This window comes from Bacteroidota bacterium, from assembly GCA_016706865.1.
Lineage (GTDB): Bacteria > Bacteroidota > Bacteroidia > Chitinophagales > BACL12 > UBA7236.
On sequence record JADJIS010000002.1, the window covers coordinates 346,029 to 403,699 of the forward strand.

Annotated in this window: 42 protein-coding genes and 1 pseudogene (1 of these 43 only partly in view); 22 read left to right on the top strand and 21 right to left on the bottom strand. The window is 35.9% G+C overall.

The window, feature by feature from the left end; translation table 11 throughout:
- From IPI31_04580 to IPI31_04595, 4 genes are all read left to right on the top strand, one after another.
- On the top strand, positions 1-4,990 hold the 3' portion of the coding sequence (locus IPI31_04580; protein ID MBK7567082.1) for a DUF4011 domain-containing protein. 398 nt of this gene lie to the left of the window's left edge; 4,990 of the gene's 5,388 nt are visible here — the last part of the coding sequence; the start codon falls outside the window, past its left edge; it ends in the stop codon at positions 4,988-4,990.
- 48 nt (positions 4,991-5,038) lie between these two features.
- Positions 5,039-5,827 carry a hypothetical protein gene (locus IPI31_04585; protein MBK7567083.1) on the top strand — a complete coding sequence of 263 codons (789 nt, stop codon included), beginning with the start codon at positions 5,039-5,041 and terminating at the stop codon, positions 5,825-5,827.
- A gap of 149 nt (positions 5,828-5,976) precedes the next feature.
- On the top strand, positions 5,977-7,542 hold the full coding sequence (locus IPI31_04590; protein MBK7567084.1) for a hypothetical protein: 1,566 nt from the start codon (positions 5,977-5,979) through the stop codon (positions 7,540-7,542).
- Positions 7,543-7,635: 93 nt separating this feature from the next.
- On the top strand, positions 7,636-8,619 hold the full coding sequence (locus tag IPI31_04595; GenBank protein ID MBK7567085.1) for a hypothetical protein: 984 nt from the start codon (positions 7,636-7,638) through the stop codon (positions 8,617-8,619).
- Between the two features lie 5 nt (positions 8,620-8,624).
- On the opposite strand, the gene IPI31_04600 is transcribed toward IPI31_04595, so the two are convergent.
- Positions 8,625-9,545, bottom strand: a complete 921-nt coding sequence (locus IPI31_04600) for a helix-turn-helix transcriptional regulator (GenBank protein MBK7567086.1) — start codon at positions 9,543-9,545, stop codon at positions 8,625-8,627.
- Between the two features lie 154 nt (positions 9,546-9,699).
- On the opposite strand from IPI31_04600, the gene IPI31_04605 reads away from it, so the two are divergent.
- The 3 genes from IPI31_04605 to IPI31_04615 all read left to right on the top strand — a co-directional run bounded on the left by IPI31_04605 (position 9,700) and on the right by IPI31_04615 (position 11,035).
- Positions 9,700-9,924, top strand: coding sequence for a hypothetical protein (locus IPI31_04605; GenBank protein ID MBK7567087.1), 225 nt, complete (start codon positions 9,700-9,702; stop codon positions 9,922-9,924).
- A gap of 11 nt (positions 9,925-9,935) precedes the next feature.
- A complete protein-coding gene (locus IPI31_04610; GenBank protein ID MBK7567088.1) occupies positions 9,936-10,631 on the top strand; it encodes a DUF2807 domain-containing protein in 696 nt (231 codons plus the stop codon).
- Between the two features lie 74 nt (positions 10,632-10,705).
- The gene (locus IPI31_04615) at positions 10,706-11,035 is read left to right on the top strand and encodes a helix-turn-helix transcriptional regulator (protein MBK7567089.1); all 330 of its coding nucleotides are present in this window, start codon (positions 10,706-10,708) and stop codon (positions 11,033-11,035) included.
- A gap of 300 nt (positions 11,036-11,335) precedes the next feature.
- On the opposite strand, the gene tnpA is transcribed toward IPI31_04615, so the two are convergent.
- Positions 11,336-11,797: an IS200/IS605 family transposase gene (tnpA, locus tag IPI31_04620; protein ID MBK7567090.1), complete on the bottom strand. Its 462-nt coding sequence runs from the start codon at positions 11,795-11,797 to the stop codon at positions 11,336-11,338.
- Between the two features lie 409 nt (positions 11,798-12,206).
- Here tnpA and IPI31_04625 point away from each other — a divergent pair, with 409 nt between their 5' ends.
- Positions 12,207-12,431, top strand: a complete 225-nt coding sequence (locus IPI31_04625; GenBank protein ID MBK7567091.1) for a helix-turn-helix transcriptional regulator — start codon at positions 12,207-12,209, stop codon at positions 12,429-12,431.
- Positions 12,432-12,488: 57 nt separating this feature from the next.
- Here the strand turns inward: IPI31_04625 and IPI31_04630 are convergent, their stop codons facing one another.
- The 4 genes from IPI31_04630 to IPI31_04645 all read right to left on the bottom strand — a co-directional run bounded on the left by IPI31_04630 (position 12,489) and on the right by IPI31_04645 (position 18,635).
- Positions 12,489-13,229: a hypothetical protein gene (locus IPI31_04630; protein ID MBK7567092.1), complete on the bottom strand. Its 741-nt coding sequence runs from the start codon at positions 13,227-13,229 to the stop codon at positions 12,489-12,491.
- Positions 13,223-15,226: a dehydrogenase E1 component subunit alpha/beta gene (locus IPI31_04635; protein MBK7567093.1), complete on the bottom strand. Its 2,004-nt coding sequence runs from the start codon at positions 15,224-15,226 to the stop codon at positions 13,223-13,225. The genes IPI31_04630 and IPI31_04635 overlap by 7 nt, the downstream gene beginning before the upstream one ends.
- Positions 15,227-15,817: 591 nt before the next feature.
- Entirely contained in the window at positions 15,818-16,114 is a 297-nt protein-coding gene (locus IPI31_04640; protein ID MBK7567094.1) for a hypothetical protein, read from the bottom strand.
- A gap of 253 nt (positions 16,115-16,367) precedes the next feature.
- Positions 16,368-18,635 (bottom strand): AAA family ATPase, encoded by a 2,268-nt coding sequence (locus IPI31_04645; GenBank protein ID MBK7567095.1) that lies wholly within the window; start codon positions 18,633-18,635, stop codon positions 16,368-16,370.
- A 105-nt stretch (positions 18,636-18,740) separates the two neighbouring features.
- On the opposite strand from IPI31_04645, the gene kynU reads away from it, so the two are divergent.
- Positions 18,741-20,039: a kynureninase gene (gene kynU, locus IPI31_04650; protein ID MBK7567096.1), complete on the top strand. Its 1,299-nt coding sequence runs from the start codon at positions 18,741-18,743 to the stop codon at positions 20,037-20,039.
- A gap of 255 nt (positions 20,040-20,294) precedes the next feature.
- On the opposite strand, the gene IPI31_04655 is transcribed toward kynU, so the two are convergent.
- The 3 genes from IPI31_04655 to IPI31_04665 form a co-directional block, all read right to left on the bottom strand.
- The gene (locus IPI31_04655) at positions 20,295-21,770 is read right to left on the bottom strand and encodes a hypothetical protein (GenBank protein ID MBK7567097.1); all 1,476 of its coding nucleotides are present in this window, start codon (positions 21,768-21,770) and stop codon (positions 20,295-20,297) included.
- Positions 21,771-22,064: 294 nt separating this feature from the next.
- A complete protein-coding gene (locus tag IPI31_04660) occupies positions 22,065-22,268 on the bottom strand; it encodes a hypothetical protein (GenBank protein ID MBK7567098.1) in 204 nt (67 codons plus the stop codon).
- Positions 22,269-22,625: 357 nt separating this feature from the next.
- Positions 22,626-23,204 (bottom strand): diheme cytochrome c-553, encoded by a 579-nt coding sequence (locus IPI31_04665; GenBank protein ID MBK7567099.1) that lies wholly within the window; start codon positions 23,202-23,204, stop codon positions 22,626-22,628.
- A gap of 116 nt (positions 23,205-23,320) precedes the next feature.
- Between IPI31_04665 and IPI31_04670 the strand changes: the two genes are divergently transcribed.
- Complete coding sequence (locus IPI31_04670) at positions 23,321-24,676, top strand: FAD-dependent monooxygenase (GenBank protein MBK7567100.1); 1,356 nt, start codon at positions 23,321-23,323, stop codon at positions 24,674-24,676.
- A 307-nt stretch (positions 24,677-24,983) separates the two neighbouring features.
- On the opposite strand, the gene IPI31_04675 is transcribed toward IPI31_04670, so the two are convergent.
- Positions 24,984-25,322, bottom strand: a complete 339-nt coding sequence (locus tag IPI31_04675) for a hypothetical protein (protein ID MBK7567101.1) — start codon at positions 25,320-25,322, stop codon at positions 24,984-24,986.
- A 103-nt stretch (positions 25,323-25,425) separates the two neighbouring features.
- Between IPI31_04675 and IPI31_04680 the strand changes: the two genes are divergently transcribed.
- The 8 genes from IPI31_04680 to IPI31_04715 all read left to right on the top strand — a co-directional run bounded on the left by IPI31_04680 (position 25,426) and on the right by IPI31_04715 (position 36,474).
- On the top strand, positions 25,426-26,127 hold the full coding sequence (locus IPI31_04680) for a DUF5011 domain-containing protein (GenBank protein MBK7567102.1): 702 nt from the start codon (positions 25,426-25,428) through the stop codon (positions 26,125-26,127).
- 91 nt (positions 26,128-26,218) lie between these two features.
- Positions 26,219-26,854, top strand: a complete 636-nt coding sequence (locus IPI31_04685) for a DUF5011 domain-containing protein (GenBank protein MBK7567103.1) — start codon at positions 26,219-26,221, stop codon at positions 26,852-26,854.
- A gap of 43 nt (positions 26,855-26,897) precedes the next feature.
- Positions 26,898-28,556 (top strand): S8 family peptidase, encoded by a 1,659-nt coding sequence (locus IPI31_04690; GenBank protein ID MBK7567104.1) that lies wholly within the window; start codon positions 26,898-26,900, stop codon positions 28,554-28,556.
- A 17-nt stretch (positions 28,557-28,573) separates the two neighbouring features.
- On the top strand, positions 28,574-30,271 hold the full coding sequence (gene recJ / locus IPI31_04695) for a single-stranded-DNA-specific exonuclease RecJ (protein ID MBK7567105.1): 1,698 nt from the start codon (positions 28,574-28,576) through the stop codon (positions 30,269-30,271).
- 21 nt (positions 30,272-30,292) lie between these two features.
- Entirely contained in the window at positions 30,293-31,054 is a 762-nt protein-coding gene (gene lptB / locus IPI31_04700; protein MBK7567106.1) for an LPS export ABC transporter ATP-binding protein, read from the top strand.
- A 55-nt stretch (positions 31,055-31,109) separates the two neighbouring features.
- A complete protein-coding gene (locus IPI31_04705) occupies positions 31,110-32,618 on the top strand; it encodes a GH3 auxin-responsive promoter family protein (GenBank protein MBK7567107.1) in 1,509 nt (502 codons plus the stop codon).
- A gap of 220 nt (positions 32,619-32,838) precedes the next feature.
- The gene (locus IPI31_04710; GenBank protein ID MBK7567108.1) at positions 32,839-33,579 is read left to right on the top strand and encodes a response regulator transcription factor; all 741 of its coding nucleotides are present in this window, start codon (positions 32,839-32,841) and stop codon (positions 33,577-33,579) included.
- A gap of 9 nt (positions 33,580-33,588) precedes the next feature.
- On the top strand, positions 33,589-36,474 hold the full coding sequence (locus tag IPI31_04715; GenBank protein MBK7567109.1) for a histidine kinase: 2,886 nt from the start codon (positions 33,589-33,591) through the stop codon (positions 36,472-36,474).
- A gap of 406 nt (positions 36,475-36,880) precedes the next feature.
- On the opposite strand, the gene infB is transcribed toward IPI31_04715, so the two are convergent.
- From infB to IPI31_04735, 4 genes are all read right to left on the bottom strand, one after another.
- Positions 36,881-39,700: a translation initiation factor IF-2 gene (gene infB, locus IPI31_04720; protein ID MBK7567110.1), complete on the bottom strand. Its 2,820-nt coding sequence runs from the start codon at positions 39,698-39,700 to the stop codon at positions 36,881-36,883.
- Positions 39,701-39,771: 71 nt separating this feature from the next.
- Positions 39,772-41,013: a transcription termination/antitermination protein NusA gene (gene nusA / locus IPI31_04725; GenBank protein ID MBK7567111.1), complete on the bottom strand. Its 1,242-nt coding sequence runs from the start codon at positions 41,011-41,013 to the stop codon at positions 39,772-39,774.
- A gap of 90 nt (positions 41,014-41,103) precedes the next feature.
- Complete coding sequence (locus IPI31_04730; protein MBK7567112.1) at positions 41,104-41,541, bottom strand: hypothetical protein; 438 nt, start codon at positions 41,539-41,541, stop codon at positions 41,104-41,106.
- A 1,170-nt stretch (positions 41,542-42,711) separates the two neighbouring features.
- The gene (locus IPI31_04735; protein ID MBK7567113.1) at positions 42,712-44,250 is read right to left on the bottom strand and encodes a glycosyltransferase family 39 protein; all 1,539 of its coding nucleotides are present in this window, start codon (positions 44,248-44,250) and stop codon (positions 42,712-42,714) included.
- Positions 44,251-45,758: 1,508 nt separating this feature from the next.
- Here IPI31_04735 and IPI31_04740 point away from each other — a divergent pair.
- On the top strand, positions 45,759-47,300 hold the full coding sequence (locus tag IPI31_04740; protein ID MBK7567114.1) for a glycine--tRNA ligase: 1,542 nt from the start codon (positions 45,759-45,761) through the stop codon (positions 47,298-47,300).
- A gap of 24 nt (positions 47,301-47,324) precedes the next feature.
- On the top strand, positions 47,325-47,717 hold the full coding sequence (locus tag IPI31_04745) for a hypothetical protein (protein ID MBK7567115.1): 393 nt from the start codon (positions 47,325-47,327) through the stop codon (positions 47,715-47,717).
- A gap of 6 nt (positions 47,718-47,723) precedes the next feature.
- Here IPI31_04745 and IPI31_04750 read toward each other — a convergent pair whose 3' ends face one another.
- The 7 genes and pseudogenes from IPI31_04750 to IPI31_04780 form a co-directional block, all read right to left on the bottom strand.
- A complete protein-coding gene (locus IPI31_04750) occupies positions 47,724-48,266 on the bottom strand; it encodes a DUF2911 domain-containing protein (protein ID MBK7567116.1) in 543 nt (180 codons plus the stop codon).
- 87 nt (positions 48,267-48,353) lie between these two features.
- Complete coding sequence (locus tag IPI31_04755) at positions 48,354-48,518, bottom strand: hypothetical protein (protein MBK7567117.1); 165 nt, start codon at positions 48,516-48,518, stop codon at positions 48,354-48,356.
- A gap of 102 nt (positions 48,519-48,620) precedes the next feature.
- Entirely contained in the window at positions 48,621-49,463 is an 843-nt protein-coding gene (locus tag IPI31_04760; GenBank protein MBK7567118.1) for an arsenite methyltransferase, read from the bottom strand.
- Between the two features lie 22 nt (positions 49,464-49,485).
- Complete coding sequence (locus IPI31_04765; GenBank protein MBK7567119.1) at positions 49,486-49,923, bottom strand: GNAT family N-acetyltransferase; 438 nt, start codon at positions 49,921-49,923, stop codon at positions 49,486-49,488.
- Between the two features lies 1 nt (position 49,924).
- A complete protein-coding gene (locus IPI31_04770; protein MBK7567120.1) occupies positions 49,925-50,239 on the bottom strand; it encodes a winged helix-turn-helix transcriptional regulator in 315 nt (104 codons plus the stop codon).
- A gap of 144 nt (positions 50,240-50,383) precedes the next feature.
- A pseudogene (locus IPI31_04775) lies at positions 50,384-52,326 on the bottom strand (ABC-F family ATP-binding cassette domain-containing protein).
- A gap of 48 nt (positions 52,327-52,374) precedes the next feature.
- The gene (locus tag IPI31_04780) at positions 52,375-54,627 is read right to left on the bottom strand and encodes a T9SS type A sorting domain-containing protein (protein MBK7567121.1); all 2,253 of its coding nucleotides are present in this window, start codon (positions 54,625-54,627) and stop codon (positions 52,375-52,377) included.
- Between the two features lie 240 nt (positions 54,628-54,867).
- Between IPI31_04780 and IPI31_04785 the strand changes: the two genes are divergently transcribed.
- Together IPI31_04785 and IPI31_04790 are read left to right on the top strand one after the other, a co-directional pair.
- Complete coding sequence (locus IPI31_04785; GenBank protein ID MBK7567122.1) at positions 54,868-55,536, top strand: DUF2461 domain-containing protein; 669 nt, start codon at positions 54,868-54,870, stop codon at positions 55,534-55,536.
- Between the two features lie 48 nt (positions 55,537-55,584).
- Positions 55,585-57,447: a gliding motility-associated C-terminal domain-containing protein gene (locus tag IPI31_04790; protein ID MBK7567123.1), complete on the top strand. Its 1,863-nt coding sequence runs from the start codon at positions 55,585-55,587 to the stop codon at positions 57,445-57,447.
- Positions 57,448-57,671: the final 224 nt, after the last annotated feature.

Here is a 57,671-nt window from a genome sequence, read left to right on the forward strand (position 1 = left end):
TTTTGAAATTAAGCTTGGTCACCATGATGTTCAGACGGATATTTTTTGTCTTGGTCTTATATTGGGAAGTGTTGTAATGGGTCTCGACTTGTATGATACTGATGATTTGAATCAGTTCGTTGCATATAGAAATCAGCCGGCGGGAGTTAATGCAAGAATGCATCCAACTATTTGTGCATTGATAACGGAAATGACGGAATTGAATAGAAAAAACCGCAGTAAGGATATGAAGGAAATAATTCAGCGATTAAAATTTTATCGCGATTACGACCCTCAAAAAGAAACTGACTTATCAAAATTAGCTGCCTTTCAGATCAAAATTCCATCCGACAGAAAAACTTTTATTTTATCCAAATTACGCAATAGGTTATTTGATTCGAGCAGAAGAAACAGATTATTGTATTATAAACCGAATGGAAGATTTGCCAATTTAACGGTGAGTAGTGTTCCTGTTGTATTGCATTATCAAAGTATAAATCCTCAATTATTATTTACCTGGAATAAAGAAATATCGCAACAGGTTATTAAACAATCGGATATTGTTCTAAACAAATATTTACGGTTTGAAGATCATCCCTATTTAAATACTCAATTGAATGCTATAAGATTAAGTGCAGAAAATGATAAAAAAGAATATGGATTCAGTCAATTGAAATTAGTTGTTGCATTTCTTCACTGGCATAACCTAAAGGAAGGCGTTAATGAAAGAATTCAAAGTCCCCTTTTGCTTTTACCTGTGGAGCTGGAAAGAAAAAAATCATTAAGAGAGGAACGTTACACCTTAAAAATTGTTGACAATGCCGCACTTATAAATCCGATCTTGGCAAATCATCTCAAAGATCTTTATGGTATTACTTTACCGGAGAGTATTGATTTTGATGATGTAACTATGGAACAGTTTTATGCAATGCTGAATGACAAGATCAATAGTGCAAAACAGGGGGTAAAACTGAACTACATTGATAAACCACGTATTAAAATAATACATAATATCGCCAGACAAACAATTAATAATTATAAGAAGAAATTAAAATTAAAAAGAAATCCTACTATCCATCAGTTGGATTATAGTTACAGTGAAGAAAATTTCAAACCTCTTGGTCTTGAATTATTTAAACATAAAATTGAAATTAATAAAAGTGCAGTTGAATTTTTAATTAATGATACCAAACCTGTAAAAACATCTGAAAATTATTCGGGAAATGAAACCACTTCTGTAAAAGATAGTTTCGTGATAGCGGACGGAGAAAACAACCCTTACAGTTGGGATTTCGACATCTGCAATATCGTGCTCGGTAATTTTAATTATAAAAAGATGAGTTTGGTTAGTGATTATAATAAAATTACAGACGAAAACATCCAACATAAGGTATTTAATGACCTGTTTACCAATGAACCGAAAAAATTTGAAGAAACTACTTTAAGAAATGACCCCGCGGAATGGTATCATGTGATAAGTGCAGATCCAACGCAGGCAAGATCTGTATTGCATAGCAGAACCGGTAAAAGTTATATTATTCAGGGGCCACCGGGTACAGGCAAAAGCCAGACCATCACAAATTTAATTGCCGATTTTTTGGGAAAAGGAAAAACCATATTATTTGTATGTGAAAAGAGAGCGGCACTCGACGTGGTGTATTATCGTCTCCAACAAAATAGGTTATCGGAATTATGTTGTTATATTCATGATAGCCAGGCCGACAAGAAAAAGTTTGTGCAGGATCTCAAAGTGATTTACGATGATTTCTTAAAAAACAAAATGGATCTCTCCGCTATTGTTGTTCAAAGAAATTATGTTTTGTCTCAGTTGTTAAAAAATTTAGACGTTCTTCAAACATATCATAAAAATCAAACCACCATTTATTCTGAAGCAGGTGTTAGCACCAGGCAACTATTTGAGAAACTGTTAGAATTAAAGGAAATTATTAAACCTGACAATATTTCAACGGACTCCATTCCAAATTATGATCAATGGATGAAATATGGTGAAGTAATTCAACAATTGAGTACCGCACTGGAAACATCCGGTGCTGAACCTGAATTTCATTATCATCCATTCGGTAATCTTGGCATTGATATTCTTAAAGCGGAAAATCCATTTTCATTATTGGAAAACCTTGCTTCGGATGCACAAATTAAAATACAGCAATGTTTGAAAGTGATATTGGAAAATAATATCCCTCATAACCATACCGCCGAGTGGAAATTTATAAAAAATCTTGTTGTTGATTCGGTTGTACTCGAACCATTAGCCCGAAATAATAATCTGTGTTTAGTAGATATTTCAAATAAGGAAGCCAAGGAATTTGAAGAGCTATATAAAAATTATAAAGATGTTTTGGGTGAATACCGTCAAGCTTTGGAAATAAATAAACGCTGGCAAAATAAACCCGAAAAACAAGAAGTGGAAGTTGCAATCAGCTTAGCCGAAAAATTTGAAAAATCATTTTTTGGATTTCTAAACGGGAAATGGCGTAGACTAAAAAATCAATTAAATAGATCATATGATTTTTCCTCTCATCAGATACGTCCGGAGTATACTGTAATACTTGGGCAACTTTTGGAGGAATATAAAATAAATGAAAGGACAATTGAGTGTAAACATACTATTGAAAGGAAATATCACTTTGATAATTTAGAAACAGCGTATCTCAGCATGGAGGTTTTAAGAAGCAAACAGGGAGATAAGGAAATTGATTTCCTGCTTCAGCATCCTCAGGCAGATACTGTTGTAATTCAGTTGAGCAAATTAAATGCAACACTTCGGCAATTAGAGTTGCATTTAAAACAATGTCTTTATCGTTTTGAATCGCGATCGCTCCAACAAATTAACGACGATCTTGCAACAATACAGAGTAATGCCCATATACTCAAGGATCTGTTGCCAAGCCTGCGTCGATTCGTTGATCTGCCGTTAAATATTCAGGATTTTATTAGAAATATTCCTATTTCTGCTATTCAGGCGGAATTTATTATGGCTGAAAAAACACTTGAACTGCTGCTTGACAAAAACCGTTCATTCGCCGGAACTACACAGAGTATTATTCATGATACTGTGCAAAATCTTGAAAAAGATTACAAGGAATTACTGCACCTAAACAGTAATTATATAAGAGCTGTGCGCAGAGAAAAGTTTATTAAAAATTATGAGTTAAGCAATAAGTCAGTAACAGTATTAACCCCGGAACAACGTCAGGTAAAAAAAGAATATACCGAAGGTAGAAAAATATTGGAGCATGAAATGAGTAAATCGATGCGTTATAAAAGTATTCGGGAAATAGCCTCCGGTGATAGTGGAAAAGTTTTAAAAGATATAAAACCGGTCTGGCTGATGAGTCCTTTAAGCGTTAGTGACAGTTTACCACTTGATACAACGTTTTTTGATGTTGTTATTTTTGATGAAGCGAGTCAGATAACTTTGGAAGAAGGAATACCTGCATTATTTCGCGCACCTCAAACAATTATTGTGGGTGATGATAAACAAATGCCACCAAGCAATTTCTTTTCTTCCAAAGCGGAAGACCCGGAAGATCTTGAAATTATTGATGGTGAAAACAGCGATGAAATTTTAAGTGCCGATACCGACAGTCTTTTAGTTCAGGGTTCTCGAAAATTAAATAGCACAATGTTAAGCTGGCATTATCGCAGTAGATATGAAACATTGATAAGTTATTCCAATCATGCATTTTATGATGCCGGTCTTCTAACAATTCCCGATAAATTAGTACATCACCGGCACAAACCACTCCTGCAGATCCAAAATGTGGAGGAGGGTGCAGACAATGCAAAACAACTTATGAATGGCAGTATCAGTTTTCATTATTTGCCGAATAGTGTATATGAAAACCGGAATAATGTTTCGGAAGCTAAATACATTGCCCACCTGGTAAGAAAACTTTTGAAAGATGAAATTAAAGAAACCATTGGTATAGTGGCTTTTAGTCAGGAACAACAATCAGTAATTGAAGAAGAAATTGACAATTTAGCTGCAACGGATAAACTTTTTGAAGAATTATTGGAAAAAGCATATAACCGAAAAGATGAAGAACAATTTACAGGATTATTTATAAAAAATCTCGAAAATGTTCAGGGCGATGAAAGAGATTTTATTATTATGAGTGTGTGTTATGGTCACGACAGCAACAAAAAAATGCTCATGAATTTCGGACCGATAAATAAAAAGGGTGGAGAAAAAAGATTGAATGTTATTTTCAGCCGCGCAAAAAGGCATATGGCTGTTGTAAGCAGTATTCAACATCACCATATTACAAATGAATATAACGACGGAGCAAATTATTTTAAAAGATTTTTGCAATATGCTGAAATGGTAAGCACAGGAAATATGTCGGGAGCAAGGCTGATCCTGGATAATTTAATGCCGGAAAATAAGGGTAGAACAGATATTAAAACAAAAGAATCAGCTTTGGCTTTTCAAATAAAGACCGCGCTTGAAGCCAACGGATTTTTTGTGGATGACCAAATTGGACAAAGTAATTTTAAATGTAATTTGGGAATTAAAAAATCTTCAGATGACCTAAATTATTGTCTTGGTATTTTAATAGATGATGACATGCATTATTCCAACGATGATCTCATGGAGCAATATTATCAGCGTCCTTCCATTTTACATGCCTTTGGCTGGGAAATATTAAATGTTTTTGCAAAAGACTGGCTGGAAGATAAGGATAGAGTAATGCAGATGATCCTAAGAAAATTGGGACATACTTCCACGGAAATAAAAGCCAACCCCATTATAAAACAGGCACAATCAGAAAACAATAATAAATTTGAATATATAACATTGATGAGTTCGTCGGGCGATAAATTTTGGGAAGTAACACAAGTTAATGAAAAATTACATATACGTTCCGGAAAAACTGATACCAAAGGATTAATTCAAATCAAAACATTTTTAAATGAAATGGAAGCAGAGGTAGTAAAAAATAATTTGATCGCAGAGCAGATTAATTTAGGATTTATTTATATATAATTGGCTTGATAAAACAAGTGAAAATATTCAAGATTTAACAAACTTACTATGCGATTTTATTTGCTTTGGATATTAAAGGAATTTATAATCATAAAAATTCTTGCTTTAAATGTTAACGGACAAACTGGAAAATTCCGCAAGAACACTTTATTAATCATGTCAAAAACAAAAATTCTCTTCTTTTCCCTTTTTTTCCTCTTAAATATTCATGGTTTCAGTCAGGATTTTGGTTTTACCTATCCCTCTGATACTTTAAAATTTTCTGTCTATCAGGAATCAATAGAAATTGGATCTTTAGATTCTGTAAAAGGAGAAATAATCGAAACGTTTATTGAGCCCGCTGCATTTTTATTTAAGTTCCAACAAGATTCGATCGTTAATTACTCCATGGTTGTGAAAAAAGGCGAAAATTATATACTTCAGCCCATGTTTAAAGGTATTGGAGTACAGGATATATATACCTATAACTTTATTCGCAGAGGCAACTCTACGAAACGTTATATGGAAGAAATAAAAAAGTTTAAGTTTGACAATGAAGCAGATAGTTTTTTAATTTTTCGTTTTTCGGATAACACATTTCATAGCAATAGCAGTGGTTTTGAAATAATACAACAAGGTTATTACCTTTGGAATATTAACACGATGATGGTATTACAACTTATTAATTATCAATCGGTTGAAAATTGGCCGTACGGCGACGGAATGCAGGCAACAGGTTCAGGAATGGTAAGGGTAAATAGTTATGATGTGTTTTTTGAAAATGGAGAACTTATAATTAAGATCGAGGATAAAAAACATCGCTACCAATTTAAAATGGGATCATTAATAAGAAAATGATGAATTGTTAAAGCATAATGATTGATACGATTTTCTGATTTATAACAATCTACAAAGTTTGTTTTATCGAAATTTTTAATCAATTTTGGTAATAATTAAAACCAATTACATTTTTAAAACAAGGTATTTCTAAAAAAACACAAGTGCAGATGAAAAATACAATTATATTAAACATTGCAACTCTGTTGCTTATTGTTTGTTTTTCAATCCCTGCTGTAACTTATGCGCAAGACGGATTGCTGGATCTAAGTTTTGATACCGATGGAATTGTTACAACTGCTATTGGAACATCCGATGATTTTGGTCGCGCTGTTGCAGTTCAGGAAGATGGAAAAATAATTGTGGCAGGATATAGCTTCAATGGCTCTCAGGATGTTTTTGCGATGGTTCGATATAATACCGACGGTAGCTTAGATAATTCATTCGACTCAGATGGAATTGTAACATCTGAAATTGGAGCTTCCGGTAACAGAGCACATGCTATAGCGATTCAAGATGATGGCAAAATTGTTTTGGCCGGATATAGTTACAACGGATCGAATAATGATTTCGCTGTTGCCAGATATAATACAAACGGAAGTTTAGACCTCAGCTTTGATGCAGATGGATATGCTACCACCGGTTTCGATACATTTTCTAACGACAGGGCATTTGCAGTTGCAATACAACCTGATGGAAAAATTGTTATTGCAGGATATAATACGGACGAAGATTCAGATCGCGACTTTGCAGTGGTTCGTTATAATACAGATGGAAGTTTGGATAATTCCTTCGGTACAGGTGGAATTGTTTCCACTCCACTGGCCGATGGTGGAGATGAGGTGCGCAGTGTAGTAGTTCAAGAGGATGGAAAAATTGTTTTGGCGGGATTTAGTTTTGATTTTACCACACGAGTTTTTGCAATTGTGCGTTACACCAGCAATGGTATTTTGGATAATACTTTTGATGGTGATGGAATTGTTACAACTTCTATATTAGCATTGGATGATGCAGCTTATAATATGGCGAAACAAAGTGATGGCAAATTTATTTTAGTTGGATATACTGTTAATGATACCTATGATTTCGCGATCGTACGTTATAACACAGACGGTAGTCTCGATAACACCTTTGATTCGGATGGCATTGTAATTACGCATATCGGAATAATAGAAGACCTTCCTTACGCAGTAACAATTCAAAGTGATGAAAAAATTGTAGTGGGCGGACATTCTAAAACCGATAATGATAATTTTGCTTTGGTGCGGTACAATCCTGATGGCAGTCTTGATAACACCTTCGGAACTGATGGAATTGTTACAACTGATATAGGCACCGGTGAATCTGAAGATATAATTTTTGGTTTAGCACTGCAGCCCGATGGAAAAATTATTGCGACAGGATATAGTTACAATGGTTCTGACTATGTTTTCGCAACAGCAAGATATCACGGTGTGAATACTTCCATAATTAATTTTGCCGATCAAAATAATTCTGCAATATGTACTTATCCAAATCCTTTTTCCATTCAAACAATTCTGGAAACGGAAAAACTATTAATAAACGCCACACTAATAATTTACAATTATTTCGGTAGTGAGGTAAAACAATTATCACATCTATCCGGTCATCAAATTATTCTTGATCGCGACGATCTTCCAGTTGGAATGTATTTTATTCAATTAATGGAGGGTGAAGAGATTATTGGTTCGGGCGAAATAGTGATAATAGATTGATCATTCATTCCTTATTATCTTAAAATGTTAGATTAAAATTTAAAGTGATCTTTTTTGATTGGATCAGTTCTTATTGCAGAAATATTTCCCCAAATGAAACGACAATTAATTAAAACCAACCGTTTGAGAACATTAAACTGGCTCGGCGACAAACTTGTTGATTGGAGTATGGCCGGCACAGTTTATTCTTTAGAGGGTGAGGAAACCCAGATCAATAGTTACCATTTTGCTTTTGGTTGTGATAGTGCAATAACTTCACAAAATGGAGATTATGCTTTTATTTATAAACGCCTCGGTACAAAAGGATTGCTTCTGAAAGATGGAGAAATTATAAGGGAAATTAACCGAAGTTATTATCATGCAGAAACCTATGAATATCCGGTTGCATTTGTAACATTTAATAACAAAACATATTTAGTGCATTGTCCAAATAATTATTGTCAAATCGACTTTGAAGATGTGGAAACTGGAGAAATTGTAACCAATATTTCAACCAGAGAACCTCGTGACCTTTTTCATTCAAGATTTGAAGTGAGTGCAGACAATAAATTTTTTATGAGTAAAGGATGGTGGTGGCATCCATGGGATGTTTTGGTTTTGTTTGATATTGAAAAATGTCTCGCCGATCCATCACTTCTTGATCAAGGAATTTCCGTTCCAAATATTGCGACAGAAATTTGTTCTGCAAGTTTTATCGACGATAACAAAATTTTAGTGTGTACTTCAACAGAAGAAGCAATGGACGATGAAAACATGGAAACTATTCCGCCGGGACATCTGGCAATTTGGAATTTTAAAACGAATCTCGTCTCTAAACCTGTGAAAATTAAAGGGGAGTTCGGAAATGTTTTAGCGATAGATGAAAAATTCTGCTGGGACATTTATAAATATCCAAAGATCATAAATCTGGAAACGGGTGAGGTAGTTGATAAGATGGAAGATCTCGACACCGGAAAACAGCAATCGTCCATCATTTCTCACCTGGGTGACAACCTTCCGTTAATTGCATACAACAAACAATTACACAAATTAGCCTTTAAAAATGAGGAAAATATTGAGGTGCTGTCATTGGATTAAAAAATTCACCGCACCTGATTAGGCGATACTCCAAATTTCCGTTTAAAAGAATTACTAAAGTGTTGTAAAGAAGAATATCCCAGATCAAATGCGATCTGACTAATGGATTTCTTTTTCTCGAGGAGATCATTTTTTGCTAGTTCCAATCGCACATCGGAGAGATATTCATACACGGTCTGGTTAAATAATTCCTTAAACCCTTTTTTTAGTTTAAACTCATTAATTCCCGAAACACGGGCTAATTGTTTTAGCGAGGGTGGACTTTCCATGTTTTTTAAAAGAAAATCCTTTGCATATAAAATTCTTTCCTTGTCGTAATCTGTTTTAATGTAGGTGGTTTTGAGGGCGGCATTATTTCTATAGACTTCCAATTGTAATACTATGATCTCCACCACTTTTGAAAATAAAAATATTCGTTTCAGACTGTCCTCATACTTACAGGTGAGTATGGCGCTTATACTGGTGAGCAACAAGAAATCCATATTCAAGTTTTGGGGAAACAACGAAACTGATGTGGCGGATGTAATTTTTTTCTGAAATGTTTTTAATACTTCATCCTCAGCAGTGCAAATATCAAAATACTGGTTTTTAGCGATATGGATGATAATTAATTTGAGGGAAGATATTTCGCTTTTTATAATTAATTTATTCCCAGTGATATAAAAGGTATTTTGTTGATTGTTGGTAAATGAAAAAGAAGTAACAGATTTGTCATCGCAAATTTCGAATTTGCCCGACAAGCTGAAACACATTATAATTCCACCTCCCGGGCAATTTAAATCGAATATGGTTTTATGCGCAGTATCACCATCCAAATATAATATTCTGATTCCCTGAAAAGCCCACTCTGTAATTTCAATATTGCTGATGCTGCTTTTAGAATTAAAGGTATCTGGTATTTTATTGTCGATTTTTACCTGTTTCATTCTTAAAAATATTTTTTACAAAGAAGCAGCTTAATTTTAGAATTTAAAATGCTTCCATACATCTTCTCCCTTAAATGTAAGTTTTATTACTTTAAATGTAAGTAGTTGCCTGAGCCCCAAAATATCTTTGCAGTGTAAATACATCGTAATCGAGATGACCATAACAATATTTATAACAAATGTAGTAAAAAAGAGAGATTCCAATTTTTTAGTAAAGGAATTAAGGAGGATCATTCCCAATGCAAAGATCAACTTTGATCTGGATGATTGCGATAGGATATTGAGAATAGAAAGTCTGACTCAACCTATTGAAACAACCGAAGATGTGATCTCTTGTTTACATAGCAATGGATTTAACTGTAAATTATTAACTGATTAAAATATAATAAGATGGCAAAATTTAAAAATTTAAGACAATTGATCAGCGTGCAAGGCAATGGCAAGATCATAACTAAAGAATTTACTGTGAGTTCGTTTTTGCGTTTGCATTTGAGCATTAGCAAGGAAATTGAAATTCATCAATCTAACGAAGAAAAAGTAGTAATTGAGGTGGATAAAAATTTAGCGGACCATATTGAAATCACAAATTTTGGTAAAACGCTTTATATCAATACCGAAACCGGAATTTTTAAAAAGCCAATATACACGGTGTGTAAAGTAAAAGTGTATTACAGACAATTGACGGTATTAAATCTGGCAAATGAAAAATCGGATCTTGATTGCAAACAATTACTTGATCTGCCAAATGATGTGGAAATATATATTCAAAGCATTGGCAATACGCATTTACGCATTAACGCTCCCAACATCAAAATTAAAACGCAATGTGTTGGAGATGTTACGCTGGAAGGTAAATGCCATACGTTGGATATTAAACACGAAAGTGAAGGCAATCTATTTTCAAAAGATCTCATTGCCGATGAAGTCGTTCTCAAAAACCGGGGCGCCGGAGATATTAATGTATTTGCAAAAGATAGCATTTCCATCAGACATATGGGTGCAGGAAACATTTTTTATTATGGTTCAGCCGTTTTGAAAGATGTTAAACATTATGGGGACGGGTTGGTGCAGCATAAGGAGGGTTGAATACATACTTTTTAAAGTTTCTATTTTTGGAAACATTTAATATCTTTACATAGTTCCGCAACAAAAGAATTAAAATGGCAAAGAAAGAAATCAAATCCTATTCACTCTCAGAAATGAAGGATAATCATATTGGCAAAGTAGGAACCAAAGAAAGGGATCTGTATGAATATGAACTTCAAATGGATTTGTTGGGTAGGATGATCAGAACTGCCAGATTGGAGAGAAAGCTAACTCAGGAACAATTAGGTGAATTAATTGGAGTGCAAAAATCACAAATTTCAAAACTTGAAAGTAGTGCTAATAGTGCAACAATTGACACGATCATTAAAGTGTTTAAAGCACTGAAAGCAGAAATACATTTTAATGTAAAACTGGAAAAAGAGTATTTGAAGATTGGGATTTAGGCGAAATTGGATGCTTTTACTAAATTAATAATTCACCTGGCCTTTGTGTTGGGACACCCGAGTCTATTAATTCAATTCTAGAAACTGTGCCTATTTGCTCGGAGTATTAAGGATAACCAAACGAAAGTACTGCAGGCTCGATATATAGGTAACATCGAAATCAAAAGAGGGTTTAGTGCTGTAGGCACGGTATATCGGTAACATCGAACACTAAAGAGAATCCTAGTGCTGTAGGCACGACATATAAAAAGACATCATGGCATAGATAATTTATAAACCTATCATAAAATTTCTTAGGGACTAAATCAATCCCTTAAAAATATATTCTTCCTTATATTCAATTTCAAATTCAGTTAATAAATTTCTATACTCAGTTAAAAATGATTCCTTTTGATGATGTTGTTTTTGATTCTGAATATACTTGATGAGGTTTGGCACCTGAGATTTTGCATAAGAAAATCCCCCATAACCTCCTTGCCATTCAAATCGTGATTTTGTTAGTTTTTTGTCATTTATCCATTTCGAACTTCCGGATTTCACGTCTTGCATGAAATCAGCACTTGATTGTGTAGTATGGAATCCAATAAGTAAATGTAAATGATCAGGCATGCCATTTATACATAACATTTTATGTTTATTGTTTTGTACAATACCCGTTATGTATTTGTACAATTCCACTTCCCATTCAGGATGGATTACGGCTGCCCGATATTTCGGCGCAAAAACATATTGATGATGAAATTGGGTGTATGTGTTTGACATTGTTTTTAAGGTTTAAAAGTGAATTAAAGGATTATGGTCGACTAAGGTAAGATTTTTTTAAAAATTTTGTTGTCAGAACCTTAGAGAGTAAATCTCAGTTGGCCTTGATATTTTCTTACGCCATTAAGCTTCTTTATATGTCATCCCTACGGGATTTCGGAATTCTGGCATTTCACGGTGTTACCGATATTTCGTCCCTAACGGGACTGGGTTTTCTATCTATGAGCAATAACTGGTCTAATCCATAAATACGTAATTTGTGTTATAGGTTTACCCCCTAAAACCCAATAGAGACACCCACATAAATTTTTAGAGATATAACATTGATAATGCGCGTAGTGATTTTTTCAGAAAATTAAAGAGTAACCGCCCAAGACAAGAAAGGGATCTGTATGAATATGAACTTCAAATGGATGTGTTGGGCAGAATGATTAGAACAGTCAGGTTGGAGAGAAAGATAACACAGGAACAATTAGGTAAGTTCATTGGAGTGCAAAAATCTCAAATTTCAAAATTGGAAAGTAGTACTAACAGTGCAACAATTGATACGATCATAAAAGTGTTTAAAGCACTGAAAGCAGAAATACATTTTAACATAAAACTTGAAAAAGAGTATTTGCAAATTGCGATATGATGCAAATTACCTTCCCATATTTAAACTACTAATTTTCGACAGAACCATTCAAGTCCCTTAATCATCGTACTCAACGATCTGCTCAAATTGATACTTCTTTTTATCATAACTTAATCTCAACAAAATAGTCATAACCCCAATTCGCCGTTTTCCATTATAATTTGCCGGCATAATAAATGGCAACTCAGAGAACATATTTGCTATTATTTTAGAAAATTTCTTACTAACAGTTCCATAATATATAACACTATCTATTTTACCTTCCGTATTGATCAACAAATCAATTTTCAATGAATCTTTCAAGTTTAACTGACGCATAATTTGTTTTGAGTCCAGATCAAAATGTTGTTCGCACCATCTTTTAAAATTTTTAGCGCCACCCGGAAATTCAATATCCTGATATACAAACTCATAATTTCTTTTTTCTCCCTGTTTTGGAGGCAATGGTTTATAAGCATATTTACCTGTTAAAATTAACATCTGATAGGTAAAAAAATAAGTAAAATAGTAATTGGAATCAGGAGTTTCAATATAGAATGATTTGGGGTCTGCCTGGTAAGGGAATTTCCAATTACCAACAATGTTTTCATCATCTGAATTAAATGAAAAGGTTTGACCGGAATCGATTTTTATTACTTTCGAAAATTCAATAGTAGAATCTCTTTTACAATATATTGTACTGTTATCCGCCCAACTATCAGCAGTATACCATTTGCCTTGAATGGATTGAGCAAAAGTAAAAGAATTTGTTATTAATAAAATAACAACAATAATTAAAGTTCTAACTGTAGTTACCAATTTAATAGCCCATTTAAAATCCCCTCAAACCTCTTACTCGCCAAAAAATTTCCCTCCAACTCCAAACTAAACGGCACCGGAGTATCTAAACTCGCACAACGTTTTACAGGAGCATCTAAATTATTAAATAAGTGTTCTGAGATATAAGCGGCAATTTCTGCTCCTACACCACCTAGTAAAGTATCTTCGTGTAAAATTAACACTTTGCCTGTTTTTTTGACTGTGGTATTTATGGCATCGTAATCGAGTGGTAATAAGGTGCGCAGATCTAAAATATCGGCATCGATTTTATTTTTTTCGCAATAATTTTTTGCCCATATCACCCCCATACCATAAGTGATGATTGAAATATCATTTCCTGTATTTACGAGATTTGCTTTACCAATTTCAATGGTATAATAATCGTCGGGAATATCGTCTGTTAAACTTCTGTATAATCCTTTGTGCTCAAAAAACATGATGGGATTCGGATCATCAATGGATGCCAATAATAATCCTTTGGCATCATAAACGGAACTCGGGTATACAACTTTTAATCCCGGAGTGTGAAAAAACCAGGCTTCGTTGCTCTGACTGTGAAATGGTCCTGCACCTACACCTGCACCGGTTGGCATACGCACTACACAATCTACATTTTGTCCCCAGCGATAATACATCTTCGCCATGTTATTTATTATCGGATTAAATCCGCTGGTAACAAAATCGGCGAATTGCATTTCGATAACCGACTTCATTTTTTTAATACTCAATCCACAACCCGCTCCCAAAATTGCACTTTCACAAATTGGAGTATTTCTTATTCGTTCTTTGCCAAATTCCTGCACAAATCCTTCAGTAACTTTAAATGCGCCACCATATTCCGCAATATCCTGACCCATTATAATTAATTCAGGATATTTTTTTAATGCCAATTGCAAAGCATCGCTTATTGCATTAATAAATTTTTTATTCGACCTCTTATTTACATCCCCCGAAATTATTTTTTGTGTAGTCGGTGCATACACATCATTTATTTCTTCTTCCGTGTTTGGAATAATATCAGGTTCAGTAAATGCAATTACCAGAGCATCTTCTATTTCTTTTTTTATTTCCTGACGGAATAAGATATTTGATTCTTCAGATAAAATCCCTTGTTCGCGCAACCACATTTCATAATTTACAACGGGATCTTTTTTCCCCCATTCTTCAAAATATTCTGAAGGAACATATTTAACTCCACTCGCTTCTTCGTGTCCGCGCATACGGAAGGTCATACATTCGAGTAATACCGGTTTTTGTTCATGGATACAATAATTTCTGCACTCATTTAATGTGTTTACCATTTCGAGAATATTATTTCCGTCGACAGTAAGTGCTTTCATCCCGTAACCAATTCCTTTATCTGCAATTTTTTCGCATTTAAATTGTTCATTAATAGGAGTGGATAATCCGTAACCATTATTTTCCACAATAAATATTACGGGTAATCCCCAAACAGCAGCAACATTTAATGCTTCATGAAAATCGCCTTCACTTGTTGCACCTTCCCCGGTAAAAACTACAGTTACTTTATTTTCTTTTTTTAATTTACATGCAAGCGCGATTCCATCAGCAACTGCTAATTGCGGACCGAGGTGCGAAATCATCCCAACAATATGAAATTCATTTGTCCCGAAGTGAAAACTGCGTTCTCTGCCTTTGGAAAATCCGCTTTTTTTGCCCTGCCATTGATTAAATAATTTAAGAAATGGAATATCCCTTCCGGTAAATACTCCGAGATTGCGGTGCATGGGTAAAATGTATTCGTCCTTATCCAACACAAAAGGAACAGCACATGCAATTGCTTCCTGACCAATTCCACTGAACCATTTGCTCACTTTTCCCTGACGCAAAAGGTTTAACATTTTTTCCTCTATCATTCTCGGTTTGAGAATGCGTTTATAAAGATCGAGCAACTGCTCATTGCTGAGGTATTTTCTATCGTATTGAATAATGCGCTGAAATCCGCTGTTAACCATATCCATGCTGCAAAGTTACGGGAAAGGAGAGAGGAGAGAGGAGAAAGGAGTTTAAATTTCTGGCGAAATTTTGGTGTATGCCCTTAGTGAGACCCTCGCTGGGAGCGAGAGCCTCACTGACCCCGCATTTTCGTAAATCCCGCCGTTTGTTTTCCTGATACCTTCTACCTGAATCCCGATTCGCGCGCAGCGCTGTCCTTTGTCAAGTACCGTTAGTGAGACCCTAACTGGGAGCGAGAGCCTCACTGACACCGCATTTTTGCAAATCACACCATTTTGTTTTCCTGATACTTGATTCCTGATACCCGATACGCGCGCAGCGCCAGTCCTATGTCCTGTGTCCTTTTTCAGGTACCTTTAGTGAGACCCTCGCTGGGAGCGAGAGCCTCACTGACACCGCATTATTGCAAATCACACCATTTTGTTTTCCTGATACTTGATTCCTGATACCCGATACGCGCGAGCGCCAGTCCCATGTCCACTTTCCCATGTCCTATATCAAGTCCTATGTCCTACGTCCTGTGTCATATGTCGTACAAAAAGGGGCTGCCCTCCTCAAGCAACCCCTGCACTATACAAGTATGAAAAAAGTTATTGAATGGAATACTGAACTGCGGCAATGGGTGAAGTGAGATTTAACTCATTGCCCTCCATATCTACGGCATTTACTAAAATCGATTGTAGTTCGGTACTGGAGGTAAAGGTAATAAATCCGTTTTCAAAATATTGAAATTCGGGTTTGTGGGAACCTGCATTCCAACTGCATATTGCAACCATTTTCTGCCCCTTAAAAAAGGAAATGGACTGAATATAAGCCACCGGAAAAGTCATGGCAATTCCTGTTACTATTCTGGCAATGGCGTGGTCGATATTTTTTATGTGAAACATGTGCGTCGTATTAAGTGTAAAAATGCTGCCGACTAAAAAACTTATCAAATACAAAAAAGATGCTGTATCAAGCTTCCCTTTGTATGCTAAAATGCTCTTATTGTCAGCGTTTTATCATTATTTACCTGATATACGACGTTTTTGGGGTTTTGATTTGTTTTATCTCATACAAAAATTGTTAAATATCGAAAACAGGAGTTGGGAGATGGGAATTTTAGTTCCATTTACTTTCATAGTAATTAGAATTAAGTGCTTATTCACTCACTTTTTGCATTTGTTGCATCTTCCAGTCCTTGTAAACAAACTTTATTTCATTCCAGGAGTAGTCCTTTCCTAAAATATCCCACATCGTCTGAATATTTTTGTAATCGGAATTTGAGCTAACATCAAACTCAGGATTATTTTGTTCTTCGTTTTTAATTACTGAAATTATTTTATCAATTCTTTCCTTTGGTAAAATGTCGGTTAATTTAATTTCTCCTTCCAACATAAATGGGCCTAAATGTCCTATAATGGTACTCGCTTCAATACTTCTTATGGTGGAAATTTCATCTACTGTTTTACCTTCCTTTAAAAGTGTAAGACTTTTATGCTGATAAGTTTCTCTCGGAGGTTCCACTTGTTTTGGTTCGGAATTTTTTTCTTTTTTGGGTTTTGGCGGAGGAGGAGGAAGAACGGGTAAATATTTTACATGTGCATTTTCCTCCTTAAAAAAAATAATATCGCCGTAACCAACTGCACATAATGTTTTAAGATGATGTTCCAAACCGGATAATAATTCACGAACATATTTGTTGTATTTTCTCACCTTGGCAGCACCATATAACGAAACAATGTGATCGGCAAGTGGTTGTAAAAGATCCTTGGAAAAATTTTCTGCAAACCAGGTTAATCCTTTTGTAACCCGTTCCTCTAATAAATTTGTATCGAGAGGTTCTTTATTTAAAATACTTTGAATTTGTTCCTTAAATTTTTCGGCGACCACATATTGCTCGCGGGATTTTTGAAGCATGGATTTTGCTAAAATTATTGCTCCCCTTACATCAGGTAGTTTTTTATTCTGAACAAATGCATAAAACTCCTCCTGATATTTTAAAACCCTTCCGTAATTAAAAGCATTGACCAATAATTTATCCTGATAATGTTTTTTTTCATCTGATAAAATAGCGGATAATCTTTCCACCTCTGCTTCCTGTTTTGCAAATGCAACAATTCTTTCGTCAGTTGCAATTACGTAAGGATTTATTTTCGATAGCAAGGTCATGCCCTCCAGTGTAGTGCATCGGCTTAAAGCAACATAAACCTGACCGGGAGTAAATGATTGTCCCGCATCAATAATTACATTTTCAAAAGTTAAACCCTGACTCTTGTGAATAGTTATTGCCCATGCAAGTCGAATTGGATATTGCGTAAATTTTCCAAGTTCCTCTTCTTCTATTTCGTTTTTTTCTTTATTGAAATTATATCTGATATTTTCCCAGGTCTGTTTTTTCAATTCAAATTCTGATCCATCATCCTGCATGGTGACCGTTATTTTATCATTGACTATTGCTTTAACGGTTGCAAGTTTACCGTTGTAAAAAGCGCGATCTTCACCGGTATCATTTTTAATGAACATGATCTGAGCGCCAACTTTTAATGTGAGATTTACTTCCGTTGGCAACGATTTATCAGAAAAATCACCTTCAATATTTCCTTTAAAAACAAATTCAGGAGCAGGAAGTTTATTTAACTCATCGTTATTTATCTTATCTGCTTTATAATTGTGGGTGGTGATGGTAATTGCCTTTTCTGTATTTTCTAATTCATAAATAGGTCTATATCTGCTGTGCAATAATTCAAAATCGAATTCAGTTACAGTATTATTCCGCACATTATTTAACAAGTCAATAAAAGATTGTTGTTTCTGACGATACATTTTTTTTAATTCCACATATACCAGATCAATTTCTTTAATTACATGTGCATCGAAAAAAAACGGACTGGTATAATGTTCTTTTAAAATATTCCAATCGGCATCGGGAGCAACAGGAGGCAATTGATACATGTCTCCGATAAATAAGACCTGCACTCCCCCAAAGGGAATATTCTTTTTTCGGATTCCGCGCAAAATGGTATCAATGGTATCCAATTTATCGCAGCGCATCATACTCACCTCATCTATGATGAGTAATTCCAATTCTTCCATTACATCGCGCTTCTGACTGTTGAGTTGTACCTTGCTGAAAATATTGTGTTTGTCAACAACATGCATATTCCCCGAAAAAGCTTTTTTTACGGGAATAAAGGGTTCAAATGGCAATTGAAAAAAGGAATGCATGGTCACTCCGCCGGCATTAATTGCTGCAACTCCGGTGGGAGCGACTACAGCCAGGTTTTTTCGGGTGTTTTGTCGGATATAACGCAGAAACGTGGTTTTTCCTGTTCCTGCTTTACCGGTTAAAAAAATGTTTTTGGAGGTGTACTTGGTCAGCTCGGCGGCAATTCGAAATATTTCATTCGAGGCATCTGGATTTTGCATAATTTAATAAGGGTCATTTTAAAAGGATAAACTTAAGGAGCCAAATATAGAAAATTTGTAGCATTGCATTATAGGTATTGTTGCGGGGAGATTTAACTTTGTGGCATGGCGCAAACGTTTCCGCAATTTCAAAATGATCTGCAATTTGCAAAAGATCTCGACGCACAGGATACCCTGAAACATTTTAGAGAACTATTTTATTTCCCACAATTCAATGGAAAAGATTCGATTTATTTTACTGGGAATTCACTTGGACTTCAACCTAAATCGACAAGATCATTTATAGAACAGGAATTAAAGGACTGGGAAACATTTGGAGTGGAAGGACATTTACACGCAAAAAATCCCTGGTTGTATTATCACCATTTTCTGGAAGAACAAACTGCGCGATTAGTTGGAGCAAAACCGATTGAAGTAGTGGTGATGAATACACTCACCGTAAATTTAAATCTGCTCATGATCAGTTTTTATCGCCCAACGAAAATGCGATATAAGATCATGATGGAATATATGGCTTTTCCTTCCGATCAATATGCTGTAGAAAATCAAGTTAAGTTTCATGGATATGATCCGAATGAAAGCATTATTGAATTAATGCCGAGAGAGGGAGAATTTACTTTGCGCACAGAAGATATTATGTCTGCAATTGAAAAAAATAAAAATGAACTTGCATTAATTATGATAGGCGGAGTAAATTATTACACCGGACAATTATTTGATATGCAAAAAATAACAGCCCAAGCAAAAAAATGTTCTGATGAAATTGTGGTCGGATATGATCTTGCTCACGCAGCCGGAAACGTGGAATTAAGTTTACACGACTGGGATGTTGATTTTGCTACATGGTGCTCCTATAAATATTTAAATTCGGGGCCCGGAGGAAGCAGTGGAGTTTTTATTCACGAAAAACATGCAAATAATAATACCTTACCGCGTTTAAGCGGATGGTGGGGAAATGAAGAAAGTACGCGCTTTAAAATGCAAAAAGGATTTTTCCCACAACAAGGTGCTGCCGGTTGGCAAATGAGCAACGCACAAATATTTTCCATGGCTGCACATCGCGCATCACTGGAAATTTTTGATGATGCAGGAATAAAAAACTTGCGTGAAAAAAGTTTGCTTTTAACAGCTTATTTCGAATATTTGTTATTGAATGGAAAAAGAAAAGATTTTAAAATAATTACTCCATCCAACCCGGAAGAACGCGGCTGCCAGTTATCCATCGTAATGGAAAAAGATGGAAAAAACACCTTCAACAAATTAACCGAAAACGGAATCATCGCCGACTGGCGCGAACCAGATGTGATAAGGGTTGCACCGGTGCCATTGTATAATTCGTTTGAGGATGTGTGGAGGTTTGTGCAGATATTTGAAGAGACAACTTTCGTGAATCGTGAACCGTGAATCGTGAGTCCGGTTTATATTTAACACAAGGTATTTCCACCTGACTAATGACTCTTGACTTTTTTCGTGAATCGTGAATCGTGAACCGTGAGTCCGGTTTATATTTAACACAAAGTATTTCCACCTGACTAATGACTATTGACTCCTGACTTTTTTCGTGTATCGTGAACTGTGAATCGTGAATCCGAATTTCATGATCGGAAATTTTTCCACCTGACTAATGACTATTGACTCTTGACCAAGGGCTCCTGATATTTAATTGGAATATTGAAGTTTAATTACTCCCAATTTCATTCCCCCATAAAATAAAGCGGCTTCATATATTCCACTTACTAGATTCTTTTTATAAATATTAAACCGAATTACTTCATTGGAATTATGTATTTGAATATTGGAATAATTATCTACTAATTTTCCTGTGATATCGTAAATATTTAAAATTAATTTTTTTCCAGAGATTATTTGAAATCCTTCAGGGATTTTTATTTCGACAGTGGAGGTATTCGTTACCGGATTTGGAAAGATATTAAAAATTGCATTCTGAATTAAAATCGGTTTTATGTAAGTAAAGGTATCTGCACAACCCGGCTCTAAACAACCCATACTGTCTAATTTAACCAACCACATTTGTTGGTTTGGTTCTCCCAGTATATCACCTACTGCACTTCCTGAAATGATAAATCCTTTATCAGTTGTTTGTTGTACATCAAAAAAATATGCATCATAATAGTTATCGGTCGTGTATGTTCTTTCCCAAAGTATTATACCATTAGAATCCAACTTTGTAATAAACCCATGTAAGTTTTCTAATGAATCTGGTTTTGTTGTGCCGCAGGCTATTATACTACCGTCAATATTTGGTCTAAAATTCCAAAAATTTAAAAAAACTGACCTGTTAAAAAAAGTACGCCAAATATAATTTCCACTTGTATCCATCTTTCCGATGAAGCGTGCATAATTATGATCACCCTCATTAATCAAAGTGTCAATACTTTGCTCAACGACCAAGGATAAATTATTGATTGAGGGCTTTGCGTAAAATGGACCATCGTCATAGGGTGTTCCGTAAGTTTCTGAAAAATAGGGATTTCCATCGCTGCCTGTTTTGTAGATTTTGCCGTCAGTTAATGAACCTGTTCCATCGTATTCTATACCACCACTTAGCACTAGGTTTCCATTTTCAAAATGATCAATGTTTAATCCGATTTCGTCAATGATACCAGTGCCATATCTTTTTTCAGAAAGTATATTGCCGAGAGTATCTGCAGTAACCAAATACATATAGGTTTGATAATTAAGTGTGTCGCGTGTAGCACCAAATAAAAAAATGGTATCGTTAACAATATCGGTATTGTAAAATGCTGTATAACCGTCACCAACATATTGTTTGGAAAAGAGAGTATCACAATCGGTATTAAAAAAATAAAGGTGACCAGTGCCTTTTTCATTTATAGGAAACAAGGTATCATAACTTATTTTAATCCCAGAAGCTATAAAACCATTTTTAATTTTTTTTAAAGACCCTGGATTTCCTGGGATCCAAGCGGTATTAATTTCAGCAAAATTCACTGAAGCTATTTCATTTCCGAAGCTATCCGTCTTTAAAAAAAAAGTTGAATTGTGGCCTGCACCTAAAAATTCGGTTGAGCCATTTCCAAAAATATAATAATATCCACTGTCCTGTATAACAGAATTACCCCAGGTATATGCTGGTTCAAAGTGATAAAACATTTTACTAAAAGTAATTTGCCCTGTACAATTTATATACAGAAACAAATTAAGAAAGTATATAATAATTAATTTAAGCATAAATCATTGAATAATAATAAATTGCTTGCCCAATTTCCGAAATTGCATATTTTCAATATAACATATGTAAACACCCTGGTCTAAAATAGTATTATTTATTTCTAGATAATTCATACCGTTTTTTAATTCATATTCTTTTAATACTTTTCCGGTAAGATTTGCAATGATTAATTTAGCATTATTATTTTCATTATCTAGATTAATTTGTATTACTCCCTATTTGCTGACAGGATTTGGGTAAATATCAATGGTATTTAATTCGCTTATTTCCATTTTCTGAATAACCTTTGCAATTTCCTCCTGCTCTTCATCAATTATTGGTATTATTTCATGATAAGTTGTACCATTTATTTGATGCATTATATGTTGAGCCTGAATGCCAATTCTTGAATCGGTTTCTGAAAGAATAATGTTTGTCAAAGGAATAATTTTTGATTTAAAATGAATTAGGTGAAATAAAGAAAATTTTGCATTAATACTTAAAGGTATAAAAAAACAATCTGATAATTTCAAATTATTTTGTCATTTTATTACTTTACCTAAAAAAATCTTTATTATAATCAACAAACAAAACCTCAAATAAAAAAAGTTGACACTACAAAAGGCATCAACTTTTCCTTCAATCTTTTTTTATCCCTTAAATCCGCCCAATCCGCGTCATCCGTGTTCCCCTTTTTTTCATTCACTTCCCCTTCCCTCAGACCTCACAGGTTAAAAAAAACCTGGTAGGTCGAGGGCTTCATTCCTTCATTCTTTCATTCCTTCATTCCTTCATTTTTAACTCCCCGGTGGTGTATAAGCAGGAACAACATTATCTACCGGCGGTATAGATTTTAAATAGGCAAAAATTGCTTTCATATCTTCTTCAGATAACATTTTAAATGCTTCCCATGGCATGGGCGGCATTATTGGTCTTCCATTTTCTAAACCTAAATGTTTTCCGGTTTTGAAAATATTTAAAAAAGTTTCTTCGGTCCAGTTTTTAATTCCTGTTTCGTGCGGAGTTAGGTTTGCGGCATAACTAATTCCCCACGGTCCGACAGCTGCTGTTAGTTCTGAATACAATAATACCCAGGGGCCGACAGTTGCAGAATCATAGGGTGCCAGTGTTGCATCTGCACGATGCCCGGATAACATTTTGCTCATGTCCATCGCGGGTCCTTGAGCAGTCATAGTTTTTGGTGTATGACAATCATTACATCCTCCCCAGGAAACTAAAAACTCTCCGCGTTTTATCATTTCTTCCGGAGTCATCGCTGTTTTTTCCTCACCGGTTTTTTCAGTGGATTTTGAACAGCTGTAAATAATTAATGTTGAGCAAATAATTGCGAGTAAATAGGTGGTTGCTTTTCTCATTTGATTTGGGTTTAGATGATAAAAATATAAAAATTTTAACATTATAATTTTTGATACGATTTTAGTCACATCCACATTTTATAAATAAACCTATTTTTGTCGGAGTTAATAAATATATAACAATGCAGGTAAAAACGATCGCCATAATGGGAGCAGGTTTAGTAGGATCTCTCCTGAGTATGTATTTGAAAAAAAAGGGATATGATGTAACTGTTTATGAGCGCAGACCGGATTTGCGTTTAACAGGAGCGGCGGGAGGAAGATCCATCAACCTCGCCATAAGTGAAAGGGGCTGGAAAGGTTTGGCGGGAGTAAATATGGAGGAAGAAATTCGAAAAATGGCCATTCCCATGCCCGGCAGGATGGTGCATACCCTCGATGGAAGTTTAACCTTTCAACCTTACGGTAAGCCGGGTGAGGCTATAAACTCGGTTTCCAGAGGCGATTTGAACATTTCTTTGGTAAATGAGGCCGAAAAAAGGGGCATTTCCTTCCATTTTAACCAGAGAATTGTAGAAACAGATCTGGCAGGAACCTATGCAAATATGGAAGATGGAGATACCGCAAGACTATATAAACTGCAGCCCGATCTGATTATTGGTGCCGACGGAGCCTTTAGTCTGGCGCGATATACCATGATAAAAACGGAAAAATTCAACTACGAACAGGTATATGAGGAGCATGGTTATAAAGAATTATCCATTCCTCCAGGCCCTGATAATACCTGGCTTTTGGAAAAAAATGCACTCCATATCTGGCCTCGTAAAAATTTTATGCTGATAGCACTTCCCAATCAGGACGGAAGTTTTACCTGCACTTTATTTTTTCATGCTAAAGGGGAATTATCCTTTGAATCCATTAAGACGGAGGATGATCTGCAAAACTTTTTTGAAACCTATTTTCCAGATGTAATTCCTCTGATGCCAGACTATAAACAGGATTATTTTCACAATCCTACAGGCTCCCTTATGACAGTTAAGTGTTTCCCTTGGGTGAATGGAAATACTCTTTTAATAGGGGATGCGGCGCATGCGATCATTCCTTTTTATGGTCAGGGAATGAATTGCGGATTTGAGGACTGTTCCGTTTTAGACACAATAATTGATGAAAATAATCACAATTGGAGTAAAATTTTACCCAATTTCCAGTCCTCGAGGAAAAAAAATAGCGATGCCATAGCAGATCTCGCCAAATTAAATTTTATCGAGATGCGCGACCTTGTTGCTGACGCTGATTTTCAATTCAAGAAAAAAATTGCCGCAAAAGTAAATCAGGTTTATCCTGCAAAATTTATTCCTGTATACTCCATGGTCTCCTTTAGCAACCTTCCTTATAGTAATGCATTAAAAGAATATAAACGCCAAAACACCGTTCTCGATAAAATCTTAACAATGCCTGATATTAAAAATAAATGGGAAACGGAGTATTTTGAGGAGATCGCAGGGATGTTGTTTAATGAGGGGGAGTGGTGAGCAGTCAACAGTGGCAGTGGGCAGTTTGTAACATTGGAGAGTTTCGCTTCGAAATGAAAAGTTAGCAGTCGCAGTCACAGTCTAAAAGTTCCCATTGTAAGGAATTGAGGCTTTCGCTCTAAGCGAAGGTCTCAATAAAACCTATGATCAAAATAATAACTTCGACTTCGACGCAGAACTCAGAACCCAGAACTGAAACATGTAGTGATCGACGCAGGAGATCTACTTCATGTCAGAACCCCAAACGTTCAATAAAAAAGCCCAATCTTTCGAAAGGGCTCTTTTTATTGTATGATTTTAGAAATTATTAATTTCCACCGGTTGCTCCACCTTTTCTCTTGATATCAACTTTTTTACCGTCAGTTGATTTATTACCAACTTCAGCTTTTTTAATTTCAGGAGTAGTAGTTTTTACTGTTGTAGTAGTTGTTTTTGAACTGGTAGCTGCAGCAACAGACATTTCCATGATCGTTTTTTGCATGCTCATGATAGAATCCATCATCATGGTCTTTTCAGCCATACAAGCACTGTCAGATGCAGCCATGTCCTTTGTCATTTGAGCCATTTTGTCTGCGGCTTCTTTATCAGAACATGATGCAAGGATCAAACCTGCGGATACAACGAATAATAAGATTTTGATTTTCATATTGTTTGTTTTTGAAATTTTTGGAATAGTATTTGACTACAAAGGTAAAATAATAAAAATAATCAAAGCTCAATTCGAGAAACTTTTTTAAACAAAACAAATTATGAAGACTAAAATTTCAATTTTAACCCTTGCCGTGATAACCTCAACAGCTCTTATGTTTACAGGTTGCGGTACAGATGACCTTAGTACACCAACAATAGTTCTTGATGGTGATGATCCGATGATTGTTGAACTTGGCGGTACCTATACTGATCCTGGATTTACCGCTACTGATGATGAGGATGGCGACATCAGCGCAAATGTAGTTGTTGACGAAACTGATGTAAATACTGATGAGATCGGTGAATACGAAGTAAGTTATAGCGTTACGGATGATGCCGGAAATGTTGGAACTACCACCCGTATTGTTCGTGTTGTAATGACTAAAGCAGCCTATACCGGAATCTACAATGTGCATGAAATATGCGATATGGATGAAGATGGTATCTATGGTGAAGCTGATGTGGAATTTGAGATCAACGATTATGTTGTAACCATTTCTGCCGGTGGCGATCCTGACGAACTTATTTTCGAAAATTTCGGTGCTTATGGCGTTGAAGTAGTTGTTCCTGTTTTCTTTTTGGGTGACCTGAATGATGAACTTTTAGTAGATGACTATAACTTACCTGGAACTACCATCTATTTTGATGCAGATGGTCTTGTAACCAGAGGAGAGGTTGGTAATATTGAGTTTGATCTCGATTATACAGCGAAAGACGGCCCTGTAATTGTTCCTTGTCAGGCTGAATTTGTGAAAATTTAAGCTTAAAATTTTATAAAAACACCCCGATATGTTCGCATATCGGGGTGTTTCTTTTTATAAGCCTGTCTAATTTTCCTACTTTTGTTGAGTTATGAACTTGCGACTCTCAATTTTTGTGACCCTTTGTGGATTTTTGATCATTTCCTGTAAAAAGGAAGATACTATATCTCCTGTTATTCTTGTTAATGCAGACCCGAATAGTATTCACTACCGCACCGAACCATACATAGATGCAGGAGCCGAGGTAGCAGATAATCATACTTGCGACCTTTCTGCATCCCTTCAGGTTATAAATGAAGTTGATATCAATCACTATGGAACCTATTCCGTTACCTATGTAGTGGAAGATGAGGCGGGAAATACAAGTCAGGAAGTTCGTAATGTGGAGATCATACTTCCGTTATACGATTATTACCATCAGAATTATTCTGCTTTTGATACCTGTACTTCAGGAAATTATTTTTATACCGGATTAGTGCAAGATTGCGATTGTGAAGATTTTGTGGTTACGGTCGCTAATATCAGTAATCTCGGATTATCCGCTTCATTTAATTTACCCGTTTACGGTCAATACAATCAATTTCTCACACTCGATACCATTAAAGCAGCGATTTCTTTTAACGGTATTGGTACCATGAGTTCGGGTGCTGATACCATAAATTGGGAATATATAATTCAGGATTCAATCAGCTCTGATGTTTGTCGTTCTGTATGGATAAAAGAATAATAACAGAATGTGAAAACAGTTCTGTAATTTTACTAAAGTAGTTATGGTCAGAAAAATTAAATATTGTTTCTATTTGTGTCTTCTATCGGGTGCACTTTTTGCGCAAAATGCACAACGTATCCCTGATGAATTAATAGTACAATTATTTAAGGATGTATCGATAGAAAATGTTGTTTCAAAAATTAATTCTGATAATGCATTACAAATAAAAATAAATAAAACACTTTCTGAAAGACTGAATATTTATACAATAAATTTTGATGCTGAAATTATAAATGCTGAAAAGATCTATAATATTTTTTTCACACACCCACTTGTTGCAAATGTGCAATTCAATCATGTTACTCAACAGCGTTCTCTTCCGGATGATCCTCTATTTTATCAGCAATGGAATATGTATAACGATGGCACCACAGGAGGTTTGGAAGATTCGGATATAGATGCGGAACTTGCATGGGATATTGCAACCGGTGGATTAACTGCGCTTGGTGATACTATTGTTGTTGCAGTTGTAGGAGAAGGCGCTGAATTTGACCATGAGGATCTTAATTATTGGAAAAATTATAATGAAATACCTCTTAATTTAATAGATGATGACGGCAATGGTTACATAGATGATTATGATGGATGGAACTCAACAGATACGAATGGAATTGTTCCTGATAACAGATTTCACGGTTCGCACGTTGCAGGAATTATTGGTGCAAAAGGAAATAATGGAATTGGCGTTGCAGGCGTAAATTGGAATGTTAAAATATTACCGGTGCATAATATTTCCAATGAAGCAGATGCAGTTGCATCTTATTCTTATGTTTTTGTTATGCGTGAATTATATGATCAAACGGATGGTGCAAAAGGGGCTTTTATTGTTGCAACAAATTCTTCCTTCGGAGTTGATTTTGGAAATCCGGATTCTTTTCCTATCTGGTGTGCAATGTACGATTCATTAGGATCACTGGGAATTTTAAGCGTAGGCGCCACTGCAAATTTTTCGGCGAATATTGATGTTATTTTAGATATACCAACTGCTTGTCCATCCAATCATTTAGTAACAGTAACAAATATAGATAAAGCAGATAATTTATTTATTGCGGCTTACGGGCCAAATTCCATTGATCTGGGCGCTCCGGGACAATTAGTATATTCCACCCAACTCGATAATTTATACGGATTTCAATCCGGCACTTCTATGTCGGCTCCACACATTGCCGGAACAATTGCTTTATTGTTTTCTGCAGCTTGCGAAAAATTTATGTTGGATTATAAATATAATCCTTCATCCATGGCCTTGTTACTGAAAGATTATATTTTAAATGGAGTTGATTTTGTAGATGATCTGAATGGAATAACCGTTAGCAACGGAAGATTAAATGTATTTCACGCATTAAATAATTTAGTGGAAACAGGATATTGTTCCGGTGATAATATTGATGATCAAAATACTGCTTTCGCATTAAATTGTTACCCAAATCCGGTATCCGAAAAATTATTTATTTCTTCCAATAATATATTAAAAGAAAGTTTACTGATAAATATTTTTAATGAAACTGGACAGTTGGTTTATTCAAATATTATTTCAGAGCCATCTGAGTTGTCAATGGGTTTATCTGTTGATGCCTTCCCGGATGGATTGTATTTTTTGAGAATTAATGAGTTAAATTCTCAAAATAAATTTACTTCCAGTTTTATCATTCAACATTAATTATAACTTTTTAGTGCATGGACAAAAGATGGGTGTTTAAGGAAACAGATGAGGATAAGGTGAATTCTTTGCAACAGCAATTAAAAGTAAATCCGATCATTTGTAAACTGCTTATTCAACGTGGAATTAACACATTTGATGAGGCAAAAAAATTTTTCAGACCAACAATTGATGATCTGCATGATCCTTTTTTAATGAAGGATATGCAAAAAGCTGTTGATCGGATCGTATTGGCAATTTCAAAAAACGAAAGAATTTTGGTGTTTGGCGATTACGATGTGGACGGTACTACATCTGTAGCTTTAGTATTTTCTTTCTTTCGGGAAATATATTCCAATTTGGATTATTACATCCCCGATCGTTATCATGAAGGATATGGTATTTCTTTTAAAGGAATTGATTATGCAAAAGAAAATAATTGCACCCTTATCATTGCTTTGGATTGCGGCATAAAAGCAAATGATAAAGTGGATTATGCCAATGAACGAAATATTGATTTTATTATTTGTGATCATCACATTCCGGGAGATAAGGTACCTGATGCAGTTGCTATTTTAGATCCGCATCAAAACGATTGTAATTATCCTTATAAGGAATTAAGTGGATGTGGCATTGGATTTAAATTGGTACAGGCTTTTGCAATTCAACATAATATTGCCATGGAAAAAGTTATTCCTTTGCTTGATCTGGTGGTGGTGAGTATTGCAAGTGATATAGTTCCTATTACCGGTGAAAATCGTGTACTGGCATTTTGCGGATTGGAACAATTAAATAAAAATCCACGACCCGGTTTAAAAGCATTGATAGAAATTACAGGATATAATGCACCGCTTTCTATTTCTAATATAGTATTTGGACTTGGCCCAAGAATTAATGCAGCAGGTCGCATGGACGATGCAAATAAAGCAGTGCGGATGTTGGTTTCTGATTCGGTGGAAAAAGCAAAAGATGGCGCTGATATTTTACAGGAAAAAAATGTTGACAGAAAAGAGATAGATAAAAAAATAACACTCGATGCAATTCGTATGTTGCAGGAAGATGAAAATGTTGCAAATAAAGTAACTACGGTTTTGTGCAGCAACGAATGGCATAAAGGTGTGGTTGGAATTGTTGCTTCGCGGCTTTTAGACCATTATTACCGGCCTACCATTTTACTTACAGAATCCAATGGAATGCTTTTTGGAAGTGCGCGTTCTGTTAAAAATTTTGATATCTACGAAGCCATTAAACAATGTAACGATCTGTTGGACCAGTTCGGAGGACATATGTACGCTGCAGGCTTGTCGATGCGTCCTGAAAATTTCGAAAAATTTAAACAGCGTTTTGAAGAGGTAGTAAAAGCAACTATTAAACCTGAACAATTAATTCCGGAAATTGAAATTGATGCTGCTTTGGAATTAAAAGATATCACAGAAAATTTTAATAATATCATTAAACAATTTGCTCCTTTCGGCCCACAAAATATGTATCCTGTATTTATGACCGGTAAATTGAAAAATAGCGGCAAGTCAAAAATTGTTGGCGACAACCACTTAAAACTGAGCATTAAGGACAATAATTTATACAATGTGGAAGCCATCGCTTTTCAAAAGGGTAATTATTTTAATGAAATTGCAAAAGGTTCAAGTTTTGATCTTTGTTATACCATTGAAGAAAATAATTTCAGAGATATGAAAAGTTTGCAGCTTAATGTGAGGGAAATAAAGATTAATTAAATTCAAATTAAATATTAGTTTGTGATATTACGTGCAGAAAAATTAATAAAAAAGTATAAGAACCGGACAGTTGTGAACGAGGTAAGTGTGGAAGTGAATCCGGGTGAGATCGTGGGATTATTAGGTCCGAATGGTGCCGGTAAAACCACCTCTTTTTATATGATAGTTGGGTTGATAAAACCTGTTTCAGGAAAAGTTTATCTTGATAATAAGGATATTACTGATTATCCGATGTATAAAAGAGCACAATTAGGAATTGGATATCTTCCACAGGAAGCCAGTGTATTCAGAAAAATGAGTGTCGAGAACAATATTGCAAGTGTGTTGCAGATGACAAAACTGAGCAGGCAAGATCAAAAGAAAAAATTAGAAACACTAATAGGAGAGTTTGGTTTAGAGAATGTGCGAAAAAGCAACGGCGATGTTTTAAGTGGTGGCGAAAGAAGAAGAACTGAAATAGCCAGAGCACTTGCCACTGACCCTAAATTTATTTTGTTGGATGAGCCCTTTGCCGGAATTGATCCTATTGCAGTGGAGGATATTCAGCAAATAGTGGAAAAACTAAAATTTAAAAAAATAGGCGTTTTGATCACCGATCACAATGTACAGGAAACCCTTTCTATTACTGATCGCGCGTATTTATTGTTTGAAGGGAAAATTTTAAAACAAGGCTCGGCCGAGGATCTTGCAAACGATCCTCAGGTGCGAAAAGTGTATCTTGGTCAAAATTTCATTTTGCGCAAAAACTTACGCAATGAAGAGAATACGGTTACTCCAATTTAATAATTAGATAGGAAGTAGCTATTTTTAATGTATTGAGTTTATTTTTACGGCAATAATGCACATTATTCACTCTATTACCTCCACCATTTTTAAGCGGCATGTTAGCCGCATCCAATCTGCTGTGAATGATCCTGTAAGGGCGCAGGAAGAAGTATTTAAAAAATTAATTTCAGGTGGTGAAAATACGGAGTGGGGGAAAAATCACGACTATAAATCTGTAAAGAATATCAGCGATCTTAAAAACAGGTTTCCTGTGCAGGATTATGATACAATAAAACCCTATATCGACCGATTAATGCAGGGGGAACAAAATATTTTATGGAATGAACCCATTATCTGGTTTGCAAAATCGTCGGGCACTACAAGCGATAAAAGTAAATTTATTCCCGTAAGTCAAAATGCTTTAAAGGAATGTCACTACCAGGGAGGAAAAGATGTGATCGCCATGTATCTGCACAATAATCCTTCATCCAAATTATTTACCGGCAAAACTTTATTGATGGGTGGTAGTCATCAGATCAATAAATTAAATCAGTTTTCAAAATTTGGTGATGTAAGTGCAGTTATGATGCAAAATATGCCAATGCTTTCCCGATATGCAATGACCCCTTCTCTTAAAATTGCATTAATGGATGAATGGGAAAGTAAAATTTCTTCCATGGCAAATCATACCATCAATAAAAATGTTACGAGTATTGCCGGAGTGCCAACATGGACCATCGTTTTGATTCGCAGGTTATTTGAACTTACAGGAAAAAATAATCTAAATGATATCTGGAAAAATCTGGAATTATATATTCATGGTGGGGTTAGTTTCAAACCATATAGAAATCAGTTTAAAGAATTAATTCGAGGCGACAACATGCATTATGTAGAAACCTACAATGCGAGCGAAGGATTTTTTGCATTTCAGGACAGATTATTATCTGAGGAAATGTTATTGATGCCAGATTACGGAATTTATTACGAATTTATTCCGCTCGAAGAATTTGAAAAAGAGGATCCAAAAACTATTACCTGGGAGAATGTGGAATTGAATAAAAATTATGCTATCGTTATTTCTACGAATGCAGGATTGTGGAGATATAAAATTGGTGATACTATAAAATTTACTTCAAAAGATCCTTACAGAATTAAAATAACAGGCAGGGTGAAACACTTTATCAATGCATTTGGGGAGGAAGTGATAGTGGACAATTCAGATAAAGCAATTGAGGAAGCAAGTGTGCGCACTAATGCAAAAGTTACCGAATACACTGCCGCACCTATTTATATTGAAGGTAATGAAAAAGGCGGGCACGAGTGGATAATAGAATTTGAACAGATGCCAAATGATTTAGAACTATTTATTAATACTTTGGATGCTACACTTAAATCGGTAAACAGCGATTACGAAGCAAAAAGACATAAGGACCTCGCGTTAAAAATGCCTGTGGTGCATGTTGCAAAAAAAGGCGCATTCTACGAATGGCTTAAATCGAAGGGTAAATTGGGAGGGCAACACAAGGTGCCGAGGCTAAGTAACGAACGCAATTATCTGGAAGAGATCAGGAAGTTTATATGATATAAGGAAGAATCGAAGGGAGAAGAATCGAACCCGCCTGCTAACCGCGTCGGGCAGGGGGAGAAGGTTAAGGGTCTAAGGGAAAAAAGGAAGGAAGGTTGGTAAGATCTAAAAAGAGGACTCGATTATACATGAAAATATCACAACAATCATTTTATTGCAACAAGAAGAGATTAGGTTTTTATGTCTAACTTTGGTTTAAACACCCAAAAACAGATTCATGGATAAATACACTGCCATTTTGATCGATGATGAAGAGCCTGGTCGCAGAAACCTCAGTGTTCTTTTGGAAAAATATTGCCCTGAAATTGAAATAATTGCCGAAGCTTCCAACGCTGCTGAAGCAAAGGAAAAAATTTTATCGCTTACCCCTAATGTATTGTTTCTCGATATTAATATGCCCGAATTAAATGGGTTCGACCTCCTTGATTCACTTGCCAAAAAAGATTTTGCAGTAGTTTTTGTTACGGCACATAAAGATCATGGAATTCAGGCGGTTAAGGCAGGGGCGATAGATTATATTTTAAAACCAATTGTAATAAAAGAATTACAACAGGCTGTAAATAAAATAACCGATCATTTCGATCAGAAAAAATCGGATCTTGTTACAGAAAATGAGAAACCAGGTCGAATAACTCTAAGCCATACCGGCGGTTTCAGTGTAATTGAAATGAAGGATATCGTAAGGTTGGAAGCTGAAAGTAATTACACGCGTGTATTTGTGCAGGAAAAAAAATCGTATTTCGTATCAAAGCCACTAAAAGTATTTGAGGATAATTTAAAAGACAATATTTTCTTCCGCGTGCATCGATCTTATATAATTAATCTCCTTTTTGTAAAAGAATTTTTGCGGGAAGATGGTGGTGTTATCGTAATGGTGGATGAAGCCAAAATTCAACTTCCCAAAGCACGTTATAGCGATTTTATGGATGCAATGAAAAAATTATCCATTTCAATTTAAGGTTCGAAGTTGAAAACACTCCTTTATAAATATTGTTTTTCTTTTTTAGCGATCATTCTGTTTATTCCTATTGTTCAAGCTCAATTATTTCCGGCAAGACAATATACTGCGGCAAATGAACTTGCCAATTCCAATATATATGATATAACGCATGATGCCCGCGGCTATCTCTGGTTTGCCACAGAACGTGGCGTGAGCCGATTCGATGGCTTTAAATTCACCAATTATTTATTTAAGGAAGGTATAGATGGCTCAATTGTGTATGCACTTGCCGAAAGTGATAAAGGTGAATTTTTCGCAGCAACTAAATATAATGGAGTATTTAAGTTCGGGAATAACTTTAAAAAAGTGATCAATGAAAATGTTTCTCTGCAGAATGAACAAATAGCCATTGCAGGGAATTATTTTTATTCCTTAAAAAAAGGGCAATATGTTTCTGTTGTTGATCTTAAAAATCCAGGGGTGGTTACCAAACTACAATTTGAGGATCAGAATATTATCCCCAATTTTATTATTAAGGCTGGTGGAGATACAATTTTTATTGGAACGAATAAAGGAATTTACAGTGTAAAAGCCCATCAAATACCTAAATCTATTAATAAAACTTTCACAAAAGAGATATTTTCTATTTGTGTTAATAAAAATACGATCTATGCCGGTGGAGATGGAGTGTATTATATATTGGAAAACAATGTCATCACAGAAAATAAATTAAATTTAGGAGGAATAATTAATCGTTTATTGGCAGATAGGTATGGCAATATTTGGTGTGCCACCTTTCCACAAAACAACCTTATATTAATAAGTAAAGGATTGGAAACGGATATCTCCTCTAAATTGGGAATTAATGGAATTTCCGTCAACAAAATATTTGAAGACGCAGAAGGAAATATCTGGCTGGGAACTTATGGCAAAGGCGCGTTTTGTATTCATCATTTATACTGTTCTAACTTCACAAATAGCGACGGGCTCGTAAATGAATATATTACTGCACTGGAGACTGATCCGGAAGGTAATCTGTTTATTGGTAGTTACGATGGTCTTTATTATTTGAAGAATAATATTATTAAACAACAAAAATTATTTCCGGGAACTTTGGAATTTATTCGGGGAATTGAAGTTAATAATCATCATTTATTTGTGAATATTGCCGGCTTTAAAAACCCGGGATTAAATTTAACAACCACAAATTTAAATGGTATTGAACAAACATATCTGTTAGCAAGTAGTTCCATGATAAGTAATAACACTATTTATTACAGCAAATGGGATAAAAAATTATGGAGTGCTCCTGTAACTGATGGAAAAATTGGAAACGGCACTGTAATGTTTTATGATTCAACTGCGGTATGGAGAAGAATAAATGCATTATTTCAGGACAAAAAAAATAATATTTGGATAGGCACCACACATGGTTTGTATATTTTAGACCCATCAGGAAAATATCAAAAAATAGATACCGGTTTTTATAGTACTAATATTTCCAAATTTATGTACGATGGAGATAACAACATTTTAATAGGAACTGATCATGGTTTAGTAAAATATAAGAACGGAAGTTTTCAAACTTTTAAAAGTTTAAAAGGGAGGAATATTGAAAATATTACTTCTTTCGAAATGGATGCCAATAATAGAATTTGGATCGGGACTTTAGCTGGGTTATATATTATGGATGACGATGCAATTATGCAATTTGATACTCGAAATGGACTCCTATCCGATGAAATAAACGCATTGGAATACGACGAAAAAAATAATTATATATGGATTGGAACAACTTTCGGAATGTCGAGAATTGATATTGATGCATTTAATAAAACTAAGTTTAATGCACCCGCTGCAATATTTAAAAGCATAAGAACACCTGATTCTATTTATAGAAATATGGAAAACCAAACGGATGTATTTTTGCCTTATACCACCACTAATTTCACTATAAGGTTTTCAGCAATTCATTTTTCGGCACCGGAGGGAATAAAATTTCAATATAAATTTGATGATGCGGAATGGCAGCCGTCGGTAGGACGTCAAATTGAATTTGCCTCCATTCCGTACGGAAAACATATACTTTATCTCAAATCAATTGGAGAGCGCGATCTGGAAGGCCCGATCGCTAAACTGAACATTACAGTGCAAACTCCTTTTTGGGCTACAAGTTGGTTTAAAATTCTGGTGGGTTTTATTATTGCACTTTCTGCATATCTGATCTTGAGATGGCAATTTGAAGCCGTACGAAAAAAGCAACAGGAAAAACTGGAGTTGCAATCGAAAATTTCTGAACTTCGACATCAGGCTCTTGCAGCAAGTATGAATCCGCATTTTATTTTTAATGCACTCAATTCCATTCAACATTTTATTAATGCACATAATACAGAAGAGGCTACAGAATATCTCGGAAAATTTGCGAGACTCATTCGCATGATGCTCGACTCAGGCGGAAAAACTTTTGTCCCCTTAAGTGAAGAATTGGAGCGATTAAATTATTATCTCGAACTTGAAAAAGTTAGATTCGGAAATAAACTTAATTATAAGATATCTGTTGATGAAACACTCCTGAATGAAGAGATAGAAATACCTAATATGGTGATCCAACCACTGGTGGAAAATGCACTTTGGCATGGATTACTAACAACCAACAGAAATGGAGATCTGAATGTATCCTTCGAAAAGTTAAATGGTTCCATAAAGGTTCTGGTAGATGATAATGGTATTGGAATAAATGAAAGTAAAAAACGCAAAAAATCAGGACATAATTCACTCGGAATTCAGATGATTCGGGAAAGGCTGGAATTACTCAATAAATTAAGCGGATATCAGGCAAATATCATTATTCATGATAAATCTGATTTTAATCCCGACGACCACGGCACTTTGGTGCAGGTAAACCTGATGTAAGGGCTAAATTCCCCGTTTATTAATAATTTCTACATCACTTCGCTAAGTTAAAACACTACTTCACATGATATTTACCGTATTTCGCTCAAAGTGGGTTGTGGAATCCGTCTGGTTTTGGTCTCTTTACATATGGAAGCACAGATCCCCATGAAAACCAACTGTGTTAACACGTAAAGGGGGTTCCTATTGAAACACTCCCATGAAAACCAATAAATCCTAAACTTTGAAGGTTAGGCTGAATAATGATACTCCAGTTGTTATTCAAAAATAAAAAGGCGGCTCCCTCATGTCGCCTTTTTTAATTTAATTTATCACAGAATGTATTTTAAATAAAAAACCCTCTCAGTATGTACTGAAAGGGTTTATTTTTTTATTCTTATGTGATCAGAAATTTATTTTAGAACTTTTATAAGGTTCGTTTTACTTCTACTTCTTCGTAACCCTCTATCTGATCGCCAACTTCAATATCATTAAAGTTATTTATCGTCAATCCGCATTCCATTCCTGAAGGAACTTCTTTTGCATCATCTTTAAATCGTTTCAGTGAGCTGAGTGTTCCGGTATGTGTTACAATTCCATTGCGCAATACACGTATTTTGGTTTGACGGGTAATTTTGCCTTCCGTTACCATACAACCGGCAACAGTTCCAACCTTGGAGATCTTAAAGGCTTCACGTACTTCCACGATACAAGTAACTTTTTCTTCCAATTTAGGAGCAAGCATACCCTCCATGGCTGCTTTGATCTCTTCAATTGCATTGTAAATGATACTGTAAAGTCTTATTTCCACACCTTCTTTTTCTGCTAATTTTCGCACGGCACTGCTCGGACGAACCTGGAAACCAACTATTACTGCATCAGAAGCGGAAGCAAGCATTACATCGCTTTCTGTAATCTGACCAACACCTTTAAATATTGCATTTACCTGCACTTCTGCAGTGGTGAGTTTTAATAAACTATCTGTCAATGCTTCCATTGAACCATCCACGTCGGCTTTGATAATGATATTCAATTCTCTGAAAGTACCAAGAGCCTTGCGTCGTCCAATTTCTTCGAGGGTAATATGTTTTTTCGTTCTTATACCTTGTTCGCGAAGGATCTGGCTGCGTTTATTTGCCACATTTTTAGCTTCTGCCTCATCGTCGAAGGTTTTGAATTTCTCACCTGCCTGAGGTGCGCCATTTAAACCTAAAACAAGTAATGGAGTGGATGGACCAGCTTCCGTGATGCGTTTGCTTCTTTCATCAAACATCGCTTTCACTTTACCATAATAAGGTCCTGCAACCATCATGTCACCAACTTTAAGTGTTCCTTCCTGCACCATGATATTGCTCACATATCCTCTTCCTTTATCTAAGGATGCCTCTATAATAGTTCCTATTGCTTCTTTATTTGGATTTGCCTTTAGGTCGAGTAATTCAGATTCTAATAATATCTTTTCCAAGAGTGTTTCGATACCGATTCCTGATTTTGCAGAAATTTCCTGGCACTGAAACTTACCTCCCCAATCCTCAACTAAAACATTCATTTGAGAAAGTTGTTCCTTTATTTTATCAATATTGGCACCAACCTTATCAATTTTATTTAATGCAAAAACCATTGGAACGCCGGCTGCCTGAGCATGGCTGATCGCTTCCTTGGTTTGCGGCATCACCTGATCATCGGCAGCAATTACAATTACTGCAATATCGGTCAATTTAGCTCCGCGTGCACGCATGGCAGTAAAGGCCTCGTGACCCGGAGTATCTAAAAATGCTATTCTTTTTCCGTTTGGAAGATCCACTTCGTATGCACCGATATGTTGTGTGATTCCACCTTTTTCACCCGCAACAACATTTGTTTCACGGATATAATCCAACAAAGATGTTTTACCGTGATCCACGTGACCCATGATGGTAACTATCGGCGGACGATGTTCCAACAATGCAGGATCCTCTTCAGTAGTTTCCTCCTCCAGATCGTCTTCGGTTGCATTGATGAATTGCACTTTATATCCGTTCTCATCGGCAAGTAGTTCGATGATCTCCGCATCCAATCTTTGGTTTATGGAAACCATCATACCTAAGTTGAAACAACTTTGAACCAGATCGGTAGGTGAAACATTCATCAAACTCGCCAACTCGGAAAGTGAAGTAAATTCCGCAACTTGTAATACATTGCTTCCCGCTGCTTCTGCTTCCACTAATTCTGCAGCTTCACGGCGTTCGCGTTTCATTTGTTTACCCGCACGGGCGCCCTTTCCACGCTGAACTCCACCGCTTAATTTAGCAAGTGTATTTCTAATTTGTTCCTGTATTTTTCTTTGCGCCGCTTCAGGGTCAACAACTTCCGGTTTTTTAATGAAACGATTTGTTGCAGTACCTGTTTCTCTCGCTCTGTTTTCTTTCTGGCGCTCTTCCTCTTTTAATTTGTCAACGTTAATGCGCTCATGTTTTTTGATGCGTTTGCGCTTTTTGCGTTTATTATCGGCATTATTGGCGCCAACCTGAGTGTGTGGGCGTCTTTCGGGTTTCTTTTCTTCTTTGATCTCTATTTTTCCAACGATCTTCGGCCCTTCCAGTGTTACCTTTTTGGTCTCGATCATTTCACGCTCATCCGATTTTTTCTCTGTTTCTTCCTTAACCTGAGGAACAACAATTTCCTGTTTTTTCTCTTCTTTTATTTCCGGTTTTTCTATTTCCGTTTTTGCTTCAACAACAGGAGCTACTTCTTCTTTAACAGGTTCTTCTATCTTCGGTTCTTCTACCGGTTTTTTGGTTTTTTTCCTGTCGAGGTCAATTTTGCCAACAATTTTGATCTCCTCTACTTTTTCCTTTCTGGCCTTTATAACCTCAACTTCCGGTTCTTTTTGTTTCTCAATTACCGGAATTTCTTCTTTAATTTCTTTTACCTCAGGTACTTCCTTCTGAACAACCACTTTTTCAACCACCTCAACTTCTTCCACCTTTTTAACAGGTTCAACCACGGCAACTTCTTCCGGTTTGTCGGTTTTTTCCTTTTCCAGTTTGCGGCCAATGCCAATACTCAACGAGTCGGCCTTGCCTTTAAGGTCTTTGTCTTTGCCAAATTCCTTCAGCAACTGGTTGTACATTTCCTCCGACAGCTTAGTTGTAGGCTTTGGATCCACGGTAAACCCCTTCGATTTCAACAGGTCGGCAATATGAGATATTGCCACGTTGAATTCGCTGGCGGCTTTAGCTAATCGTATATTTTTTTCTTCTGACATTCAGTTCCTTAGGTTCACAAAGATAGGATTATCATTTCATCACACATGAAATAATTCTTAATTTACTGTTTTCAATCCTCTTCGAATTCCGATTTTAATATTTTAAGTACATCTTTTACCGTTTCTTCCTCAAGATCTGTTCTGCGAACTAGCTCGTCAGAACTAAGTTCCAACACGCTTTTTGCGGTATCGCAACCGATGGCTTTTAACTCATCCAAGATCCATTCTTCTATCTCATCTGCAAATTCATCCAGGTCAATATCATATTCCTCTTCTTCCGAATCGCGGAATACATCAATGTCGTAACCGGTTAACTGACAGGCAAGTTTAATGTTTAATCCTCCCTTACCAATTGCCAAAGAAACCTGATCCTGACCAAGATACACAGCAGCTTTCTTTCTTTCATTATCCAGCTCTATAGATGTGATCTTAGCCGGACTCAAAGCGCGTTGTATCAATAACTGATTATTATTTGTGTAATTGATGATATCGATATTTTCGTTGCGTAATTCGCGAACGATGCCGTGAATTCTTGATCCTTTCATACCAACACATGCTCCAACCGGATCAATGCGGTCGTCATAAGATTCAACGGCAACTTTTGCTCTTTCTCCCGGTGCGCGAACGATCTTTTTAATTACGATCAATCCGTCAAAAACCTCCGGAACCTCTTGTTCCAATAATTTCTCTAAAAATTTAGGATCTGTTCTTGAAACAATTACAACCGGATTGCTATTGCGGAAATCCACCTTTCTAACTACTGCTCTTAATGTTTCCCCTTTTTTATAATTATCAGCTGCGATCATTTCATTTTTAGGAAGAATAAGTTCATTGCCATCATCATCCAATAACAGGATCTCTTTTTTCCAGATCTGATATACTTCTCCTGTAATTATTTCTCCTTCACGATCCTTATATTTTTTATAAACCTCGTCTTTCTCCAATTCCATGATACGCTGCACCAAAGCCTGACGAGCCGCGAGAATGGCTCGGCGACCAAAACTTTCAATACTTACTTCCTCATAGGTTTCTTCGCCTACTGAAAAGTCAGGTTCAATTTTTAATGCATCGCTCAGAGATATCTGTGTAACCGGATTTTCAACTGTTCCGTCTTCCACGATGGAACGTTTGTGCCAGATCTCAAGATCTCCTTTTTCTGTATTTACAATGATGTCGAAATTTTCGTCGCTTTCGTATTTTTTGCGAAGCAAAGTACGAAAAATGTCCTCCAATACCTTCATCAGGGTTGGGCGATCAATGTTTTTTACGTCTTTAAATTCCGAAAAGGATTCGACGAGGTCGATACTGTTCATAGTATTTAGTTTTTAATTCAGGCCACTGTATTTAGGAGCAATTGCCTGAAGGTTTTTGTGTTATTTATGATTTTTAATGTTTTATAATATTTAGAAAGTGATCTTCTTTTTTGTTGATTTTATTTCCTCCATCGCAAATACCGCTTCTTCTATCTTTGGTTTCATTCCTTTTTTGGGAGGAGGGATATGCACTTCCAATCTCAGTTTTTCGTCGTCAGCTTCCTTTAAAATTCCTTCTTTTTTAACTCCGCTGTTTAAAACCAGCTCCACCGTTTTTCCAATATTTTTGGCGTATTGCTGCGGCACTTTGAAGGGATTTTCCATTCCGGGACTCGACACATCAAGACTATATTGCTGCGGAAAACTGTCATCCAGGTCAATTTGTGATTCCAGATAACGACTCAGCTTCATACAGGCCTCAATAGTAACTCCTTCCATATTATCGATAAAGATCTCGTATTTATTTACCGAAGGATTGATCTTCACATCCACCAGAAAACATCCCAGTTCTTCCAGTTTTGGTGCCATCAAGGCTACTATTTTTTCCCTGTTGCTCATGTTCCAGAAACAAAAGAGGGGACTTTTTAGTGTCCCCTCTCTCGAAGTAGGTGCAAATATAGGTAGAATAGTTGAGAGTTCAAAACGTGACGTGGCAATCGTGAATCGTGAGCCGTGAATCCGGCTTAGGACTATAGGGTTGGCAGGGTTTACAAGGTTTGCAGGGTTTGCAAAGGTTCAATTCAGAGGAAAATCTTCAGGGCTGTCGATCTGTTTAATGTTCTTTATTCCTTGTTCTTTATTCGATATTTCTTTTGGGTCCCATTCGAAGGTTAATCCTCCGGGTAGTCGATCCGATGGCCCCCTACCCCATAGGGGAGTAAGTTTATAGTTGCATTGAAAGTACACCTCGAAGGAAAATCTTCAGGGGTGTATATCCGATTATTATTTTTGGCCCCCTACCCCATAGGGGAGTAAGTTTATAGTTGCATTGAAAGTTCACCACGAAGGAAAATTTTCCGGGTTGTGGATCCGATTATTATTTTTTATTTTTTGATTGTTATTGGATATTAATCCTTGTTCACTACGGAGGAAAATCTCCTGGGTTGTCGATCTGTTTAATGTTCTTTATTCCTTGTTCTTTATTCGATATTATTTTTTCAAGGTCTGAAGCGAAGGAAAATCTCCCGGCCATCGATCCGATTAATATTTTTGGCCCCCTACCCCATAGGGGAGTAAGTTTATAGTTGCATTGAAAGTTCACCACGAAGGAAAATTTTCCGGGTTGTGGATCCGATGGCCCCCTACCCCATAGGGGAGTAAGTTTATATTTGCATTGTAAGTACACCTCGAAGGAAAATCTTCAGGGGTGTCTATCCGATTATTATTTTTGGCCCCCTACCCCATTGAGGAGTAAGTTTATAGTTGCATTGAAAGTTCACCACGAAGGAAAATTTTCCGGGTTGTGGATCCGATTATTATTTTTTATTTTTTGATTGTTATTGGATATTAATCCTTGTTCACTGCGGAGGAAAATCTCCCGGGTTGTCGATCTGTTTAATGTTCTTTATTCCTTGTTCATTATTCGATATTATTTATCAATGTCTGATTCGAAGGAAAATCTTCCGGGTTATGGATCCGATTATTATTTTTTATTTTTTGATTGTTATTGGATATTTATTTTGCTCTTCCATTTATTCCCTAATATTTCAGCACCATATCAATAATTACAATTTCACTATCATTATTAAAATGTTCCGGTAATAATTGATCATCGTGATCGGTAAAGGCTGCTATTTTATAACCTTGTAATTGCAGTTCATTAATTGTAAGAGAATCGGGGCAAATAGAATAAATATTCTGATCGGAATAAAACATAGCTTCTATTTGTTCATTCGGCTTAGCATTAAAAATGATATAATTTCCTTTCAGGTAAGTATCCAGTTTTCTATAGATATCGGTGTTGTGATTTTTGACACTAATATTTTCGTAATTATAAATTGCTATTCCGCGCTCATGAAACTTTCGGAGGGTTTCGTATTTAAGTAAAAAATAGCAACTGATTATCAATAAGGTAAATACGATAACTTTTGTAAAAATGGGATTGATTTTTCGCGATAGTAATTGGAGGAGGAGATCAAAATTGAAACCAACCGCCAAAAAAATTAAGGGTGCAATTACAAAAACATATCCTATTATTTTGGTGGAAACTATTATGGAAAAGAAAAAATAAATGATCAGTATTCCCGATATAATAATGGTTTTAAAATGATTGGGAATGGAAGATCGTACGAGTATGAATATTCCCGTAATCAAAAGAGCTAAAATAAACAAGGTATAATTCTCATTGAAATGGATAAAATAAAAGGTAAAATCGCCGATATGTCCCTCCACGGCTTTTCCAACATGCAAATTGGTAAATTCCCTTTCGTAGGATGATTCCAAGGGGAAATGCAGAGCAATATATATCTGCCAGGGTAAAAACACACAGGTAGTGATAGCAACACCTAAAAACAGGGCTTTTAAATCTTTTAAACGAAGATGTCTGCCTTTAGTAAATAAAATAAATAATCCCCAGCATGCATACGCGAGAAGTCCGGTGAGCCATTTCACAAGAATTGCGGCACCTGAAAATATTCCTATTGCTACCAGCCAATACCATTTTTTATTTTGGAGATATTCCATTAAACTCCAGATGGAAGCAGTTACGTAAAATAAAAATGCTACATCGTTATGATCCATTCCGATTGCACCTGTTGTTTGTTCGATGGAGAAAAAGGAAAATGAAAACAGCATTGCGGCACAAAAACCAACAAGAGATTTTTTCATTAAAAATCCCATACGAAATAAAAGCAGTGTTAAACATGCACAGAGAAACGCACTTGGAAAACGAAGGCCAAATTCATTAACTCCAAATATTTTCATGCTGATAGCCATTTGCCAGAGAAACAATGGTTGTTTATGTAACCAGATATGATTATTTGACCAGTCTTTATAATTATAATCTAAAACCGGCTCTGTCCTCAACATGGGAGCCAATGGCTTGCTCATCATATTTTTTGCAACAAGTGCGTGATATTTTTCATCAAAGTCGTGTAAATAATGATCCTGAGATATATAATGAAAACGAATAAATAATGCAGAACAAAAAATAAAAAAGCCCGTGATCAGGTATTTTTTATAACTAAATAAAAAAATTGCAGTCAGCGCACAAATTAAACTCACTATAAATAAGATCATAGTTTCGTGGGATTTTTTCGCATATGAGTAAAAGTATGAATTTTTGAAGAAATAGGACATAGGACGTAGGACATAGGACGTAGGACATATGACATAGGACATATGACATAGGACATAGGACAGTTCTGAGTTTGAAAACGTTTTTAGGGTTGGTAGGGATTGAGAGGGAGGAATATATATCGGGTTGTGGATCCGATTGATGTTCTGGGCCCCGACCCTATAGGGGAGTAAGTTTATAGAGTTGGCAGGGTTTGCAAAGGTTAGCAGGGTTTGCAGGGATTCACTGCGGAGGAAAATCTTCAGGGTTGTTGATTTGTTTATTGTTCTTTATTCTTTGTTCTTTATTCGATATTTATTTTCAAGGTTTGCTTCGGAGGAAAATCTCCCGGCTGTCGATCCGATTATTATTTTTTATTTTTTGATTGTTATTGGATATTTCTCAGGGTTCACTACGGAGGAAAATCTTCAGGGTTGTTGATTTGTTTATTGTTCTTTATTCTTTGTTCTTTATTCGATATTTATTTTCAAGGTTTGCTTCGGAGGAAAATCTCCCGGCCGTCGATCCGATTATTATTTTATATTTTTTGATTGTTATTGGATATTCCTCAGGGTTCACAACGGAGGAAAATCTTCAGGGTTGTTGATTTGTTTATTGTTCATTATTCTTTGTTCTTTATTCGATATTTATTTTCAAGGTTTACTTCGGAGGAAAATCTTCCGGGCTGTCGATCCGATTATTATTTTTTATTTTTTGATTGTTATTGGATATTCCTCAGGGTTCACTTCGGAGGAAAATCTTCAGGGTTGTCGATTTGTTTATTGTTCTTTATTCTTTGTTCTTTATTCGATATTTATTTTCAAGGTATGCTTCGTAGGAAAATCTTCCTGGTTGTTGATTTGTTTATTGTTCTTTATTCTTTGTTCATTATTCGATATTATTTTTCAAGGTTTGATTCGGAAGAAAATTTCCAGGGTTGTCGATACAATTAATGTTTTTGGCCCCCTACCCCATAGAGGAGTAAGTTTATAGTTCCATTGAAAGTTTCAATTCGGAGGAAAATCATCCAGGTAGTCGATCCGATTATTATTTTTTATTTTTTGATTGTTATTGGATATTCCTCAGGGTTCCCAACGGAGGCAAACCTTACGGGATGTCGATTTGTTTAGAGATCTTTATTCCTTGTTCGATACCTGTCCGCCCTTTGGCGGATTCGATATTATTTTTCAAGGTTTGCTTCGGAAGAAAATCTCCCGGCCGTCGATCCGATTGATATTTTTTGATTGTTATTGGATATTCCTCAGGGTTCACAACGGAGGAATATCTCCAGGGTTATCGATCCGATTTATCCATGCCTGGCGACCGCTGGCAGAAAGGTTCGATATTGCCTAGTGCACTGTTTTATCTTTCCTTTTTTACCCTTATCCAACCCTTCCTTCCTTCATTTCCTTAGAACCTTCCCCTTCAATTCTTCGAATCTTCTCCCTTCGAATCTTCCTATATTTGCCCCATGATCGCAAACGACAGTGAAAAATTCAAAAAAGTGATTGGCCATGCAAAGGAGTATGGCTTTATATTTCAGAGTTCAGAGATTTACGACGGATTGAGTGCAGTATATGATTATGGCCCATATGGAGCTTTGCTTAAAAACAATATCAAGGAGTACTGGTGGAAAAGCATGGTACAGATGCACGAGAATATTGTGGGGCTCGATTCTTCCATTCTGATGCATCCAACCACCTGGAAAGCGAGCGGACATGTGGATGCTTTTAATGATCCTTTAATCGATAATAAAGATTCGAAAAAAAGATATCGTGCAGATACTTTGGTGGAGGATTATCTTGCAAAACAGGATGATAAAATAAATAAGGAAGTTGAAAAAGCGAAAAAACGTTTCGAGAATTTTGATGAGGAAATGTTTCGCACAACAAATGGTCGTGTGCTGGAAATTGCAGAAAAAAGAAATGCAGTTCATGCGCGATTTGTAAAAGCATTGAACGAGAATAATTTAGAGGAAGTAAAACAAATAATTATAGATTGTGAAATTGCAGATCCTGAATCGGGAAGCAGAAATTGGACAGATGTACGTCAATTCAATTTAATGTTCTCCACTAAAATGGGTTCTGTGGCAGAAGATGCGGATACTATTTATTTGCGTCCCGAAACTGCGCAGGGAATATTTGTGAATTTTTTAAATGTACAAAAATCCACGCGACAAAAAATACCTTTCGGAATTGCACAAATTGGAAAAGCATTCAGGAATGAAATTGTTGCGCGTCAATTTATTTTTCGTATGCGCGAATTCGAACAAATGGAAATGCAATTTTTTGTTCGTCCCGGTGAGGAATTAAAATATTACGAATTCTGGAAAGCTGCGCGCATGCAATGGCATAAAGCATTGGGAACTCCTGATTCCATGCTGAAATTTCACGATCACGATAAGGTTGCACATTATGCAAATGCAGCAGTGGATATAGAATTTAATTTTCCCTTTGGATTTAAGGAATTGGAAGGAATACATTCGCGAACAAATTATGATCTTGGTCGCCATACCGAATTCAGCGGAAAAAAATTACAATACTTTGACTCGGAGTTAAATGAAAACTATATACCTTACGTTGTGGAAACAAGCATAGGTTGCGACAGGATGTTTTTGGCGATGTTGTGCAATGCTTATGATGAAGAACCGGTGAATGAGGATACAAGAACAGTATTGCGTTTGCCGGCGGTGATAGCACCTATTAAAGTTGCTGTTTTGCCATTGATTAAAAAGGACGGATTGCCCGAAAAGGCGATGGAAATATTTAACAATTTAAAATTCCATCATCAGTGTTATTATGAGGAAAAAGATTCTATCGGAAAAAGATACAGAAGAATGGATGCCATTGGAACTCCTTATTGTATTACAGTTGATCATCAGACATTGGAAGATAATACCGTTACCATTCGTGAGCGCGATAGTATGTTACAGGAAAGAATTTCTATGAATGATGTATTAAAAATTGTAAGCGAAAAAGTGGACATGAATAATATTTTAAAGAGTTTGGTTTAATATTTTTAATTAAAATTATATGCCTTGAGTTATGTGTTAAAAATATTTTCTGTTTTCCTATTTCTATTTATTGTTTCCTGTAATAAGGAAGAGATTCCGGATGATAATTTTAATGCTTCCGAAAATTTTAACAGAACAATAAAGTTTGAAGTATACCATGTATATGATTTTTCACCGGTTTCTGATTCGGCGGTTGGCGGTGCAATAATTACAGTTTATGAAAATTATGAAGATTTTCTCACAGAATATTATCCTGATGCTACAAGAACAACCGATTCTTTAGGAAAATGTGAGATAGGAGGGTTGGATAAGGATAAATATTATATCCGCTGTGTTCATCCAGCCTTTTCTAATGTAATTGATTCGGTTACTACACCGGCAAATACAACTTCTTTTGTGGAAATGCTTTTTTATTAAAAGTAATTACTCCGCTGCATTCACAAAATGGAAATCAACCTGTAGTTTTTCCCATTTCAAACGAACTATACCGGTATTAGGAATTGCATCAGGTATTACTTCAAACAACAAATTTTCCTGCACTGTTTCAACCATGGTAGGTTTTACATTTACTCTCAATGCATCTTCACTTTGATCGTATTTAAATGCACCCCACTGCGTTTCGTTCACATTAAAAATTATGGTCCATTGTTCCGCTGTTGGAATGGTAAAAAGGGAATAGGTTCCCTTTGGGAGATTTTGCCCTTCTATGGTAACGTCTTGTGTAAATGTTATGGTAGTTGCCTCATTGGCACCTGTTCTCCAAACTTCGTCGTATTTAACAAGTTCGCCCCAAATTGGGCGGCCTTTCACTAATGGAGAACTGTAAACAATGGTTATTGTATTTGTGCCAATGGTTGCAGTTGCAGTTGCGGGAGGACTAACTCTGTTCTCCTTGTTTTGCATTTCTTCCTGGCGTTTTTCTTTAATGGCCTCCTGTGAAGAGTTTCCACATGAAGAAATAAACATGATTACGGTGATCGCAATTAAATAATTGTAAGCTTTAACGGTTCTCATTTATAATAAATTAGGTGCCGCAAAGGTAAGTATTTATTTTCAGAGTTTGATGTATCGGTTGATGATGTACAATGCAATGGCTGCGGCCAAAACTATCAGCACGGTGATCCACCACAACCACATAAGTATGCTGAATATAATTATTGCCAATACAATAAAAACAAGAATTATAATTCCTAATTGTATCCAGTCGCCGATATTCATTTGCCCTGAGTAGAAAATCTCTAAATTTTTTAAAGTAAGTATTATACTTAAAGATTTACTATTCAGGGCAAAGTTAATTAAATGATTCGGATCAATTGTAATTTAATTACAACAATCAGTTCCGCAACCGCAATCTTTCGATTTTTCGCCGTAAACGGTGATGCTGAAAATTCCGGTTTTACTTTCTTTGAAATCTTTTAATTGTTGTTCATTCAAATAATTGGATAATATCTCATCAGGAATAGTGATCGCTTTTTCTTTGTTGATCTCCACTTTTGTAAATCCTGCATTACTTATCATGGCAAGATAATCGTCTTTTTGAATTGCTCCCGAAACACAACCCGCATACATTTCTGCTTCTTTTACGATCGTTTCCTGTAAATTTCCAACCAATACAATATCCGATACGCTAAAATGTCCACCGGGTTTTATTATGCGATACATTTCGGTGAATGCTTTTAATTTATCCGGTACTAAATTCAGCACACAATTGCTCACTACTACATCTGCTTTATTATTGCTTATAGGAATTTTTTCTATATCTCCTAAACGAAATTCCACATTCTCGAGTTTTAATTTCTGCGCATTTTTTCTTGCCAGATCTATCATGGTTTCGGTCATGTCAATTCCAATAACTCTTCCGTCTTCACCAACAATGGAACGCGCAATAAATGCATCATTACCCGCACCACTTCCGAGGTCTACCACAGTATCACCTTTTTTAATTTGCGCAAATTCCGTTGGAAGTCCGCAACCCAACCCCAGGTCGGCATCTGCGAAATATCCTTCCAGAGATGTATAATCATCCGACATGATGGCATAATCAATTGTTGAACATCCACAGCCTGCACCGCAGCAAGAAGTTTCGTTTTGTGTTTTCGACTGTGTGGCAATTTCAGAATATTTTTCTTTTACCAGTTCTTTGATGTTTTGTTCGTTTTGCATAATAGTTGTTTTATATTTTTAATTAAATGTTTTTCATTAATACGATCGCTGATTCTGCGCACAATACTTTGTATTCATAAGTATTTTTTATTGTTTCGGGAATTTTATTTCTTTCCACCTTTATAAACCCATTTTTTAGAAAGAATTTTTCTGCTGTTTCTGTAAGTAAATAAATTTGTTTAATATTTTTTGATTTTGCATGTTCAATTAATGCGGAGTAAACCAACTGACCTAATCCTTGGTTGCGTTTTCCTTCAACAACTGCCAGCGAACGAAGTAATGCAACATCATCATAAATTTCCAATCCCCCCACAGCAATTATTTCCTCATTGTTCATCAAACATAAAAAATCCTTCAAATGCTTATTAATATCCTCAAAAGGCAACCCTGAATTTTTCAGAAGATTTTGAATTTCCTCCAATTGAACAGTTTCTGCCGGTTTAAGATTTATTGTTTCCATTTCAGCAACACTTAATTTCTTTAAATAATAATTGGAAAAAATTAAGCGCCATGGAACACGTTTGTGTATCGAGGCAATAACATACCCTGGGGCCATCGATTTCTCCCTTTATTAAACCCGCCTTTTTGAGTTCAGCCAGATGTTGTGAAACGGTGGATTGAGAAAGCGGCAGTTCGTCCACTATCTCCCCGCAAACACATTGGCCATTAGAGAGTATTTTGAGGATGGCAATGCGGGCAGGATGCGCCAAAGCCTTTGCTATTGCTGCCAATTGAACCTCGTCTTCCTTAAATTCCAGATGTTTTGAATAAGCCATATCTAATCTTATATCGCAAATATACGATGAAAGGTTTCAAATAAGCAAACTATTTTAAGAAAATTTTCTAAAAATCGCTAAAATGATGGTTTGTCAGACCCTTAACCTAAGTAGAAACTAATTAAATATAATTGGACCGTTTAATCAAACATTCGAAAACTCCTCAATCCTCAACTGCATCTCCTCCCATACTTCCATTTTTTTAGCATGGCTGTCCTTTAAGTTATTGTACTTGGCAAAAATATCAGCAGTATTCGGCAAATTATAAAACTCAGGATCGTTCATTTTCTTTTCTATTTCAGTGATCTCGGTTTCGAAGGCAGCAATTTCCTTTTCTGTTTTTTCAATTTCCTTTTTCAATTTAACAAGTTCGCGTTCCTTGTTTTTTTTATCATCAGAATTTTCTTTTGGTGCACTAACTATAACAGGAGTTTCTTTTTTCTTTACAGGTTTTTCTATTTTCTCCAGTTCGGCAAGAGAAGTTATTTTTTTTGCTTCCAGATAATCGTAAATATCACCGATATGTTCTTTAATGCCTTTATTTTTAAATTCAAATACACGATTCGTAATTCCCTTTAAAAATCTCTGTCGTGGGAAACCACAATTACCGTTCCTTCAAAATTCTTTAATGCATTTTTTAATACATCCTTGCTGCGCATGTCGAGGTGATTGGTCGGCTCATCCAGAATTAATAAATTGTAAGGCTCCAATAATAATTTACACATGGCAAGACGCGATTTTTCTCCTCCCGACAAAACCTTTACTTTTTTGAACGATGCTTCTCCACCAAATAAAAATGCTCCGAGTAATGTCCTGATATGGGAACGCATTTCACCCGCAGCAACTTTATCAATAGTATCAAATACGGTATCCTCACCACTTAATGTTTCTGCCTGATTTTGTGCATAATATCCAAGATTAACATTATGCCCGAGTTCCATCTCGCCGCTATATCTTTCAAGCCCTGCAATTATTTTCGACAAGGTTGATTTACCTTCCCCGTTCTTCCCCACAAAAGCAATTTTATCTCCGCGATGAATTTCAAAATCTATTTTATCGAGAATTAATTTTACATCATAGGTTTTAGAAAGGTCTTTTCCTGTTACAACCGTTTTTCCGGAGCGTTGTGGTTTTGGAAAATAAAAGTGAATGGTTGCAGTTTCTTCATCATCCACTTCTATCTCTTCTATCTTATCTAATTTTTTTATGAGTGATTGTGCAAACTTTGCTTTGTTTGCCTTTGCCCTGAATTTGTCAATTAGTTTTTCGGTGTGTTCAATATATTTTTCCTGATTTTTCTGTGCCGCTTTTTGCTGATCAATTCTTTCTTTTCTCAGCTCTACGAATTGCGAATAATTTGCAGGATAATCGTATATTTTTTTACTTACGATCTCAATAGTTCGTTTCGTTACATTATCTAAAAATGTTCTATCGTGGGAAACAATAATAATTGCTCCGGGATATGTTTCCAGATATTCTTCCAGCCATTGAATACTTTCAATATCCAAATGGTTGGTTGGCTCATCCAATAAAACCAATTCCGGTTTACTCAAAAGAATTTTCGCAAGTTCAATACGCATTTGCCAACCACCGCTGAATGTTTCCACCGGCATATTAAAATCCTCACGCATAAATCCCAATCCCATCAAAACCAATTCAATTTGTTTTTCAATGGTAGCAACATTTATGATCTCCAAACGATGAGAAACTTCCTGAATCTCATTTATCAGATCGTGGCATGAATCACTTTCGTAATCCGTTCTAACCGTAAGTTCATGTTCAATCTGATGCATACGTGCATCCAATTGCAGTGCTTCATTAAAGGCAGATTGCGTTTCTTCAAACACCGTTTTGCCCTTCATTTTACTCAGATCCTGGTGTAAATAGCCTATAAGACTGTCTTTTGGAAGAATTACCTGTCCGCTATCAGGCTTTTGAAGGCCACTCAATATTTTTAAAAGCGTGGATTTTCCGGCACCGTTTTTCCCCACCAAACCTACTCTGTCGTTCTCTTTTAAAGCGAAAGTAACCTCCTCAAATAAAAACTCACCACTAAAATGAATAGATAAATTTTGCACTGCTATCATGGTGCAAAGGTAAGGAGGATAATAAATATCTGTGAAAGAGAAGGAAAACTAGTATATAAATTTAGTTTCTGCCATTTCGCCATCTCTAATAAAGGATAAAATATATACACCTTTAGCCAATGAAGGCATTTGAAGGTTTACTGTATTTGCTCCCGCTCCAACATAAAGTTGATGTGAAGTGACAATAGCCCCATTCAAATCATAAATAATTATCTCAGACGAACCTGAAGACGGTGAAAATATGGTTAAATCCAAAAGATTTTCTGTAAATGTTTCATTATTAACAACCACAGAGGTATTCGTAATTTCACCGCTGTTAATTGCAATTATATTGGAATAGGAAAATTCTTCATTTTCATCCACCTGTTTCAATCGATAATAATTAACTCCTTCAAAGGGATCTTTATCGATAAATCCATAATTGGAATTTTGGTTTGTGGTGCCATTACCATCAACGTTTCCAATCGGATCAAATTGTAAACCGGTAGGCGAACGTTCAATTATAAAACCACTATTATTTTTTTCTAAAGCTGTAACCCAATTAAGATAATTTTTCTTATCCTGATTATATCCACTGAAACTTAATAAATCAATTGGCAACAATAAACAGTTGTTGGTAACGGTAACATTATCAGTTGCAGTATTGCCACATGCATCCGTAATAGTTAATGTATATACCGTAACACCCATAGGAAAAATTACAAATACTGGGCTGCCGGTTAAAGGCCCCGGGGTCCAGGTATAGGTATATCCCGGGACACCATAATTAGGAGTAGATGCTGACAAATACCCTGATTGATCTGCACAATTTACTACGGTATATGCAGTTGCGCCTTCTGCAAGGGCGGTTACTTCGACAGTTCTTCCCTGAACTACAACAGATTGATCTGTTATTTTAAGACAAGTACTAGTGCAGGTCGATGGTGCTCCACCCGGGCAATAATTTCTTAATAACTGAACCTCAAAAGGCACTATCTGATCTACGCAAGAAGGCGGAAAGCAGGTTACTAAGGAAGGAATGCTTGTTCCAGTTGCTGGTGTCCAAACACCACCAAAGTTACACATATTGCATATCCAATATCCACTTGTAGCACATGTGGTAACATAGGTCAAATAAATATTACTTAACCAACAACTAACCCCGCAAGCAGTTCCGGTTCTAATTGTATGATTAACGGTGCAATTTGTGAAGGTTGAATTAGCAGGTAAGGTAATATCAAATGTTAACGGGCAATAATCAGGAACATAAGCACTTCCACTTGTGCCTGCCCACACAGTTGAGACAGTTACAAAGGGGTCGATCACAATAGGAAACACCCTGTTCTCTGATGTAATCCATTTGTTATTCAAATAAATTTGTAGTAACCATTTATCATCTGCATGTTTAATTTTATAACCTATCAAATTGTTTTCAAAACCCTTATACTGAGTTGAATCCATACTATTATCATTTACTGTAAGCCCACTATATCGTATTAATTCTCGCCCGAATGCATCATTAATTATAAGTTCTCCTTTCCAGAGCCCATCACCAATAAATTCCCCCTCATATGGATCGTATTCCAAAGAATAATTGGAAGGGATATTTATAGTTTCCTCAATAATTGTATATTCACTCTCAATATCAACACTGTTTAAATTATATATTGTAAAAATGGATTCTACAGATCCTTTGCCAAATAATTCTTTCAATTCTATTCCATCCCATGCATTTTCATAAATACATCCATCTTCCCCTACCGTAACATGCGTGTTATTTATTTTTTCGTCACCGTAAGATTTTTTTAAACTAAAAAATTGATTGAATTTATATTCAAATTCCGGGGTAATTTGTATTGCTGCAAAATGGGATTCAATATCTAATCGGGTAGGATTAAGTTGCTGATTCGCATAAAAAATATGATTGTTTTCCGAAGAAGGTTTTAACCTAGGGTCAATGGTCAGCAATTCTCCTTTTTCATTTTTATAATGTAAATCGTTATAAGAAGTAACTAAAGAAAATAATTGCCCCGAGGAGTTTTTATCTACAAAATATTTGGAGTTAGGAGTTCTTTTATGAATTAATTCATAACAGTCAGTACAGGGCGCCCCATATTGTAAGGTTCCAAACTCGGGATGAGTTAGAAAATTTTCAGGGGTGAGCTGAGTTAATTCCTGATTAATCTCCTTTTGTATTTTACTAAACCCACTAAAATTATAATTTCTGTTGGGACCTAAGGATTGAACCTGTGCATAAGCCTCCCATCTCGAAATTAGTAGACAAATTCCGATAAATAAGATACAGAGAATTTTCGTTTTCATAGCAGTCCAATTAGTAACGCATCAATTTTTTTATTGGTTACTTGTGTGTTAAATTTTTCTGATTTAAATTCTATTTATTGAACTATTTTAACTAAAAGGATTGTAAAATAGCCTGAATAAATTAAGGAATAACAACTGTGTATTTCATACAAAACAGCAATAAACTACATCGGCTTTTGATTAAAAATCGAATATTATATATACTGACTTAAGCCTAATTTTGCCTAAAAATATAGTAAAATGATAATATTTCAAAAGCAAACCTTGAAATTTCTTGCTCAACTCGACAAAAACAACAACAAACCATGGTTTGAGCAGCACAGGCCTGAGTTTGAGGCAGCCAAAGCCAACTTTTTGGAATTCAATACCGAACTTATATCCAAAATGCAAAAAATGGACAATTCCCTTCTGGGGTTGGATCCTAAAAAAACGGTTTTCAGAATCAACAGGGATGTGCGGTTCTCGAAGGATAAAAGTCCTTATAAAAATAACATGGGAACTGCCATGAGTAAAGGGGGAAAAAATATGATGACAGCGGGATATTATTTCCATTTACAGCCAGGCAATAAATCATTTGCCGCAATTGGTTCCTATATGCCGGCACCGGAAATTTTGCAGAGTATAAGGCAAGAAATTGATTACGATCTCGAAGCCTTTAAAAAAATTATACAGGCTGCTTCGTTTAAAAAATATTTTGATGGATTTGATGATATTGAAAGATTAAAAACTGTTCCTAAAGGATATACCATCGATAATCCGGCAATTGAATATCTTAAGAACAGAAGTTTTGTTGTCTCCAAATACTTTACAGATAAGGAAGTTCAATCACCCGATTTTTTAAGTGAGCTTCTTAAATGTTACAAGGCAGCTTATCCTTTGGTCTTATTTTTACACAGGGCGGAAAAATGACGATGCTCATTTTTTTATAGCGGAAAATTGATTACTTTCATGCTTGAAATGCGCAGCCTCCTCCTTTTATTGCTTTTGAGCTTATCATTTCGGATCAATTTTGCCCAGAGCATAATCGCATATCCGGATACGGTGATCTGCAGTTCAGAACCTGTATGGTTATTTACAACAGTAGATGGAAGTTACGGAACAGAAGAATATACCTATGAATCGGTGCCTTATGCACCCGAACCGATTTCAGGAACTGTACATAATATGGTTGATGATACGCATGTGGGCCCTTTTTCAATAGGATTTGATTTTTGTTATTTTGGAGAGGTCTATACACAGTTTTATATTGCGTCCAACGGTTGGATCAGTTTTTTAACTCCAAGTGGAGCAATGGATGTTAACTGGACTCCCGATGGTCCCATCCCCGATGCAGCAGCAGGAGTTCCTAAAGCGGCAATATTTGGTACCTGGACAGACTGGCACTCCGGTTTGTGTACAAATTGTATTTTTCACGAAGTAGTTGGCACTGCACCTAACAGAAAATTGATTGTGAGTTGGGAGGATGTGCCTTTATTTTCCTGTACCGGTTTCGAAGGAACTTTTCAGATCGTATTATATGAAACCACAAATCAGATAGATAATCATCTCACTTCCGTTGATGTTTGTGCGGGGTGGGACCTTGGTATTGCAACTCAAGGCATATTAAATGAAGACGGAACACAGGGTTATGCTATTGCAGGAAGAAATGCCACTGCCTGGTCGGCGACAAACGAAACCTGGATATGGTTGCCAAGTGCAATTACCTGGTATGAAACAGCCACAGGTATAGAAATTGGAACAGGTGATAGTATAGAAGTATCGCCAACTGTAACCACCACTTATACCGCAGACGTAATTTTATGTGATGGAACTATTGTGTCCGACGATGTTACGGTAACCATAGTTACACCATATGATGTGGTAGTGGATGTTCAAAATATAACCTGCAACGGAGATGCCAATGCCTGGATAGATGTAGATGTTTCTGGGAATGTTAATCCTATCACTTATTCCTGGTCAACAGGTGATATAACCGATAGCATCTACGATCTTGGGCCCGGTGTTTATACAATTACCATTCAGGAAGAAGATGGATGTGCTTATTTTGAGGAGATCATCATTACCGAACCGCCATTATTAACCTTAGATACCATATTGACCGGAAACATAACTTGTTTTGGGGGGAATGATGGAATTGTGGAGTTGGATCCAAACGGAGGTGTTTTGCCTTATTTATTTAGTTTCGATGGAGTAACTTGGCAAACAGATAGCAATTTTACCACCATGTATGCAGGAGTATACACTTTTTATGTAAAAGATGCCTATGGTTGCACTGTCACTTTCAGCACTGTTGTGCTTGACCAGCCGGCACCTATTATTGTTGATGCAGGTCCCAACCAAACCGTTCCCTATGGAAGTTCTGTGATACTGGAAGCTACTTCACCATCCGACCCGATCACCTCCATAGTATGGACACCAACTGATTGGTTAAGTTGCACCGATTGTATGCAACCTACCGCTTCTCCAACATTTAATACTACATATTATATTACCATAACCGATGCAAATGGTTGCACTGCCACCGACTCTGTAATTGTTTGGGTGGATATAGATTTTAATGTGCCCAATGCCTTTACTCCAAATGGAGATGGGTTAAACGACCTGTTTAATATACAAACCGATCTTCTTATTTCTTATAGTATCACAATTTATAACCGATGGGGTTCTGTTATTTTTGCTTCTAATGACGTGAGGATAGGCTGGGATGGTAATTTTCAAGGAAAACCACAGGAAATTGGGGTTTACATTTATGAGATCAAGTCGGTTTCAACACTAAATACGCCAATATCAAAATCCGGTACAGTCACACTTTTGAGGTAAGTTTGTGCACAAAGCAGTTACTTTTGGTGCAATAGCCAATTAATTGGTTGCATGCGTGCAAATTTTTTTTTAATTTTTTTTTGGTTTTCTCGTTTTATACTATAGCTTTGTTTCAATTAATTGCGAGAGTAAGGGTTGATCGAAATTTTTATTATGTTAAAATGGAGCTTCGATTAACTAAAAATAGGTAAAGAATGCCTTTATTTTTAAAATTTCGCAAAAAA

Coding starts and splice junctions, on each gene's coding strand:
- recJ (MBK7567105.1), top strand. CDS start 28,574: ATGGACAAAAGATGGGTGTTTAAGGAAACAGATGAGGATAAGGTGAAT.
- IPI31_04590 (MBK7567084.1), top strand. CDS start 5,977: ATGAAAAATACAATTATATTAAACATTGCAACTCTGTTGCTTATTGTT.
- IPI31_04675 (MBK7567101.1), bottom strand. CDS start 25,322: ATGAAAATCAAAATCTTATTATTCGTTGTATCCGCAGGTTTGATCCTT.
- IPI31_04680 (MBK7567102.1), top strand. CDS start 25,426: ATGAAGACTAAAATTTCAATTTTAACCCTTGCCGTGATAACCTCAACA.
- IPI31_04785 (MBK7567122.1), top strand. CDS start 54,868: ATGATAATATTTCAAAAGCAAACCTTGAAATTTCTTGCTCAACTCGAC.
- IPI31_04730 (MBK7567112.1), bottom strand. CDS start 41,541: ATGGCACCAAAACTGGAAGAACTGGGATGTTTTCTGGTGGATGTGAAG.
- IPI31_04765 (MBK7567119.1), bottom strand. CDS start 49,923: ATGGAAACAATAAATCTTAAACCGGCAGAAACTGTTCAATTGGAGGAA.
- tnpA (MBK7567090.1), bottom strand. CDS start 11,797: ATGTCAAACACATACACCCAATTTCATCATCAATATGTTTTTGCGCCG.
- IPI31_04645 (MBK7567095.1), bottom strand. CDS start 18,635: ATGCAAAATCCAGATGCCTCGAATGAAATATTTCGAATTGCCGCCGAG.
- kynU (MBK7567096.1), top strand. CDS start 18,741: ATGGCGCAAACGTTTCCGCAATTTCAAAATGATCTGCAATTTGCAAAA.
- infB (MBK7567110.1), bottom strand. CDS start 39,700: ATGTCAGAAGAAAAAAATATACGATTAGCTAAAGCCGCCAGCGAATTC.
- IPI31_04710 (MBK7567108.1), top strand. CDS start 32,839: ATGGATAAATACACTGCCATTTTGATCGATGATGAAGAGCCTGGTCGC.
- IPI31_04655 (MBK7567097.1), bottom strand. CDS start 21,770: ATGTTTTATCACTTTGAACCAGCATATACCTGGGGTAATTCTGTTATA.
- IPI31_04755 (MBK7567117.1), bottom strand. CDS start 48,518: ATGAATATCGGCGACTGGATACAATTAGGAATTATAATTCTTGTTTTT.
- IPI31_04665 (MBK7567099.1), bottom strand. CDS start 23,204: ATGAGAAAAGCAACCACCTATTTACTCGCAATTATTTGCTCAACATTA.
- IPI31_04685 (MBK7567103.1), top strand. CDS start 26,219: ATGAACTTGCGACTCTCAATTTTTGTGACCCTTTGTGGATTTTTGATC.
- IPI31_04600 (MBK7567086.1), bottom strand. CDS start 9,545: ATGAAACAGGTAAAAATCGACAATAAAATACCAGATACCTTTAATTCT.
- nusA (MBK7567111.1), bottom strand. CDS start 41,013: ATGAACAGTATCGACCTCGTCGAATCCTTTTCGGAATTTAAAGACGTA.
- IPI31_04605 (MBK7567087.1), top strand. CDS start 9,700: ATGACCATAACAATATTTATAACAAATGTAGTAAAAAAGAGAGATTCC.
- IPI31_04585 (MBK7567083.1), top strand. CDS start 5,039: ATGCGATTTTATTTGCTTTGGATATTAAAGGAATTTATAATCATAAAA.
- IPI31_04610 (MBK7567088.1), top strand. CDS start 9,936: ATGGCAAAATTTAAAAATTTAAGACAATTGATCAGCGTGCAAGGCAAT.
- IPI31_04615 (MBK7567089.1), top strand. CDS start 10,706: ATGGCAAAGAAAGAAATCAAATCCTATTCACTCTCAGAAATGAAGGAT.
- IPI31_04750 (MBK7567116.1), bottom strand. CDS start 48,266: ATGTTTATTTCTTCATGTGGAAACTCTTCACAGGAGGCCATTAAAGAA.
- IPI31_04635 (MBK7567093.1), bottom strand. CDS start 15,226: ATGGTTAACAGCGGATTTCAGCGCATTATTCAATACGATAGAAAATAC.
- IPI31_04790 (MBK7567123.1), top strand. CDS start 55,585: ATGCGCAGCCTCCTCCTTTTATTGCTTTTGAGCTTATCATTTCGGATC.
- IPI31_04770 (MBK7567120.1), bottom strand. CDS start 50,239: ATGGCTTATTCAAAACATCTGGAATTTAAGGAAGACGAGGTTCAATTG.
- IPI31_04625 (MBK7567091.1), top strand. CDS start 12,207: ATGGATGTGTTGGGCAGAATGATTAGAACAGTCAGGTTGGAGAGAAAG.
- IPI31_04740 (MBK7567114.1), top strand. CDS start 45,759: ATGATCGCAAACGACAGTGAAAAATTCAAAAAAGTGATTGGCCATGCA.
- IPI31_04640 (MBK7567094.1), bottom strand. CDS start 16,114: ATGTTTCACATAAAAAATATCGACCACGCCATTGCCAGAATAGTAACA.
- IPI31_04705 (MBK7567107.1), top strand. CDS start 31,110: ATGCACATTATTCACTCTATTACCTCCACCATTTTTAAGCGGCATGTT.
- IPI31_04735 (MBK7567113.1), bottom strand. CDS start 44,250: ATGATCTTATTTATAGTGAGTTTAATTTGTGCGCTGACTGCAATTTTT.
- IPI31_04690 (MBK7567104.1), top strand. CDS start 26,898: ATGGTCAGAAAAATTAAATATTGTTTCTATTTGTGTCTTCTATCGGGT.
- IPI31_04595 (MBK7567085.1), top strand. CDS start 7,636: ATGAAACGACAATTAATTAAAACCAACCGTTTGAGAACATTAAACTGG.
- IPI31_04760 (MBK7567118.1), bottom strand. CDS start 49,463: ATGCAAAACGAACAAAACATCAAAGAACTGGTAAAAGAAAAATATTCT.
- IPI31_04780 (MBK7567121.1), bottom strand. CDS start 54,627: ATGAAAACGAAAATTCTCTGTATCTTATTTATCGGAATTTGTCTACTA.